The organism is Hydrogenobacter sp., assembly GCA_041287335.1.
GTDB lineage: Bacteria > Aquificota > Aquificia > Aquificales > Aquificaceae > Hydrogenobacter.
Genome location: JBEULM010000019.1, coordinates 1 through 57,398 on the forward strand (window position 1 = coordinate 1; position 57,398 = coordinate 57,398).

General features: G+C 41.9%; 55 protein-coding genes and 3 tRNA genes (1 of these 58 running past the window's edge). 22 read left to right on the plus strand and 36 right to left on the minus strand.

The window, feature by feature from the left end:
- Positions 1–825 (plus strand): 2-dehydropantoate 2-reductase (locus ABWK04_02200; GenBank protein MEZ0360700.1); only part of this gene is annotated, 825 nt, incomplete at its 5' end.
- On the opposite strand, the gene polX is transcribed toward ABWK04_02200, so the two are convergent.
- Positions 818–2,560, minus strand: coding sequence for a DNA polymerase/3'-5' exonuclease PolX (gene polX / locus ABWK04_02205; GenBank protein MEZ0360701.1), 1,743 nt, complete (start codon positions 2,558–2,560; stop codon positions 818–820). The genes ABWK04_02200 and polX overlap by 8 nt on opposite strands.
- 29 nt (positions 2,561–2,589) lie before the next feature.
- On the opposite strand from polX, the gene hemC reads away from it, so the two are divergent.
- Genes hemC through ABWK04_02220 form a run of 3 tightly spaced genes read left to right on the plus strand, consistent with a single transcriptional unit; the run spans position 2,590 to position 6,315 of the window.
- Positions 2,590–3,504, plus strand: a complete 915-nt coding sequence (gene hemC, locus ABWK04_02210; GenBank protein MEZ0360702.1) for a hydroxymethylbilane synthase — start codon at positions 2,590–2,592, stop codon at positions 3,502–3,504.
- Positions 3,492–5,150 (plus strand): ATP-binding protein, encoded by a 1,659-nt coding sequence (locus ABWK04_02215; GenBank protein ID MEZ0360703.1) that lies wholly within the window; start codon positions 3,492–3,494, stop codon positions 5,148–5,150. Before hemC ends, ABWK04_02215 begins: the two co-directional genes overlap by 13 nt.
- Positions 5,122–6,315: an N-acetylmuramoyl-L-alanine amidase gene (locus ABWK04_02220; protein MEZ0360704.1), complete on the plus strand. Its 1,194-nt coding sequence runs from the start codon at positions 5,122–5,124 to the stop codon at positions 6,313–6,315. Before ABWK04_02215 ends, ABWK04_02220 begins: the two co-directional genes overlap by 29 nt.
- Here the strand turns inward: ABWK04_02220 and ABWK04_02225 are convergent.
- The 20 genes from ABWK04_02225 to atpA all read right to left on the minus strand — a co-directional run bounded on the left by ABWK04_02225 (position 6,299) and on the right by atpA (position 24,539).
- Positions 6,299–6,955 carry a 7-carboxy-7-deazaguanine synthase QueE gene (locus ABWK04_02225; GenBank protein ID MEZ0360705.1) on the minus strand — a complete coding sequence of 219 codons (657 nt, stop codon included), beginning with the start codon at positions 6,953–6,955 and terminating at the stop codon, positions 6,299–6,301. The two genes, ABWK04_02220 and ABWK04_02225, sit on opposite strands and share 17 nt — an antisense overlap.
- Positions 6,919–9,156 (minus strand): translation initiation factor IF-2, encoded by a 2,238-nt coding sequence (gene infB, locus ABWK04_02230; GenBank protein MEZ0360706.1) that lies wholly within the window; start codon positions 9,154–9,156, stop codon positions 6,919–6,921. Before infB ends, ABWK04_02225 begins: the two co-directional genes overlap by 37 nt.
- A gap of 8 nt (positions 9,157–9,164) precedes the next feature.
- Complete coding sequence (locus ABWK04_02235; protein MEZ0360707.1) at positions 9,165–9,773, minus strand: lipoate--protein ligase; 609 nt, start codon at positions 9,771–9,773, stop codon at positions 9,165–9,167.
- The gene (bioB, locus tag ABWK04_02240; GenBank protein ID MEZ0360708.1) at positions 9,770–10,774 is read right to left on the minus strand and encodes a biotin synthase BioB; all 1,005 of its coding nucleotides are present in this window, start codon (positions 10,772–10,774) and stop codon (positions 9,770–9,772) included. Before bioB ends, ABWK04_02235 begins: the two co-directional genes overlap by 4 nt.
- A gap of 23 nt (positions 10,775–10,797) precedes the next feature.
- The gene (locus ABWK04_02245) at positions 10,798–11,454 is read right to left on the minus strand and encodes a hypothetical protein (protein MEZ0360709.1); all 657 of its coding nucleotides are present in this window, start codon (positions 11,452–11,454) and stop codon (positions 10,798–10,800) included.
- Positions 11,455–11,457: 3 nt separating this feature from the next.
- Complete coding sequence (gene rsmI, locus ABWK04_02250; protein ID MEZ0360710.1) at positions 11,458–12,126, minus strand: 16S rRNA (cytidine(1402)-2'-O)-methyltransferase; 669 nt, start codon at positions 12,124–12,126, stop codon at positions 11,458–11,460.
- Between the two features lies 1 nt (position 12,127).
- Entirely contained in the window at positions 12,128–12,928 is an 801-nt protein-coding gene (locus ABWK04_02255; protein ID MEZ0360711.1) for a universal stress protein, read from the minus strand.
- A complete protein-coding gene (gene gyrB / locus ABWK04_02260) occupies positions 12,921–15,275 on the minus strand; it encodes a DNA topoisomerase (ATP-hydrolyzing) subunit B (GenBank protein MEZ0360712.1) in 2,355 nt (784 codons plus the stop codon). The genes ABWK04_02255 and gyrB overlap by 8 nt, the downstream gene beginning before the upstream one ends.
- A gap of 19 nt (positions 15,276–15,294) precedes the next feature.
- Positions 15,295–15,370, minus strand: a tRNA-Glu gene (locus ABWK04_02265).
- Positions 15,371–15,410: 40 nt separating this feature from the next.
- Complete coding sequence (locus tag ABWK04_02270; GenBank protein MEZ0360713.1) at positions 15,411–16,481, minus strand: bis-aminopropyl spermidine synthase family protein; 1,071 nt, start codon at positions 16,479–16,481, stop codon at positions 15,411–15,413.
- 47 nt (positions 16,482–16,528) lie between these two features.
- Positions 16,529–17,131 (minus strand): FAD-dependent oxidoreductase, encoded by a 603-nt coding sequence (locus ABWK04_02275; protein MEZ0360714.1) that lies wholly within the window; start codon positions 17,129–17,131, stop codon positions 16,529–16,531.
- 13 nt (positions 17,132–17,144) lie between these two features.
- Positions 17,145–17,795 (minus strand): hypothetical protein, encoded by a 651-nt coding sequence (locus ABWK04_02280; protein MEZ0360715.1) that lies wholly within the window; start codon positions 17,793–17,795, stop codon positions 17,145–17,147.
- Positions 17,776–19,773, minus strand: coding sequence for a type II secretion system secretin GspD (gene gspD / locus ABWK04_02285; GenBank protein MEZ0360716.1), 1,998 nt, complete (start codon positions 19,771–19,773; stop codon positions 17,776–17,778). The genes ABWK04_02280 and gspD overlap by 20 nt, the downstream gene beginning before the upstream one ends.
- Positions 19,773–20,513, minus strand: a complete 741-nt coding sequence (gspC, locus tag ABWK04_02290; GenBank protein MEZ0360717.1) for a type II secretion system protein GspC — start codon at positions 20,511–20,513, stop codon at positions 19,773–19,775. The genes gspD and gspC overlap by 1 nt, the downstream gene beginning before the upstream one ends.
- A 16-nt stretch (positions 20,514–20,529) precedes the next feature.
- Complete coding sequence (locus tag ABWK04_02295) at positions 20,530–21,051, minus strand: prepilin-type N-terminal cleavage/methylation domain-containing protein (GenBank protein MEZ0360718.1); 522 nt, start codon at positions 21,049–21,051, stop codon at positions 20,530–20,532.
- Complete coding sequence (locus ABWK04_02300) at positions 21,011–21,298, minus strand: prepilin-type N-terminal cleavage/methylation domain-containing protein (GenBank protein MEZ0360719.1); 288 nt, start codon at positions 21,296–21,298, stop codon at positions 21,011–21,013. The genes ABWK04_02295 and ABWK04_02300 overlap by 41 nt, the downstream gene beginning before the upstream one ends.
- Positions 21,282–21,683, minus strand: coding sequence for a type II secretion system major pseudopilin GspG (gene gspG, locus ABWK04_02305; protein ID MEZ0360720.1), 402 nt, complete (start codon positions 21,681–21,683; stop codon positions 21,282–21,284). Before gspG ends, ABWK04_02300 begins: the two co-directional genes overlap by 17 nt.
- 15 nt (positions 21,684–21,698) lie before the next feature.
- Positions 21,699–22,178, minus strand: a complete 480-nt coding sequence (locus ABWK04_02310) for a tetratricopeptide repeat protein (GenBank protein ID MEZ0360721.1) — start codon at positions 22,176–22,178, stop codon at positions 21,699–21,701.
- 61 nt (positions 22,179–22,239) lie between these two features.
- Complete coding sequence (locus tag ABWK04_02315) at positions 22,240–23,031, minus strand: DUF72 domain-containing protein (GenBank protein MEZ0360722.1); 792 nt, start codon at positions 23,029–23,031, stop codon at positions 22,240–22,242.
- A complete protein-coding gene (gene atpA, locus ABWK04_02320; GenBank protein MEZ0360723.1) occupies positions 23,028–24,539 on the minus strand; it encodes a F0F1 ATP synthase subunit alpha in 1,512 nt (503 codons plus the stop codon). The genes ABWK04_02315 and atpA overlap by 4 nt, the downstream gene beginning before the upstream one ends.
- Positions 24,540–24,576: 37 nt before the next feature.
- Here atpA and ABWK04_02325 point away from each other — a divergent pair, with 37 nt between their 5' ends.
- From ABWK04_02325 to ABWK04_02340, 4 genes are read left to right on the plus strand one after another with little or no spacing between them, the layout of a single operon-like run.
- The gene (locus tag ABWK04_02325; GenBank protein MEZ0360724.1) at positions 24,577–26,142 is read left to right on the plus strand and encodes an AAA family ATPase; all 1,566 of its coding nucleotides are present in this window, start codon (positions 24,577–24,579) and stop codon (positions 26,140–26,142) included.
- Positions 26,135–26,809: an N-glycosylase/DNA lyase gene (locus tag ABWK04_02330; GenBank protein ID MEZ0360725.1), complete on the plus strand. Its 675-nt coding sequence runs from the start codon at positions 26,135–26,137 to the stop codon at positions 26,807–26,809. The genes ABWK04_02325 and ABWK04_02330 overlap by 8 nt, the downstream gene beginning before the upstream one ends.
- On the plus strand, positions 26,809–27,207 hold the full coding sequence (locus tag ABWK04_02335) for a toprim domain-containing protein (GenBank protein MEZ0360726.1): 399 nt from the start codon (positions 26,809–26,811) through the stop codon (positions 27,205–27,207). The genes ABWK04_02330 and ABWK04_02335 overlap by 1 nt, the downstream gene beginning before the upstream one ends.
- Positions 27,134–27,634 (plus strand): hypothetical protein, encoded by a 501-nt coding sequence (locus ABWK04_02340; GenBank protein MEZ0360727.1) that lies wholly within the window; start codon positions 27,134–27,136, stop codon positions 27,632–27,634. The genes ABWK04_02335 and ABWK04_02340 overlap by 74 nt, the downstream gene beginning before the upstream one ends.
- Here ABWK04_02340 and rnc read toward each other — a convergent pair.
- The 4 genes from rnc to ABWK04_02360 form a co-directional block, all read right to left on the minus strand.
- The gene (gene rnc, locus ABWK04_02345; GenBank protein ID MEZ0360728.1) at positions 27,622–28,320 is read right to left on the minus strand and encodes a ribonuclease III; all 699 of its coding nucleotides are present in this window, start codon (positions 28,318–28,320) and stop codon (positions 27,622–27,624) included. The two genes, ABWK04_02340 and rnc, sit on opposite strands and share 13 nt — an antisense overlap.
- Complete coding sequence (gene fabF, locus ABWK04_02350) at positions 28,292–29,530, minus strand: beta-ketoacyl-ACP synthase II (GenBank protein MEZ0360729.1); 1,239 nt, start codon at positions 29,528–29,530, stop codon at positions 28,292–28,294. The genes rnc and fabF overlap by 29 nt, the downstream gene beginning before the upstream one ends.
- Positions 29,530–29,769 (minus strand): acyl carrier protein, encoded by a 240-nt coding sequence (gene acpP / locus ABWK04_02355; GenBank protein MEZ0360730.1) that lies wholly within the window; start codon positions 29,767–29,769, stop codon positions 29,530–29,532. The genes fabF and acpP overlap by 1 nt, the downstream gene beginning before the upstream one ends.
- Positions 29,770–29,953: 184 nt before the next feature.
- A complete protein-coding gene (locus ABWK04_02360; GenBank protein MEZ0360731.1) occupies positions 29,954–31,096 on the minus strand; it encodes an acyl-CoA dehydratase activase-related protein in 1,143 nt (380 codons plus the stop codon).
- 56 nt (positions 31,097–31,152) lie between these two features.
- Between ABWK04_02360 and ABWK04_02365 the strand changes: the two genes are divergently transcribed.
- The 3 genes from ABWK04_02365 to ABWK04_02375 are packed head-to-tail and all read left to right on the plus strand — an operon-like array spanning position 31,153 to position 34,262.
- Complete coding sequence (locus ABWK04_02365; protein MEZ0360732.1) at positions 31,153–32,376, plus strand: efflux RND transporter periplasmic adaptor subunit; 1,224 nt, start codon at positions 31,153–31,155, stop codon at positions 32,374–32,376.
- Positions 32,376–33,047, plus strand: a complete 672-nt coding sequence (locus tag ABWK04_02370) for an ABC transporter ATP-binding protein (protein MEZ0360733.1) — start codon at positions 32,376–32,378, stop codon at positions 33,045–33,047. Before ABWK04_02365 ends, ABWK04_02370 begins: the two co-directional genes overlap by 1 nt.
- Before the next feature lie 3 nt (positions 33,048–33,050).
- Positions 33,051–34,262, plus strand: a complete 1,212-nt coding sequence (locus ABWK04_02375; protein MEZ0360734.1) for an ABC transporter permease — start codon at positions 33,051–33,053, stop codon at positions 34,260–34,262.
- Here the strand turns inward: ABWK04_02375 and ABWK04_02380 are convergent.
- The 11 genes from ABWK04_02380 to ABWK04_02430 form a co-directional block, all read right to left on the minus strand.
- Complete coding sequence (locus ABWK04_02380; GenBank protein ID MEZ0360735.1) at positions 34,249–36,405, minus strand: BadF/BadG/BcrA/BcrD ATPase family protein; 2,157 nt, start codon at positions 36,403–36,405, stop codon at positions 34,249–34,251. The two genes, ABWK04_02375 and ABWK04_02380, sit on opposite strands and share 14 nt — an antisense overlap.
- A gap of 1 nt (position 36,406) precedes the next feature.
- The gene (locus ABWK04_02385) at positions 36,407–37,915 is read right to left on the minus strand and encodes a hypothetical protein (GenBank protein ID MEZ0360736.1); all 1,509 of its coding nucleotides are present in this window, start codon (positions 37,913–37,915) and stop codon (positions 36,407–36,409) included.
- A gap of 94 nt (positions 37,916–38,009) precedes the next feature.
- Positions 38,010–38,109, minus strand: a tRNA-Sec gene (locus ABWK04_02390).
- On the minus strand, positions 38,109–38,633 hold the full coding sequence (locus tag ABWK04_02395; GenBank protein MEZ0360737.1) for a glycine cleavage system protein H: 525 nt from the start codon (positions 38,631–38,633) through the stop codon (positions 38,109–38,111). The genes ABWK04_02390 and ABWK04_02395 overlap by 1 nt, the downstream gene beginning before the upstream one ends.
- Positions 38,630–39,391: a formate dehydrogenase accessory protein FdhE gene (locus ABWK04_02400; protein MEZ0360738.1), complete on the minus strand. Its 762-nt coding sequence runs from the start codon at positions 39,389–39,391 to the stop codon at positions 38,630–38,632. Before ABWK04_02400 ends, ABWK04_02395 begins: the two co-directional genes overlap by 4 nt.
- Positions 39,388–39,912 carry a superoxide dismutase family protein gene (locus ABWK04_02405; GenBank protein MEZ0360739.1) on the minus strand — a complete coding sequence of 175 codons (525 nt, stop codon included), beginning with the start codon at positions 39,910–39,912 and terminating at the stop codon, positions 39,388–39,390. Before ABWK04_02405 ends, ABWK04_02400 begins: the two co-directional genes overlap by 4 nt.
- Before the next feature lie 5 nt (positions 39,913–39,917).
- Complete coding sequence (locus tag ABWK04_02410) at positions 39,918–40,550, minus strand: formate dehydrogenase subunit gamma (GenBank protein ID MEZ0360740.1); 633 nt, start codon at positions 40,548–40,550, stop codon at positions 39,918–39,920.
- 2 nt (positions 40,551–40,552) lie between these two features.
- Positions 40,553–41,446 (minus strand): formate dehydrogenase subunit beta, encoded by an 894-nt coding sequence (gene fdxH, locus ABWK04_02415; GenBank protein ID MEZ0360741.1) that lies wholly within the window; start codon positions 41,444–41,446, stop codon positions 40,553–40,555.
- Between the two features lie 12 nt (positions 41,447–41,458).
- Positions 41,459–44,494 (minus strand): formate dehydrogenase-N subunit alpha, encoded by a 3,036-nt coding sequence (fdnG, locus tag ABWK04_02420; protein ID MEZ0360742.1) that lies wholly within the window; start codon positions 44,492–44,494, stop codon positions 41,459–41,461.
- A gap of 99 nt (positions 44,495–44,593) precedes the next feature.
- Entirely contained in the window at positions 44,594–47,209 is a 2,616-nt protein-coding gene (locus ABWK04_02425; GenBank protein ID MEZ0360743.1) for an EAL domain-containing protein, read from the minus strand.
- 198 nt (positions 47,210–47,407) lie between these two features.
- Positions 47,408–47,496, minus strand: a tRNA-Ser gene (locus ABWK04_02430).
- 66 nt (positions 47,497–47,562) lie between these two features.
- Here ABWK04_02430 and ABWK04_02435 point away from each other — a divergent pair.
- The 11 genes in view from ABWK04_02435 to cas1b are tightly spaced (at most 48 nt apart) and all read left to right on the plus strand, a layout consistent with a single transcriptional unit that may run on beyond the window.
- On the plus strand, positions 47,563–48,078 hold the full coding sequence (locus ABWK04_02435; protein MEZ0360744.1) for a TlpA disulfide reductase family protein: 516 nt from the start codon (positions 47,563–47,565) through the stop codon (positions 48,076–48,078).
- A 2-nt stretch (positions 48,079–48,080) separates the two neighbouring features.
- Entirely contained in the window at positions 48,081–48,920 is an 840-nt protein-coding gene (locus ABWK04_02440) for a cytochrome c biogenesis protein CcdA (protein MEZ0360745.1), read from the plus strand.
- A gap of 6 nt (positions 48,921–48,926) precedes the next feature.
- Positions 48,927–49,535, plus strand: a complete 609-nt coding sequence (gene hisH / locus ABWK04_02445; GenBank protein MEZ0360746.1) for an imidazole glycerol phosphate synthase subunit HisH — start codon at positions 48,927–48,929, stop codon at positions 49,533–49,535.
- Positions 49,528–50,214 (plus strand): orotidine-5'-phosphate decarboxylase, encoded by a 687-nt coding sequence (pyrF, locus tag ABWK04_02450; protein ID MEZ0360747.1) that lies wholly within the window; start codon positions 49,528–49,530, stop codon positions 50,212–50,214. Before hisH ends, pyrF begins: the two co-directional genes overlap by 8 nt.
- Before the next feature lies 1 nt (position 50,215).
- Complete coding sequence (locus ABWK04_02455; protein ID MEZ0360748.1) at positions 50,216–50,731, plus strand: hypothetical protein; 516 nt, start codon at positions 50,216–50,218, stop codon at positions 50,729–50,731.
- Positions 50,732–50,779: 48 nt separating this feature from the next.
- Positions 50,780–51,769 carry a type I-B CRISPR-associated protein Cas7/Cst2/DevR gene (cas7i, locus tag ABWK04_02460; GenBank protein ID MEZ0360749.1) on the plus strand — a complete coding sequence of 330 codons (990 nt, stop codon included), beginning with the start codon at positions 50,780–50,782 and terminating at the stop codon, positions 51,767–51,769.
- Entirely contained in the window at positions 51,750–52,433 is a 684-nt protein-coding gene (gene cas5b, locus ABWK04_02465) for a type I-B CRISPR-associated protein Cas5b (protein MEZ0360750.1), read from the plus strand. Before cas7i ends, cas5b begins: the two co-directional genes overlap by 20 nt.
- On the plus strand, positions 52,400–53,956 hold the full coding sequence (cas8a1, locus tag ABWK04_02470; protein ID MEZ0360751.1) for a type I-B CRISPR-associated protein Cas8b1/Cst1: 1,557 nt from the start codon (positions 52,400–52,402) through the stop codon (positions 53,954–53,956). Before cas5b ends, cas8a1 begins: the two co-directional genes overlap by 34 nt.
- On the plus strand, positions 53,934–56,117 hold the full coding sequence (gene cas3, locus ABWK04_02475) for a CRISPR-associated helicase Cas3' (protein MEZ0360752.1): 2,184 nt from the start codon (positions 53,934–53,936) through the stop codon (positions 56,115–56,117). The genes cas8a1 and cas3 overlap by 23 nt, the downstream gene beginning before the upstream one ends.
- Entirely contained in the window at positions 56,114–56,629 is a 516-nt protein-coding gene (gene cas4 / locus ABWK04_02480) for a CRISPR-associated protein Cas4 (GenBank protein MEZ0360753.1), read from the plus strand. The genes cas3 and cas4 overlap by 4 nt, the downstream gene beginning before the upstream one ends.
- Positions 56,622–57,398, plus strand: partial view of a type I-B CRISPR-associated endonuclease Cas1b gene (cas1b, locus tag ABWK04_02485; GenBank protein ID MEZ0360754.1) — the 5' portion only. It continues 177 nt past the right edge of the window; only the first 777 of its 954 coding nucleotides appear in the window; the start codon lies at positions 56,622–56,624; the stop codon falls past the right edge of the window. The genes cas4 and cas1b overlap by 8 nt, the downstream gene beginning before the upstream one ends.

Genomic DNA, 57,398 nt, shown 5'->3' on the forward strand with positions numbered 1-57,398 from the left:
CCCGGAAAAGATCTCAAAAGTATAAGGGTTGAAGGCATATGGGGTGAGTTTGAGCAGAATGTCAGGGTGATAGATGACGTCTCTCTCATTCCTTACAGACCCAATGTTATAATTATCTGCGTAAAAAGCTATGATACTGAAAACGCTCTAAGGAGCGTTTCCAAATTGGTAAAGGAAGGCTCTTATATTTTGATAGCACAGAACGGTTATGGCAATTACGAAAGAGCTGTAGAGCTTTTCGGAAAAGATAGAGTGATCCTTTCAAGAGTCATATTCGGAGCAAAGCTCTCAGAATTGGGAAGTGTGAAAGTGACTGTATGTGCGGATGATGTAGTACTCGGTAGCCCTTCAGGTAGTGTAGAAGAAGCCTTTTTGAAAGATCTGGCACAGGCTCTGAGAAAGGCTGGAATTCCCACGAGGTATGAGAGAGAAGTTTACAAGTACCTTTGGGAAAAGATTATATACAACTGCGCTCTAAATCCTCTCGGTGCTTTGTTTTCGGCAACTTATGGGCAGCTTGCAGAAAATCCCCACACCAGAGAGATCATAGATGGAATAATAGATGAGATCTTTGAGGTTCTGACAGTTAGTAACATACAGACTTTTCACGCATCTTCTCAAAGATACAAGGAACACTTTTACAGCAAACTTTTGCCACCTACTGCGGAGCATTATCCCTCCATGCTTGAAGACCTAAAAAGGGGAAGAACGGAGATAGATACCCTCAACGGTGCGATAGTTAAGCTTGCTTTTAAAGTAGGAATAAAAGCACCCATCAATCAGGTAATAACAGATATGATAAAGGCAAGAGAAAGCCTCAGGTAGCCATCATAAGCTTCCTCTTTTTGAGAACAAATTCTCTTATATCCCATACATCTCTCGTATTTAAAACAAGTTCAGGCAAAGCCCAGCCTCTCCTTGCCAAACCTACTCCGAGATCTATATACTTAAGGTGTGAAGGCGCATGTGCATCGGTAACTATAGCTATGAAAACCCCCTGCTCCATACATTTGCGAACATTCTCAGGTGAAAGATCCGCTCTGAAGGTGTTTAGTTCAAGAGCCGTACCTGTCTCTCTTGCAGCTTCTATGATCCTGTCCATGTCTAAGGGATAGCCCTCTCTGGTGCCGTAAGACTTTCCTGTAGGATGTCCTATGAGGTTCACGTAGGGATTTTCCATAGCCTTGAGTATCCTGTATGTGTTATTTTGTGAAAACCTCGCATGTATGGAGGCAACGACAAAATCAAACTCTGCAAGCAGATGATCCGGAAGATCAAGACTTCCATCAGGAAGTATGTCTACCTCACAACCTTTGAGTATGTAAAAACCTTGAGCTTCGTACCTTTCTCTGAGCTTATCTATTTCCTTCCACTGCTGTTTGTATCTTTGCATATCAAGACCCTTTGCAACCCTTGAGGATTGAGAGTGATCACCTATCACCACATATCTGTGACCTATACGATAAGCTGTTTCAACCATCTCTTCCAAAGAGCCTATGCCGTCACTCCAGTTTGTGTGTATGTGAAAGTCCCCCTTTATATCTTCCCGTGAAAGAAGCTTGGGAAGTTTCCATTCAAGAGAAAGCTCCACTTCACCCGCATTCTCCCTTATTTCCGGTGGAGGCATCTGCATACCTATCAGATTATAAACCTCCTCCTCGTTTTTGCCTCCCAACCACTCATCTGTGTCAGCTTTAAAAACCCCATACTCGCTTATCTTTAAACCTTTTGCTTTGGCTATATCTCTTATCCTTATGTTATGCTCCTTTGAGCCTGTGAAGTACTGAAGGGCTGAACCCCATTGATGCGCCTCAACTGTTCTCAGATCTACCTGTCTTCCATTTTTTAGTATCACACTTGACTTGGTTTCTCCCTTCAAAAGCACTTCCTTGACCTGAGGGAATTCCACAAAGTGCTGATGTACTTTGCTCCAGTTCTCTTTCTGAGCTGATACAAGTATATCTATGTCCCCAACTGTCTCCTTCCTTCTTCTCAAACTACCCGCAAGCTCTATACCTTCAATTAAGTCTCCCAATTCCCTCATATAAGCGATATAATCCTCACCTATTTCGTAAGCTTCTATGAGGGTCATTCGCTCTTTGCTTTTTTCCCACAGCTCAATTCCCCTCATAATGTTCTGGAGTTTTTTCTCCCCAAAGCCTGGTAAGGTTGCCAGCATACCACTCCTAACCGCTCTCATAAAATCTTCCCTACTTGTGACACCCAGCTTTTCGTAAGCGAGCTTTAATGTTTTAGGTCCTATGCTCGGAACGTTCATAAGCTCAAGAAGATCTTCAGGCACTTTTCCCTTTAGCTCTTCGTATCTGGATATCTTTCCTGTTCTCAGGTACTCTATTATTTTTTCTATACTTGACTCTCCTATACCCGGTATGTGATATATCTTACCGCTTTTTACCAGTTCTTCTACATCCACACTTAGCTCAGAAAGAACATTAGCCACACGTCTATACGTGGATATTCTGTAAGGATTGTCTCCGAGAAATTCGAGTATGTCAGCCATTTTTTCAAATATCTGAGCTATTTCTTTGTTCTTGCTCATAAGAAAAATTTAGTGCATAAAATGATATTATGAGGTTAAAGATAGGTACACGAAAAAGTAAGCTCGCCCTTTGGCAGGCGGACTTTATAAAAAGGAAGTTACAACAGATGGGACATGATGTACAACTCGTTCTTATTACAACTTCCGGGGACAAGATCTTGGATGTACCTCTTGCTAAGATAGGGGGAAAGGGGCTTTTTGTTAAGGAGATAGAAGATGCACTTTTGAGTGGGGAGATAGATATGGCTGTCCATTCCTTAAAGGATGTTCCTATGACACTTCCCAAAGGTTTGAAGATTGGGGCTGTAACTGAAAGGGAAAATCCTTTTGATGTGCTTATATCCGTAGGAAATGTAACTTTTGAGGAGCTACCCACAAATGCCAAGATAGGCACTTCTTCCCTAAGGAGACAAGTTCAGATAAAGAGAAGGAGAAGAGATCTTCAGGTTGAAACACTTAGAGGTAACGTGGATACGAGGATAAGGAAACTTCAAGATGGTCTTTACGATGCTATAATTTTGGCTTACGCCGGCATAAAGAGAATGGGATTTGAAGACAAGGTATCACAGGTACTATACGACTTTATACCGGCGGTAGGACAAGGCTGTTTGGCTATTGAGATAAGAGAAGATGACAGAGAAATAGAAAAAATAGTGAGTGAGCTTGACCACCTTCCGAGCAGAGTGAGGGCAGAATGCGAGAGGGCTTTTCTCAAAGAGCTTCAAGGTGGCTGTCAGGTACCAATAGGTGCTTACGCATGGATAGAAGGGGAAGATATCTTCATAAAAGGTTTTGTCTCTGACCTTGAAGGAATTAAATTTATAGAAGGAATGAGGAGCGGAGAGGTAAAGCGTGCTGAAGAAATAGGAAAGGCGCTCGCGCAGGAGCTTCTTAGAAAAGGTGCTAAGGAAATCCTTAGGGAGGTTTACGAATGGAACAGGTAGGCATAGTTCTCGGAACAAAACCTATATCTCCCCTTGAGTTCTGGATAGGTATAGAGGAAGAACACCTCCTTCAGCTTGATGATGTGGTGTATGTGGAGACAGCATTAAAAGACACTAAGGTTTTCTTTTATGGAATAGTTCAGGACGTGCAGAAATTCCTTGAGGGTGCAGAGTCAGTTTACGATGCCCATCTTGTCACGCGCGGTATCATACCCGTAAATATAGCTTATACGGCTAAGGTGAACGTTACCAGAGTAGAACCGGAAATCTTCGTTCCGCCAAGTCCCGGAGATCCCGTTTTTAAAGCTACTGGCAAACATTTTGAGAAGGCGCTCTATTACGATCACATGAAAGTTAAAATACCGGCTGGTCTTACAAGAAGTGGAGATCCGATTTATTTGAATTATCACTTTCTTAACGGTAAAGAGGGCGCTCACGTGAGTATATCTGGTATGTCAGGTGTAGCTACAAAAACATCTTACGCGCTTTTTCTTTTGTATTCGTTGCTGAGCAAAGCTGACGATGTAAAGCAGGGTGTTCACGGTGTTATATTCAACGTAAAGGGAAAAGATCTCTTGTGGATAGATAAAAAAAATAAGGTCTTTTCGGATGAGGACAGAAAAGCTTTTGAAAGACTTGGGCTAAAACCTGAACCTTTTAAAAAGGTGATCTTTTACGTTCCACCAGAAGAGAGTGACCCTCACATTCCCGAATGTGAAAGACTTGATGATAAAGTAGTATCTTTCTACTGGAGCGTAAGGGAGTTCGCACAGGAGGGGCTTATAAAGTTTATGTTTGTTGAAGGCGAAGAAGGTATGTCCAACATAAACTACGCAATAGATAAGGTGGCAAACAAACTCTACGAACTTGCAAAGCGCAGTCCAGAAGGAAGACTTATAGATGATTACGGTAGGGATATAGAGAGTTTGCAAGACCTGGAAAAAATCCTTGAGGAAGCTATTCAGGACAAAGAGCAGAACAAAAGTTCTGAGCTGTACAAAGGTTGGTTTGGTGATGCACAACTCCAAACAGCTTATGCTTTCATGAGAAGGTTTCATAGGGCTAGTGAAAAAATAAGGAGGCTTATAAGGGAAAACGTGTCTTCATCAGTAAAATGGAAGGAGCAAAAACTCTCCGTAATAGACATAAGCGGACTTCACAGTATAGCCAAAATGTTTGTAGTAGGTGCCATTCTTAAAAAGATCTTTAAAGAAAAGGAAGAAAGCTCTAACCCTTATCCGAAACTTTTTGTAGTGCTTGATGAGCTTAACAAGTATGCACCAAAAGAAGGTTGGAGTCCTATAAAAGACATAGTCCTTGACATAGCTGAAAGAGGGAGAAGCCTTGGGGTGATCCTGATAGGCGCTCAGCAAACGGCAAGCGAGATAGAAAAAAGGGTACTTGCCAACTCTGCTGTAAAGATAGTGGGTAGGATGGATAGCAGCGAGGTATTAAGTAAGGAGTACGAATTTCTGATAGGGAACTTCAGACAAAGAGCCATAATGCTTAAAAAAGGCACTATGATAATGTATCAGCCGGATGTTCCTACACCACTTATATTTAGGTTCCCAAGACCTCCATGGGCTACAAAAAAGGAGGAAGTAGAGGAGGAGGTGCATGTACCGGAAGATTTTAATAATTTTTAGTCTGCTTTGGGGTATCTCTTTCGGTCAGGCGATCAGCGTAAGGTACGGTGACTATCAAGATAAGGAGAGAATAGTTTTGGACTTTGACCGCAGGGTAGATTACCGCGTTTTACTCCTTGAGGACCCTAAGAGGATAGTAGTGGATATACTTTCTCAAGAGGACTTTTCTTTGAAGATGCCAAAAGGGATAGCCTACCGTATAGGTAAACATCCCTTCGGTACAAGGATAGTGTTTGAAAAGGATTTTTCCAGCGTAAAAGCCTTTTCTCTGGAAGATCCTTTCAGGGTCGTCATAGATGTGTTTAAAAGTAAGGGTAGTGATAAAGCCCAAGCTGACAGTGAGGACGATGCACTCATAGCCATACTTGATCCCACAGTGCTTAAGGTAATACAATACAGCGATAACACAAAGGAAAGGGTGATAAGCGAACGCAAGAAGAACACTATAATAACGCAGAGGAGGGTCATAGTTGTTGATGCTGGACACGGAGGGCATGACCCGGGCGCTATAGGATACATGGGCATAAAGGAGAAGGATATAAATCTCGCTATAGCTAAGAAGTTGGCTCAGTATCTGGCTCAGGATGGACGCTTTAGGGTTATAATGACGAGAAAGGACGATACATTTATACCTCTTCAAGAGAGGGCAAACGTAGCGCTCAGAAATAGAGCAGATCTTTTTATAAGCATACATACCAACGCATCTCCTCAAGGTATTTCTCACCACGCTGGGGGTACTTATGTATTTGCTATATCATCGGATGCGGCGAGAAAGAAGAAACGTCAGATAATAGATAACGATAGCTACGCCAGGCTTGTCTTGGGTACTTCGGATGTTCCTATAAGCGCAAAGAGAGTGCTTGCTGATCTTGCTATGGATGTTACCCTTTATGAGAGTGTATCTTTTGCTGAGAAGATAGCCAAAAGCGTAGCAAGGGAATTGGGTAGGGAAGTAGAGTTTAGAGGAATACAAAGAGCTGGCTTTGCTGTGTTAAAAACCCCTGGCATACCGTCGGTTCTCGTAGAAGTAGGTTTTATAACGAATCCTGATGAGGCTACGCTTATGGCCGACAGGGACTTTCAGGACAAATTCGCTTACGCCATATACAGAGCAGTAGTAAACTACTTCTTCCCAACCGAGAATAAGCTTACCTTAAGCCAATGAGCTTATGTGTTTGAGGTATTACCCTAACAGTGTAGCCCTCTTTAAGGAGGTGTTCTTGAATCTCCAGTGCCTTTAAGAGAAACTTTACTTTGTTACTTTCCGGCTGGAGTACTATCAGCTTTCTTTCAAGGAAGGGAAGAAAATCCTTTCTCTTCAATGCATGTATGGAGAGTTCATCGTCAACAACAAACTTCAACTCCTTTGCGCTTTGAAGTATTGAAGGATGTACGTACCAGTTTACTACGGCTTTGGGTGAACATGTTATGTGTAACAAAGTTGCAACATCTTTTAGCTTTTCGTTCCACAGTGTACCGTTTGTCTCTATCTGAACCGAGTATCCTCTGCTTAGGAGTTCGTAAATTAAAAGATGCAGAGACGGTTGAGCGAAGGGTTCTCCTCCCGTTAGGACCACATGTCTTTGTGGGTATTTAGCTATCTCTTCTAAAATATCATCTATATTCGCATTAGGTTTTTTGAAAGACAGGGCTGAAGGCTGATCACACCATGGGCATCTCAAATTGCATCCCTGAAACCTTACGAGAATACAAGGGGTCCCTATAAGCAAACCTTCTCCCTGCACGCTCGGATATATCTCGTTTATGATCAAAGCTGTGCCTGTTCTAACCTTATCTCGTAGCATTCTATTACGTCACCCACCTTTATATCGTTGTAATCTTTCAGCTTTATACCACATTCGTATCCCTTTGATACTTCCTGCGCATCCTCTTTGAATCTCTTTAAACCCTCTATCTTACCGTCATATATGACCACACCGTTTCTTATAAGTCTCGCTTTGGCATTCCTGACAACTTTTCCTTCAAGTACGTAACAACCGGCTACATTCCCTACCGACTTTATCTTAAAGACAGCTCTGACCTCAGCGGATCCTAAAATGACCTCCCTCTCTACAGGCTTTAGCATACCTTTTAGTGCTTTCTTTACGTCATCTACCAATTCGTAGATTATGCCGTAAAGTCTCACGTCCACCTTTTCCCGTTCCGCAGTTTCTTTGGCTTTCACATCGGGTCTTACGTTGAAGCCTATAACTATAGCACCACTCGCTTTTGCAAGCATAACATCGTTTTCGGTAATACCACCAACGTCTCCATGTATGATTTTAACGGTTACTTCTTGGGATGAGATTTCAGATAGAGATTTTTTTATAGCTTCCAAAGAGCCTACCGTATCTGCCTTTACCACAAGCCTCAACTGAGTTATTTCCCCCTCCTGTATTTTCTTAAACACCTCTTCCAAGACTAAACCTTTTGATACCTTTTCCACATGTTCCTTTTGGAGTTTTCTCGCTTCGGCTATCTGCCTTGCCGTTCTTTCATCATCTACAACCTTGAAAGTATCCCCCGCCATAGGAAGTTCTTCAAAACCGAGTACCTCTACAGGTGTGGATGGACCTGCAGACTTTAATCTCTTCCCCTTGTCATCTATCATAGCTCTGACCTTGCCGTAAGTTGTTCCAGCCACGAATATATCACCCACGTTGAGGGTACCGTCCTGTATCAAAACGGTAGCTACTACCCCCCTCTGTTTGTCCAATCTTGATTCTATGATGGTACCCTTTGCCTTCTTGGTAGGGTCGGCTTTAAGTTCAAGCATTTCGGCTAAAAGCAGTATGTACTCAAGGAGCTGCTGTATATTCTGACCGGTCTTTGCAGAAACATCCACGAATATAGTGTCTCCTCCCCATTCTTCAGGTATAAGTCCAAGCTCAGAAAGTTCCCTCCTCACCCTTTGAGGATCGGCTCCCGGCTTGTCTATTTTGTTTACAGCCACTAAAATAGGTACGTTGAAAGCTCTTGCATGGTTTATAGCTTCCACCGTTTGAGGCATAACTCCGTCATCCGCAGCAACTACGAGCACAGCTATATCAGTTACCTGCGCACCTCTCGCTCTCAAAGATGTGAAGGCTTCGTGACCCGGTGTATCTAAAAAAGTTATCTTTCTTCCGTCCGAAAGCTCAACCACTGATGCGCCTATGTGCTGGGTTATACCTCCCTTTTCCCTCTGTGCCACGTTTGTCTTACGAACAGCATCAAGAAGAGTTGTCTTTCCGTGATCAACGTGTCCCATAACTACCACTACAGGTGATCTGGGTTGGAGATTCCTCTCTTCCTCCCTTTCCTCTTCCTCCTGTATTTTCTCTTCCATCTTTTTTATTTCCGCAAGAAAACCCATACTTTCAGCTATAGATAGAGCAACATCGGAAGGTATAGTCTGGTTTATTGTGGCGAGGATACCTCTCTTGAGAAGTTCAGCCATCACCTGGTGAGGTGGGATTTTAAGTATTTCGGAGAGTTCCCTCACTGTAACTATCTGCGGTATCTCAACTATTTTCAGTTCTTCCTCTTTATTTTCTTCCTTTTTCTTTTTTTCTATCTGCTGCTCAAGCTTTTTAAGGAGCTGCTGTTCCTCTTTACTAATCTTCTTTTCTACAGGCGTTTCCTTTTTGGGTTTTTCCTCCACTTTCTGTTCCTTGGGCACTGACAAAGCTGGAGAGGTTTTCTGTGGAGGTTTTGGTTTTACCTCCTTTTTGCTACGAAACTCAGGTTTTGCCTCATCTTTTCTATACCTCTTTGGACTTTCCACAGTGTGTGGTTTTTCTTCCCTCTTTTCGGTTCTAATTTCCTCCTTTTTCGTCTCTTGCGGTTTTTGTTCCTTATCCTCCTCCTTTTCTGCGGTGAAATTATCGTATATGATCTGTAGCTCCTCCTCCTCAAGATGTGAAAAGTTAGATTTTTCTATTCCGTAAGTTTTTAAAAGATCCCTTATATCCTTTACACTTTTACCTAATTCCTTAGCTACGTCCTGCAACCTCACTTTGCTCATAGGATTAATTATAAGCTTTTAAGTAGCGCTTGCAAAATCTCTTCCATACTGAGACCTATCTCATTTGCGCACACCAATCGTTCCATGAGATGATCCTTTGGTATGTGTATTATTTCACTCGCTCTTTCGTAATCAAGGTTAATAAAGATACTCCCGTGTATTAGAAAAGCTTCCCTCAAAGTTCTCATAGCGCACGCTACGAACTTTCTCCCTCCGACTGTCAACTCTCCGAAGGTAGGGAAGAAAAAGCAAAAGTAGCGATCGCCGTAACCTCCTTTCTGTTTGCATATCTCTATGCGGATATCAAAAACTCTCAGGGCGTTAGCAAGCTTTTCGCTGAAATTCCTGTATATATCGGTAAAGCTCTTTCCCCACCTTTCCCTATAATCTACCAAAGAAAAAGATATGTCCCATCCGTGTAGTAATGCACCTCCGCCTGTTGGTCTTCTCACAACCGGTACAGAAAATTCCCTCGGTTCTTGAGAATAACCTATGCTGATGGTGGGTTCGCTCCACATGTATATCCTGCTGGTAGGCTTTCCCCTCCCCTCCTCAAGAGCTATCAGATTTTCCCAGTCTATGATCATATTCTCTGCACCGGTTTTTACCTCTATCATTCAAGTATAGTGTGCAGTCTTTCAGCCTTCATGTCCTTGAGTAGCTGATAGTCCTTTTTTATATCCCTTCCCGCACGGGTAAGATACCCTCCTACCATCATGGCGTTTGTCATTAAAACAGCCATACCATGAAAGTCTCGTAGCGTTTGTTCTCTCCCTCCGCACAATCTAAGTTCAGCTTTAGGATTAGTGAGCCTAAACATTGCTATGATCTTCAGAGCTTCAATGGGATTAACTCCGGGAGCTTCCTGTAGAGGTGTACCTTCTATGGGCATGAGAAAGTTCAGGGGTATAGAGTCCACTTCAAGTTTCCTGTAGGTGAGTGCCAGATCTACCCTATCTTCGTCAGTTTCACCCATACCGAATATACCACCACAGCACGTGGAAAGCCCAACGGATTTTATACGCTTTATCGTTTCATACCGTTCCCTCCATGTGTGAGTCGTGACTATGTTTGTGAAAAACCTCTCCGATGTTTCAAGATTATGATTTATGCGCTTTACACCAGCAGATTTGAGCTTTAGAAGATCCTCTTCATCAAGTGTACCTGCTGAAACGCACACATTTATAGGTAATCTCTCTACCTGCTTTATTTGTTTTACTGCATCCGCAATTCTCTCTACCTCATCATGTGATGCACTTTTCCCGCTCAATACCACGCAATATCTGTTTGCTCCAAACTCCACACCTCTGTATGCACCTTCCAGTATCTCTTCCTTTGGAACGAGGGGGTATATGTTTATAGGTGTCTTATAAAACTTGGACTGAGCGCAGAACTTACAATCTTCCGAACAAGCCCCGCTTTTAGCATTTATGATAGAACAAAACTCCACCTTTGAAGGTACAAAAAAGGCGTTTTTCACCTTCTGCGCTGTGTATACCAGAAAAGCCACATACTCATCCGGCAATCTAAGTATAGAAAGGGCTTCATCTTTTGTTAAAGGCTCATACTTCAGGGCTTTTTCTCCTACATCTATGATAAACTTCTCAAATTTATCCATAGCATTCCTCCTATGTGGTGATATTATATGTATCTTCCTTCACTTCGCAACACAAAAAGAATTTTTTTCCCTTTCTGTATGACATCATTTACGCTATAGTCGTAGAAGTTTATCTTGGAAAAGTCTTCAAGCGCCAGATCCATCTCAGCTATGTAACGAAGAGTAAAAGCTCTGTGGCGCATGGGATTTCTCACTTTTTTCTCACCTCTGTAATACTCAAAGGTAATCACCCGCTCGGCTGTAGAAAGTTCCAGCAAAGCTGTTTCCTTACCTACAAAGAGTACTACCTTCTTACCCTCAAAAAGCTTCCTTGTGAGGTTCTTTATGTCTTGGATCCAGTAATCTTTTACCTTTACACCTTCGCATATGTCCTCCCAACCGAAGTGATACTCTGGGATTGGACTTTCCACAGAAGCGATACCAAAAAGAGGCGAAAGTACGAGGGATCTATCGTTTATACGTTTTTGAACTGCAGGTGGAAGCACCCAGTACTCAAGGCTATCCCAAAATCTGTTTTTGAACCTTCTCCAAAGTGGCAAAGGTTCTCCGTACACACCAAAGCATCGTATCAATCTTTCAGCTTTTTGGTGAAGGTGCGCAAATCTCTCTTCAAAAGTACCTATATACTGACCGGCTTTCAGCCTGGACTGTCTTTTGCTTGACGGTAACACATAATACATCTATCACTGCCTCCAGAGGATCACTATCTCTCCCTTTATTTCCCCTCTTGAGGAAAGGTCTTCGTAGACTTCTGAAAGTTTCCCTCTTAGAAACTCCTCGTGTATTTTGGTAAGTTCTCTCGCCACGCATACCTGCAGATCTCCTCCGAAAATACCTTTCATGATCTCCAAGCTTTTCAGGACACGATTTGGTGACTCAAAGGCTACTACGGTTGTATCCTGGTAGTTCTTTATATCTTCAAAAAATCCGCTAAGACCTTTTCTTGGTAAAAATCCTACGAACAAAAATCTATCCGTTGGTAATCCAGAACCCACGAGTGCTGTCATAACTGCGCTCGGTCCTGGAATTACTTCTACCTGTATACCTTTGTCTATACACGCCTTTATAAGCTTGTAACCCGGGTCGGATATACTTGGTGTACCTGCATCGGTTACCAAAGCCACATCTTCCCTTTCAAGGAGCTTCAATATCTTAGGCACTTGTACGCTTTCTTTTGGCTCGTAATAAGAGAGAAGCTTTTTACCCTCTATCTTATAGTGATTTAGGAGAATGCTCGTTCTTCTTGTGTCTTCACAGGCTATAAAACTGACCTCTTTTAGTACTTCTAACGCTCTGAGTGTTATATCCTTTAGGTTTCCTATAGGTGTGGCAACTACGTAAAGTTTTCCCATATCACTTCACCAAAAGGATGGGTATTTCAAGATGGTGCAGGACAAAGGATGTGATGCTACCAAATAGAAATTCCTTAAACCTGCCTTTTGAGAAGGCACCCATAATGAGAAGATCCATATCCTTTTCCTTACAGTATTCCACGATCTTCTCTTCGGGAAGTCCTCTCAAACACTCATAGCTATCCACATCTTTCGGAATATCCTCTTCAAGCTTTTCCTCAACTACCCTTATCGCGTATAGTTCAAACTCAAAAAACTTCTTAAGATACTTAGCCATTTCTAAACCTTTTTTTGATATCTCGCGTCCATCGTAAGCGATACAAATCCTTCTTATGCTCCTTTTTTCCTCCGGGGAAAGGAATAAACTGCACGGTGACCTTCTCGCTACCATTTCCGCGTTTGATCCCAAAAGGAAGCCTTCCATAGGTTTTTTTCCCCTCTTCCCAATAAAGATCACGTCTTCCTTATCTGCCTGAGAGACTATCTCTTTGTAAGGTACACCAACAGTTTGAAAGGAAGAGATCTTCAACCCTTCCTGCCGTCCCAAACTTAAAAATTCATGCAAAAGCGTGTCCGCTTGGGTTTCCAAAAACTCCTTAACCTTTGCAGATACGCCATAGTAAAAGGTGAAGCCTAAAACTCCAGCAAGGTCCTCAAGAAAACTTTCCTCTATTAGCCTTTCGTCTATTATGTGAATACCTACAACTGGGAGATCCATCTTTTTTGCAAAATCAAAAGCGTAACTGCTTGCTGTCCATCCAGCTTTAGAACCATCCACCCCCACGAGTATTCTTTTAAACATCCAGATTTCTCACCTCCCTTGCGTAAGTCTCTATAAACTCCCTTCTGGGTTCCACATCTTCACCCATAAGTATGCTAAATATTCTGTCAGCTTCCGCCGCATCCTCTATGCTTATCTTCAGAAGCCTTCTGGTGGCAGGATTCATGGTAGTCTCCCACAACTGTTCTGGGTTCATCTCTCCCAAGCCCTTGTATCTTTGCACCTCAAAGCCTTCCTTGGCGAGATCCATGAAAGAGCTAAGTACTTGATGTACGTCGCTCACAGTTTTGCTTTTCTTTTCAAACTTTATAACAACGGGAAGTTGAAGATCAAAGCCCGAAAGTACGGATTTGTATGCCAAAGACGATAGAAATTCCGCATCTACTATTACGCGCTTGCCCGTTTTAGTATCCGTTAGCAGAAGATCGTAAGCACTACTTAATTTGTCGTATCTCGCTTCTATGTTGTAATCTTGAAGTTTCTCTCTCAATGCGCCTACCTTTTCTTTTAAAATTACCTCATTTCTCAAGTCATCTTCGCTAATCCTAATTGCGATCAGGGCGGACAGTACACCTTCTCCCTTTCTTCTTACCAAATACCTATAATTTTCTTCAAACTCTTTTAATCCTTTCAATAGCTTTAGTAGATCATCACCTTGATACTCCCTGCCTTTGGCATCTATGAGCGTACCATAACTCTTTATGTGTTCCATAAGGGTATGCTCAAGTTCTCTGTCATCTTTCAGATACAGAACCGTCTTTCCTTTCTTTAGCCTGTAAAGTGGAGGCTGTGCTATGTACAGGTGACCCGCTTCTATGAGTTTAGGCATGTATCTGTAAAAGAAGGTCAAAAGCAAGGTTCTTATGTGCGAACCATCAACATCTGCATCTGTCATGAGGATAATCTTGTGGTATCTGAGCTTGGAGAGATCAGTGTCATCGCCTATCCCGCACCCCATAGAGCTGACTATGGCTTTTATCTCCTCGTTAGAAAAAACTTTATCAAGTCTCGCCTTTTCAACGTTGAGGATCTTTCCCCTTAGCGGTAGTATGGCTTGTGTCCTCCTATCCCTTCCTTGCTTAGCTGAGCCTCCTGCAGATTCACCTTCAACTATGAAAAGTTCACACTTTTGCGGATCTTTCTCCGAGCAGTCAGCCAGTTTACCGGGCAATGTGGTATCTTCCAAAGGAGATTTTCTCCTCACGAGTTCCTTAGCTTTTTTGGCAGCCTCCCTAGCCAATGCTGCTTCTACAGCTTTTTCTACTATCTTCCTGTATATGTCCCTGTTTTCATCAAAGTACCGGGATAACTGCTCGTAAACGATGGATTCTACTATGCTCTTTACATTCTGATTTCCAAGCTTGGTCTTGGTCTGTCCTTCAAACTGGGGATCAGGCACCTTACAGGATACCACAGCCACAAGCCCTTCCCTCAAATCTTCCCCAGTTACAGCTTCTCTCAATTCTTTCTGTAGCTTTATACTTGGTAGCGACCTCATTACCGCTTTCGTAAGTCCACTTCTAAAACCCGTTATGTGCGTTCCACCTTCTACTGTTTTTATGTTGTTTACAAAGCTTTCCACCGATTCCCTGTAATCCTTGGTATAGATAAAAGCTATATCCACATCTACGCCTTCCCTCTCTTCTTTTACTCTTATCACCTCATCAAAAAGCGGTTCTTTACCTGTAGACAGAAACTTAACAAGTTCTTCTATACCTTTGTCAAACTTGTAAAAGAACTCCTTACCGCTTCTTTCATCAAGGAGTCTGAAGCTACAGTCCGGATTCAAATAGGCAAGTTCCCTCACCCTCCTTTCTACGAGGTCAAGTTTTATCTTTGTAGTTTCAAAGATATCTGGATCAGGTTTGAAGGTCACCTTTGTGCCTCTTTTGGGAGTTGTCCCTATAACTCTTAGTGGATAAATAGGTTCTCCCCTGCTATACTCCTGTCTGTATATTTTTCCGTCTCTGTAAACCTCCACAGCGAGCCATTCAGAAAGTGCATTTACGACGGATGCCCCTACACCGTGAAGACCACCTGAATATCTGTAAACTTTCTTGTCAAACTTTCCACCTGCTCCCAGCATTGTAAAAACCATTTCCACTGCCGGTATTCCCGTCTCAGGATGTATATCTACAGGTATGCCCCTCCCATCATCCTCAACGCTTACGGAACCATCCTCGTGTATTACTACACTTATACTTTTTGCGTAGCCAGCCACATGTTCGTCAACTGCGTTGTCCAAGATTTCCCAAAGCAGGTGATGCAGTCCCCTCTCTCCCACATCACCTATGTACATGGATGGTCTGAGACGGACGTGTTGAAGCCCTGTAACAGCTTTTATGTCTTCAGCTTGATATCTCTCCATTTTTCACAGTTAAGAGAAGCACCCCCAGCGGGATTCGAACCCGCGATCTCCGCCTTGAAAGGGCGGTGTCCTAGACCGGGCTAGACGATGGGGGCTAACCTCTCAAAAACATTATAAGGAAATCTGAAAGAGTTGTCAAGTAGTTGAGCCTTCTTCGTCAAGGTAAAAAACATCATCGGATATAGCCTCGTTCCATCTTTTAAAACCCGGAAGAGCCTCTATCCTGTACCACGAGGACCTGTACCATATGCCTTTCGGCTCTCTCTTGACAGGTGCTATTTCTGCAGCTTTTGTTTCTTTGTGATAGTCCCAAGTTATATACGCGTTAAAGTCCTGAACTATATCTGTTATAACTACCCCAAATTCCGATGTAAGTGCCACCTGAAAATCCCTCCACCTAAAGACGGAAGAATCTCTTAAGGTCAGACCAAAGTATCCCACGCCACCTTCCTCTTTCAGCGTTGCTATACCTCTGCCTATAAAGGCTCTAAAGGCAGGCAAGGTCTCTGGAGGATCAGAGACAAAAACGTCGTAATGACCCAGGATTTCCGAAGGGAATGGGTTTCTCAAATCCCAAACCTTAGCTTCAGCGTTATTTATACCCAGATCTTTAAATATACCGTTGTCAAAATCTATAAGCCTTTTATCTATGTCAATAACGAGAACGCTTTTAGCTTTTTTGCTCAGTGCCACCGCAAGACCGGTAAGATCATCCTCCGCACCTAAGACGATTATATCCTTGTTTCTTAAATCACCCCTTGAATCCATAAAAAGCACACGTGAAACGGTAGTCTCAGGCGTTACAGATCCCTGATCGTAATCCCTTATAGCTTTAGGTCTATCTTTCGTAATCTGGAGGAAGTTCCTGTAGAACTCAATGTCTATGTAAAAGGGTATGCCCCTTCCTTCGCAAGCTTGGCAAACGTAATCTACGTAAGGCTCTATACCAATTTCCTTCACAAGGTCGTAGCCCTTTTGTGTGAGCCTCACGTTCTCATCATCATCTATAAAGGCATATCCTTCCCTTACAAGTACCTTGATGATTCCAGATGCTGCAGGTACAGGAAGATCCGACATATCCACCACTTCCCAGAAATCTCCACTCCTTAAAAGTGCAGACAAAACTCTCTCAACGTTCTTTTTGTAAACTCTCACCTGACTCTCTTCCCTTGCCTTTGAGGCTAACTCCGTCAATAAGCTCACCATCACCTCCTTTTCAAAAAGCTTAAGATGAGTTATTATACCACAACCTCTTAACTTTCTTCGGGTACATCGTGGATAACTATCCTTTTGCCAGCCATACGAGAGAGGATCTCGCATGCAACCTCCACCCCTGAACCTGCGCAAGATGTAAAGTGAGAACTCAAACCTGCTAAGGTACCTACTACAAAAAGGTTGGGAAGCGCCTCAAAATCCTTATGCTTTACCATTACCCTTCCGGGTTTGGGAGATTTTGCATTTTCTTTTACTTCTAATTCAAGACCTTCTATGTCAAAGCAATGAAAACCCACAGCCAAAACTATGTAATCCGCACTAAAGATCTTGCCTAAAGCTGTCTTTACGCTGTAAACTCCGTTCTCTCTGCTTACGCTTCTTACCTCTTCCTCAAGTGTTTCCACTCCTCCCCACTGTTGTATCTGCTTTTTTATCTTAATTAAAAGTTCTTTGCCGGGTATGGGATCAAGTCCCGGGACGTTCTTGAGGTATGCTTTGTTAAGATCCGATCTGCCAACATCAAACAAAAGATAATTCCTGTTTTCTGCCCACTGCCAACCTCTACCTCTTGAAGAAGCAAGCGTCAAAGCGCACGAAAGCCCAGAAGCACCTCCACCAATTATTATAACGTCGTACTTCATAAAGCTTATTATATCACTTTTTGATTTCTAATACAGGATTATCAAGGCTTCCATAAATTACGAATCTAATACCACTACCCGCTATCGTACCGTTAAGCCGGGACTTAAGGATGTCTTCTCTATTTAAAATGAGTGTACCGCTACCGGTGAGCCTTTGTCCTGAAATTAATCCTTGACCATCAAAAGTCTTTCCCTTGAAAGAAATTGATAAGTTATCTACTTTTGTATCCCTAACTTTCAAGTCAAGGAGTTCTGCAGTTCCTTCAATGCCATTATTTATGCTAAGGTTTATACTCTTTATTCTGAAGTTTTCAAAACATTTAAAGTTTTTAGCTTTTATATCTATCCCACCAAAAAGATACATCTTCACATTTAGATTGCCGTCTGCACAAGTACCCTTTAAGAGTATGTAAGGTATACCCACGGATAAATCAAGTTTATCAAATCTGACCAATTTTGATTTTTTTGTATAAAAACTTGCTTCTTTTAGGCTTAGATAAGTTAAACTTTCATGTACATTACTTGCTATCATGTAAATACCTTTTGACATCAGCCACTTATCAAAAAGGAGAAACTTGGGGAGGGTGATAGCCAAAAGAAACAGTGTGAAAAGTATATAGCCTACGAATAAAAACATGAGAAGTTTAAGGTTCTTTTTTCTCATTACCTCTTTTTTCTCTCTTCTCCATTAGTTTTTTAAGCTCTTCAGCCAACTTCTGATGCTCCTGGGTTATTTTGGAAAGCTCTTCAGGCTTTTCTATAACGTAAGGTGTAAGGAATATAAAGAGGGAAACCTTGTCCTCGGTTTTTGTGTCACTTCTGAAAAGTCTTCCCAAAGCGGGAATGTCTTTAAGTCCCGGTACTCCCTGCGTACTTGTAAGGGTTTTGGTGTTTACAAGTCCGCCTATTATTACTGTCTGTCCGTTTTCCACAACCACATCCGAATTTACCTGCCTGTTAGATGTGACGGGAACTGCGTAGCTGAGCGTTCCTATTTGAGGTCTTATATAATCAATTATATCTTGAAGCTTTAATTTGATCTGCAGTCTTAGATCCCTGCCGGATATTGTTGGTGTAACTCCGAGATCTAAGCCTACCTCCTTGTAATCGTAAGTGATAACAGGCATACCGTTTATGTCAAACTTCACACCCGACGCGTAGGGTATTACTTGACCTACTTTTATCTCAGCGGTTTGATTGTCCAGTGTTAAAACCTTGGGATTGGACACTATGTTAAAACCACTACCGCTTTCTAAAAGGGAAAACAAAAGTACCAGATCAGGGAAAAAGAGCTGTGTACCCCCTATGTTGATCGTCCTTCCTGCGGTACTAAGGACTCCCATAATGAAGTTTCCAGAAAGGAGGGCATTATAAATATCCTGAATACTTCCACCGCCAAAAGCTGTGCCTCCCTGCGTTCCTATTATCTGCCACTTGACGCCTATGTTTAGAGCTTTACTCGTACTCATCTCTACTACAGTTGCCGCTATAAGAACCTGCTTTCTTCTAACGTCTAATTTTTCTATAAGGGATTTTACACCTTCATACTCTTGCAAAGTAGCATAAAGTATCACAGAATTTGTGCCTCTGTCAAAACCTATCCTCATACCCTCCTTTGTTTCTATAGGTACAAGCTGAAGCTGGGTTTGTTTGGGCTGTTCTTCCTTTTTTAGCGGTGTTTCTAAACCTCTTATCTCAGGTATTTGTGGCTGTAAAGGTGTATAAACTTCCTGAGGTTGGACGGTTGTTGTGGGACTCACCCCCCTGAAGAGGCTTTGCAGACTTCTGTATATTTCCTCAGCGGATATGAACTTCAGAGGTATGACATAAAAATTTCTCTCAAGTGTACCTAAACTTTCCTTGTCCAAAGTGTTTATAACCTCTTTGATTATATTCTGTACATTTTCGTTAGCTGCAACGATTATGGAGTTACTGTCTTTGTTAAAAGTTATAAAGGTAGGACTACCCAATTGTTGTTGAAAGGCAAGACTCAACGTCTGCAGGCTTTGAAAGGCGGTATCCGCCTTTGCCCTCTTTAAAGTGTAAACCTCTACCTTTAGAGACCTTTCTGGAGAATCAAGCTCTTTCAATATGGTTTTAACTTTATCTATGTTTTTAGCTATATCGGCTATCAGGACAGTATTTGATTGTTGGTGTATGGCTACTTTGGCAAAAGGGGATAAGAAAGGTTGAACAGCCTGCTGTAATTGAAGGGCTTGTACGTACTGTGCCTTATAAAGATACACAACCACTTCTCCAGAAGTTGATGGTTTTTTCAAGTTTGCAAAAGATGTAGCTTGCTGAAGCGGTACTATCCTCACAAAATCTTTATCCTCTATCACACCATAGCCCTGCATAGACAACGAAAGAACGAACAGATCCCATGCCTCTTTTATACTTACCGGCTTTGCGGAACTGATCGTGAGACTTCCCTTAACGTTAGGATCAAGAACTATATTTTTACCAGTAAGTTCGGACATAAACTTGGCGACTGCAGAAATATCCGCATTCTGAAAGTTCAGATAAACTCTTCCTGCCCTTCTTTGCTCCTGCGCCTGCTTTTGCAACTCTTGTGCGGTCTGAGCATGTACGCTTAAGGTAAGAACTAAAAAAGAAAGTACGAAAAAAATACATCTTATCATTACTCCACCCTCAAATTCAATTCTAAAGGCTGTCCATCCCTTATGAGGTTTATCTTCAGGCTATTTTCGTTTCTCAAAGCCTGAAGTATTCTAAAAGCGTCCTCACCACTCTTTATCTCCTGATTATTTATGGCTATTAATACATCACCCGCTCTTATACCAGCCTTTGAAAATACGCTCTGCGGATCTACCCATTCAAAGAGAAAACCTTTCGTCTGCCCTTTTTGTATGTACGGCACAAGCCTTATTTGTCTAAACATTATGCCCGGATCAGCCGTTACACTTTCCACTTCTCTCTTAGATACGGTAGCCTGAAGGCTTTGAGATGGTGAAGATACAGATGGTATTTCCAAGCTTGTTGGCAAGCTTTTTGTCAGCTCAAAATTGAAACCTATAGCTTTCTTTTCCTGTCCATTACTCAAAAGTATGTAGTTCCTCTGTATATCTACTACCTTGTAACCTCCTATGGAACTACCTATCCTCACCGTTTGCACTTTTGTACCAAAATCAACCAAAGCCAATCTTACGCTACCACTTACTGTTGCTATCAGATGTATGTTTGCTGGACTTTCGCTAAGTACCTTTTCATCCTTGAAAAATGATCCAAAATCAGGTAAGCTGTATACATTTTTCTGCAGTTGAGGAACGAAGAACTTCAAAGGGGGCAGAAGATAAAAATACCAAAGCAAGATGGCAAAAAGCGCTAAATTTGAAAGGAAAAAAATATACACCCCCGTCATATTGGACATAATTATACTACAAAATCCTTATCACAAATTCCCTATTATTCATTTTCACGTATATGAGTTCAGGGATACCGTCAAAGGTATCGTAAAAGTTTCCCCCTTTGTATGCTCTGAAAGAAATAGTATCAAACCTTCCAAGTTTTATGAGTTTGTCCTCTTCGTAAAACCTTATATCCCCATAGGGATAAGGAAATTCGTAATAGTAAAGTATGCCATCTTTGTAAATGTATGCACACTTTACCATACCCTCGTAATAATCGCCTGCGGATGTGATGATAAAGAGTTTATCCTTTTCAAGATATATGGACTTAGAAGACAGAATTTTGCGCTGAATGTTCCATAGGAGGGATGCATCTTCTTTCAGCCTTTCGCTGTCCTTTGCGAGACTTAAGGAGTTTGTTACAAGAGAGTAAAATGTGTAAGATATGAGACCAAAGAGAATACCTATCAGAACGAGAACGAGTAAGACCTCTAAGAGGGTAAAACCTCTCTTACCTTTTCGGAACGTATATGTACATCTTTGCCTTTCCATAAGAGTAAGTAAACTCCTCTATCTGCGGGTAATCTTTTAGCTCTTCCTTTTCTACCTCAAGTCCTTCTGTCTGATTCAGTGTGAGTTTGTTACTTAAAGTGATTATATCTTCGTAAAGCGCTTCCGAATAATAATAATCCCTCCGCGCCTTTGAAAGAAGTTCAAAAAGCACACCAAAAAAGAGTGCTAAAAGAACAGTTGCGACAAGCACCTCAAGGAGGGTAAAACCTTTAGAGCTTCCACACATCTATGTCATCTTCCGTACCGTCCTTACCGTCAGGACCTAAAGACTTAAGCTCGTAAGGGTGACCCACACCCGGAGATATGTATATAAAATCCCTATCCCAGCCGTCTTTTGGGATCTTGTCCAAATACTGCCTCCACCTTGCGGGTATAGGTGGTGTTGTGGGTTTTTCTACCAAAGCTTTCAAACCTTGCTCCGTGGTTGGATAAAAGCCGTTGTCCAGTTTGTACTGTTCAAGAGCATCCTTTATCGCCTTCATTTGTACCTTCGTGGTTTCCACTTTAGCCTCTTCCACTCTTCCAGTTATTTTTGGCACCACTATGGCTGCAAGAAGACCCAAAATTATGATAACTACCAGAAGTTCTATAAGTGTAAAGCCTTTCCTCATAAAAAGTATTTTACATCAGTTGAGCATACCAAGTATCTGATGCCTTAAGATGTGCGCAGGTTTGTAGTCAGGTGCCAGCCTTATGGCGTTTTCCAATTCCTCTATTGCATCTTTAAATTTACCCATCGCTAAGTAAACGCGAGCTAAGTTCATATGCGGATAATGTCTCGGCTCGTAATTCTTTGCGATTATAGCTTTTTTGAGCCATGGGATAGCTTCCTCGTATCTTCCCAAAGCTATAAGGTAAGAGCCTATGTCATTGTATGGATTTCCAAGATCAGGATCAAGCTCTATTGCTTTCTTACAAAGCTCAATAGCCTTTTCATACTCTCCCAGCATGCTGTAAGCCCAGCCAAGGAAAGTGTAAGCTATGGCTGTAGGGTAGATCTCAATGGACTGTTCGTAAAACTTTATAGCTTTCTGTATATCTCCCATCATGTGATAGGTGTAAGCCTTATTAAAAAGCTCCTGAGCATCCTTCCTGATATCCTCCATGGAGACTACCTCCTTTTATTTAATATAATCTTTTTAAAAAGTTTGACAATGTCATACTAAATTATTCCCACTCCTTATCTCTTAAAGAACCTTGCAAGCTCTTAGGGATCTCAACTTTTATGCCGAAGAGCATTTTCATCTGAAGGGCGTTATAAACAGCTTGAGCTTTTGCGGTGTTATTAAAAAATATGTAAGTATCTTTATATCCGAGCTTTCTTATCCTGTCTTTGAGTTTTTTAAGCTCTTCAAGGGAGTAAAGGTAATCGTAAGGTTTTTGCGGATCTCTTCCGTGAAGCCTCACGTAATTTATGTTACCTATGGATACCCAGGGTCCCACAAGAAACTTACTTTCCTTAGGTGCATCGCTGTTTACTAAGGAAAAACCGTTTTCTTCAAGGAATCTGTAAAAGTCCGCACTTTTAAAGCTCTTACTCCTAACTTCAACAACTTTTTCAATATCTCTAAAGTCTTCTGAGAGTTTTCTAATGTATTCAAGGTTTTCTTGCGTGCGGTGAAAACTTTCGGGAAACTGAAAAAGCATTGCTATGAATCTATCTTCTTCAAGTACTGGCTCTATACTGAAAAGGATTTTTTTGACATCTTCACTTTTGTAATGTCTAATGTGGGTAAATATCCTATGAGCTTTCAAGGAAAATCTTAGGTATTTGCTCCTTGAAAGAAAACTTTTCACAGTGCCTTTACTGGGAAAAGAGTAAAAGGAGAAGTTAAGCTCAAGAACGTTGAAAAATCTTGAGTAATAAATTATAAACTCTTCTCTTCTTAAATCGTGGGGATAAAAAACTCCCCTCCATTCCTCGTAAGAGAAACCGCTACACCCTACATATACCTTCAAGGTATAAACTTGGACTTGAAATCTTTGATAGCTTCCTCTATCTTTCTCTTTAGATCGTCGTCAAGCGCTTTCTTTTCTTTTATCTCCTTTAGGACATCGGATCTCTCCTTCTCCATGTAAGCGTAAAGTTCTTTTTCAAACTTCCTTACAGACTCTACCGGCATATCATCAAGATATCCATTAGTTCCAGCGTATATGGCAACTATTTGCTTTTCAACAGGTATAGGGCTGTAAGGCTCCTGTTTGAGAAGTTCCACAAGCCTGAGCCCTCTGTTTATGGTTTGCTGAGTCGCCTTGTCCAGTTCAGCGGCAAATTGAACGAAGGCTTCCAGCTCTCTAAATTGGGCAAGATCAAGCCTTAGGGTGCCTGCAACCTGCTTCATGGCTTTTATCTGAGCTGCACCACCAACACGAGAGACAGACAAACCTACGTTTATGGCTGGTCTTACCCCTTTGTTAAAAAGGTCGGGTTCCAAATATATCTGCCCGTCGGTTATGGATATGACATTAGTGGGTATGTATGCGGCTACGTCGCCCGCCTTTGTCTCTATTATAGGAAGAGCAGTTAGGGAACCTGCGCCGAGTTCATCGTTAAGTTTTGCAGCCCTTTCAAGAAGTCTCGAATGAAGGTAAAAGACATCACCCGGGTAAGCTTCCCTTCCAGGTGGTCTTCTCATAAGTAGTGACAACTGTCTGTATGCTTCCGCATGCTTTGAAAGATCATCGTATACAACCAGAGCGTGCCTCCCACTGTCCCTGAAGTACTCACCTATGGTACATCCTACAAAAGGTGCAAGGTACTGTAAGGATGCGGGATCTGTGGCGGAAGCTACCACTACGCATGTGTATTCCATTGCACCACTACGCTCTAAAAGCTCTATTATTCTTGCAGTGGTTGAACGCTTCTGACCTACGGCCACGTATATGCAATAAACATCCGTATCCTTTTGGTTGAGTATGGTATCTATGCATATGGTAGTTCTTCCAGTGGATCTGTCCCCTATGATAAGCTCACGCTGTCCCCTACCGATGGGTATCATGGCGTCAATAGCTTTTATACCTGTCTGTAGAGGTTCATGAACAGATTTTCTCTTTACAACACCCGGTGCTATCTTTTCAACTGGTGATCTGTATTCGTACTTTATAGGACCTTTCCCATCGAGTGGATTTCCAAGAGGATCTATAACCCTCCCTATGAGTCCGTCTCCCACAGGAGCGTCAAGTATCCTTCCTGTCCTCCTAACTATGGAACCTTCCTTAATCCCGCTTTCACTTCCAAGAATTATTATACCCACATTGTCCTCTTCAAGATTGAAGGCAAGACCCATAACTCCACTTTCAAACTCCACCAGTTCGTTTGCCATAACGTTATCAAGCCCATATGCCCTTGCAACACTATCTCCCACATAATAAACCACACCTATCTCTTCCATCTTTGCGGTGGCTTCAAAACCTTTTATGTGTTCCTTAAGGAGCTGCAGAGCTTCCTCATAGGTAAGTGTTGCCATAACAAACCTCCTTGTATAACTTTATAAAAATTATACCATGTTGGTCAGAATACGTTTAGAAGATTTTCTACTCATAAAACAGCAGGAAGTGGAATTTGAAAATGGACTGAATGTTCTTACAGGAGAGTCAGGTACGGGAAAATCTCTAACAGTTTCTTCCCTTCTTTTTCTTATGGGCAATCAGCACAACTATCCTGAAGGCACAGCGGTTGAGGCTGAATTTATAAAGGATGATGAGCAGATAATCGTGAGAAGGGAAATAAAGAAGGGTAAAAGCAGGTATTATCTGAATGGTATTGGGAGCGTCCAGAAGGTTGTAAGGGATATAGTCTCTAACATGGTGTTACTTCAAGGGCAAAATGACAGATTGAAAATACTCAGAAAAGACTTTCAGAGGGATGTTTACGATAGGTTTGCTGATGTGCTTCATATAAGAAAAGAGTATGAAAAACTCTATGTGAAGCTCGAAGATCTAAAAGAAAAGATCGCAAAGTGGAACGAAAGGCAAAGGGAAAGAGCTATAAGGCTTCAAATACTCCGTGAAGAGCTAAAAGACATAGAGAGTGTAGGGTTAAGTAGCGAAGATTACGATAGGCTAAGGGATAGACTTATCATACTCAATCATATGGAAAAGATAAATGCTCTCATAGAGCGCGCTCTTGCTCACCTGAATGTGGAAGGTGGTCTTATGGACAGGATCCTTGACGTTAAGAAGGCTTTATCTCAACTTTGTGAGTATGACAGATCGGCTGAACCGCTCTTGAAAAGTGCGGAGGGTATATCAGATGAGTTAAGGTATTTAAGAGATCAACTTAGTTCCCGATTGCTTGAGGTGGATGCGGAAGAGATAAACAGGTTAAACGAAAAGATTTATGCGGTGCAAAAGCTTGAGAGACGGTACGGTATGAAGTACGCTGAGGTGCTTGATTACGCAAAAAGTCTTAGATCCCAGATAGAAAGTTTTACCAAGGAGGAGGAAAGCAGAGAATTTTTGGAGGAGGAAATAATAAGCTTGAGGGAAGAGCTGTCCAAGTTAGGGGAGAGACTCTCTCAAGGTAGATTTTCGGCGAAGGAAATCTTTGAAAAGAAGGTTCTTGAAACTCTCAAAGATATAGGATTAGAGAGGGCATCTTTTAGGGTAAAACTTTCGGAGGAAGAAGGTAGATACGGAAAGGAAAAGGTGGAGTTTCTCTTTTCGTCTTATGGCAGGGATGATGAACCTTTAGATAGTGTAGTTTCCGGAGGTGAGATATCCAGAATAGCTCTGGCTCTGTTTTTGCTTCTTCCAACGTCAGAAACATACATACTTGATGAAATTGATACAGGTATAAGCGGTGAAACATCCCTCAAGCTTGCCAGACTTTTGAGGCGACTATCGGAAAACATGCAGATAGTGGTAATAAGCCACTCTCCAGCAATTGCGAGTGCAGCACACAGACACATACTTACAAGAAAGGAGTTCATAGGTAGTACAGCTTTTATCAGGATAGAAGAACTAAAAGGTGAGGAGAGGGTGAAAGAGATAGCGAGACTAATGGGTGTAGTTTCAGACAAAACAGTAGAAGGTGCAAAGGATCTCATAAGGGAGGTTTGCGGTGTTTGAAGATATAGAACGAGCTATAAAATTGGTAGAAAGCTATGTAAAAAAAAGGGTAGAGGAATTCAGAAAGCTAAGAGATGTGGGTATAACCCACTATGACTTTAGACCTTTTCTTGATGTTGATCTTGAAGCGGACGTATTTTCTGAGCTTTGCTTTTGTATACTGACAGCAAATTCTTCTGCAAGTGTTGGCATACGCCTCCAGAAAGAGATAGGTATAGAAGGTTTTAAAAGTATGAGCCTTGAAGAGCTAACAGATGTAATATCAAGGCACGGGCATAGGTTCGCAAGACAGAGAGCCGAAAGGATAGTAAAAGCGAGGAAAGTTTTTGAAGATGTTATGGAACTTTTGCGTAGCGCAAGAAGCGGTAGAGAGATAAGAGAACTTCTCAGCGATGCGTGTTCCAAGTATAAGGTTGAAGGTTTCGGTCTTAAAGAAGCTTCTCACTTTTTGAGAAATACGGGCTTTGACGATGTTGCCATAATAGACAGGCATGTTTTGAGATACCTAAAAGAAAAGGGACTCATACCTGACCAGAAAACGTTGACGAGAAGAATTTACCTAATTGCCGAGGAAAGGTTACAGGAAGTGTGTTCTCAACTCGGACTCACTCAAGCTGAGCTTGATCTTTATATTTTTTACATAAAGACCAAGAAAGTTCTCAAGTGATGAGAGAAGCTTTAATTAATTTTGTAAAGGAACTGAGAGATGCGTCTAAAGACAAAGCGATCATTGTTGAAGGCAAAAGGGATAGGGAATCCCTTGAGATGTTAGGGATAAGAAACGTATTTACGCTCGGTGGAAAAAGGTTTAGGGATCTTCCCGACCTACTTGAAAGCTTTTCTGAAGTTATACCTCTCTTTGACCTTGATCCGCACGGTGAGAGAATAAACAGGAAGATAAAGGACATTTTATCCTCTCAGGGTTATATTTTAATAGAGGACTTCAGAGATAGAATGAGAGAACTTAATCTTCTTTTTGTGGAGGAGCTTTATGAAAAGGTCAGAGGTGTTGACAGCGGTTCTGGTACAAGACAGATTGATAAGACTAAACCTGCGCCTCCTTGAAGGTTTATTATTGGAAATAAAAGCTGACATAGAGGAGAGCAAGATCTTAGCTGATGCATGCCTTGAAGGTAAGGATAGGGATAACTACGAAAGAGCCATGATGATGATAGAGGAAAACCTTCTCCTTAAGATCTCGGAGGTTCTTGATCATGTGTATGACCTTTATGAGATCTTTAACTTTGATATCACCTTTTTAGCTTCATTACCAGAGGAAATAGAAAGGGAGATAGAGAGGCTTGATGCTCTAAACTCCATAAACACCAAACTTGAACTCATTTTATCCGTTATTGACGAACTTTTACTTTTTGAAAACGAAAGTGAAAAGCTCAAAGCCATACTTACACCTTTTAGGGTGTACAGGGAGGTGATAGAACATTCCATATCCTTCAACAGGAGGTTATGGGATCTTACCTTTCAAAGTTCTTGAAGAAGTTCAAGGACTCTCTTTGCTGAAAGTTGTTCAGCTTCCTTTTTACTGTTCCCTACAGCAACAGCTCTTACTCCCTTTACTGAACACTCCACTTCAAAAACCTTACCGTGCTGAGGACCACTCACAGAAATCACCCTATAAGTAGGGCGTTCTTTCCACCTTTTCTGGGTTATTTCTTGAAGTATAGTTTTGTAATCCTTCCTATAGTCAGAAGACTTTGCCATAGTGACTATTCTTTCTCTATAGAGGTTTTCAAAGAGCGTTCTGGTCAGATTCGTATCCCTACCTGTATCCATATAGATAGCTCCCCATAAGGATTCAAAAGCATCTCCCAATATGGATACATTTACTTTAAACTTTCCCTTTTTGCCACCTACGAGTAAGTATCTTTCAAGCTCAAGATCATGTGCAAGCTGATGCAGAAATTCTTCGCTGACAAAGAAGGCTTTCATAGGTGCGAGTTCTCCCTCCTTCGCTTGTGGAAATTCGCACACGAGTATGTCAACTACAAAGAGGTTTACCAGAGCGTCACCTAAAAACTCAAGGGTTTCGTAACTCTTCACACCTTTTTCTATCGCATAAGACTTATGAGTAAGAGCCTGCTCTAAGAGTTTTTTATCCCTGAACGTGTATCCGAGTCTCTCCTCTAAGTCTTTATACTCTTCTGAATACGAGGCAGGCATTTGTTCCACCAAAGCCGAAGGAGTTGGATAAGGCAACATTGATTTCTTTACGAACCGCTTTGTTTGGTGTATAGTCAAGGTCGCATTCGGGATCTGGCTTTTCAAGATTTATGGTAGGTGGGATCACTCCTGTCTGTATGGTCTTCACTGTTGCCACAGCTTCAACAGCACCCGCCGCACCCAGAAGGTGTCCTATCATAGATTTGTTGGAACTTATTTTGAGTTTATAAGCATGCTCACCAAACAGATTTTTTATGGCTAAGGTCTCGGCTCTATCGTTGAGAGGTGTGGATGTACCGTGAGCGTTTATGTAATCTACCTCATCAGGTTTTATTTTAGCATCTTCAAGAGCCAATTTCATACACATATACGCTCCTTCCCCATCCGCACACGGAGCGGTTATGTGATAGGCGTCATCCGTTGCTGAATATCCTACGATCTCAGCATAAATTTTTGCTCCTCTTGCCTTGGCATACTCATACTCTTCTAATACAAGCACACCCGCACCTTCCCCCATCACAAAACCGTCCCTTTCCATATCAAAGGGTCTTGATGCCTTTTGTGGCTCATGATTCCTGGTTGAAAGAGCTTTCATAGAGGCAAAACCCGCTATACCCAGCGGTGTGATGGCGCTTTCACACCCTCCCGCAATGGCTATATCTATATCTCCTTTTTGGATCAGTCTCATGGCATCTCCTATGGAGTGATTACCCGTAGCACAAGCAGACACGACACAGTAATTGGGACCTTTAAAACCGTACCTTATAGCAACAAGTCCCGCTGCCATATTGGATATACCGTAAGGTATAAAAAAGGGAGAAACTCTTCTGGGACCTTTTTCGGCAAGGATCTTCTGTTGTTCCTCTATGTCCCTTAGACCTCCTATGCCTGTGCCGATTATGACTCCCACCCTATAGGGATCAAACTTGCTTTCTCTAAGACCACTGTCTTTTATAGCTTCCTCAGAAGCTGCTACTGCATACTTTATAAAGTCAGATACCCTCTGTAGGTCTTTTTTATCAAAATAATCTTCTGGATTAAAGTCTTTTACTTCAGCAGCTATATGAACAGAAAGCCCCAGCTCTATGGGATCAAACCTCTTTATGATGTCAACACCGCTCACACCTTCTGTTAGATTTTTCCAAAATTTTTCAACACCTGTACCTATAGGTGAAACCACACCCAATCCTGTTACCACAACTCTGCGCATCAGTCCTTCTTTACTTTCTCCTTAAGGTAGTTAAGCACATCCCCTACAGTTCTTATCTTTTCCGCATCTTCGTCAGGTATTTCAATACCGAACTCTTCTTCAAAAGCCATTATAAGCTCAACTACGTCAAGAGAATCAGCTCCGAGATCTTCAACAAACTTAGCTTCAGGATTAAGTTTTTCCACCTCTACACCGAGCTGATCGGCTATAATCTCCTTAACCTTCTGTTCCAGATCCATTACTCAATCCCGAAAAACCAGACCTGCTACTCAGTCTGGTACTGGGGTATTTGTATCCCGCCTTTTAAAGCACACCCTACCCCAGCAGGCGGTTTTAGGTGTGCCTTTACTTTAAAATAATCACTTACTACTGAAGGGCTTTTTTTCATTCCCTGAAACATTATACAACTTTTTCAGGCATTTTTCAAGAAAGCTCCTTAGGTAGTGGTGGCAAGCTTCTTAGCTTCCTTTTTATTATATCCTGTGAGTATTTCTCCAGATAATGAACAATGGTCTCAACTCTTATTTTTATACTTCCTGCAGGTTTTGTTTCATCAAGTTCTCCGAACTTAAAAAAGAGCGTTCCCCTACTTTCAACTATCTTTTGCACAGGTGTATATGTTGGTTGATCCATGCCACACTCATAAGAAGAAAGCCTTATGACCCCAGTTATCCATGGGAATCTGCTCGCAAACTTGGAAGCCCATATTATCTCGTTGGTATTTGAGCTGTAGGAGGATGTCCAAACATCGGAGATATCGAAAGGGCTTTTTATGATTCCTGCTTTTATATCATGACCAAAAAGCCAATCCAAAAGCCAGTCATTTATAGGAAGATAATTGTACCACAAAACTGGATATCCGTAAGTTTGAAACTCCCCATCTATCTCGTGTCCTATACCTGTATCCATATGATAAGGTCTCGCAAGCACCAAAATAGCTGGTCTATTTTCTTTAACGCACCACTTTACAATGTCTAAGCTCTTACTCCTCATGTAAGCGTCAAAATCCTCTAAAGCCTTTAGCCCGTTTATCACAGCATCCCGTACCTCTTGGTAAGACACATCAATAACTTGTTTTAAGGATTCGTAAAGTTGCTTAGGGAGCAGTTCCGGTTCACCAAAGGTCACAAAAGGTGAGATATACTTAACACCCCTCTCTTTAAATTCATCCCTTTCCCTCAAAAAGCCCGCCTTTATATTCTCGGGAGCCATCATAACTCTCGTACAGCTAAGAGTGTCAAGTACATGACCTCTCAAAAAGGAAGGTAAAGAGTATATCATCGGGGTAAAGATTATATCCACGTTTTTTGCAAGCAGTTCGCCTATATGCCCAGCAAGGGCTTTTACCGGAAAGCAGGAATCCATAGTTATCCTTCCCTTTCCAAAGGTGCGGTACTGTTCTTCGGATGTGTCCGAGCTGAAAACTACCCTTAGCCCAAGGGAGCTAAAGAAACCAATCCAAAATTGATGCGTACCCCACACGTTCAAAAACTTTGGGATACCCACCTTAATGCCGGTTCTATCCTTGCCAAGCGATCTGATTTTTCTTTTGAGTATTTTCAGCATGTCCTCCTCCTATTCATCTTAAGTTAATCTACGCATCATAATTTAAAATGTGTAGCATGTTAAGAAAAATATCCTTTTTTCTTACTATACTTATCATCTTCTTGGGCATCTTTTGGTTTTACCTACACAGAAAGGGAAATAGGGAAAGTGAATTTAAACTGGAAAGGGTTTCGCGCGGAGACATAATCTCTAAGGTTTCTGCTACAGGGACTATAAATCCTGTGGCTACAGTTATAGTAGGATCTCAAGTTTCTGGAAAGATAGTTGCCATATACGCGGACTACAACTCCCGTGTCAAAAGGGGTCAGGTGCTTGCGGAGATTGACCCTTCCCTTTTTGAGGCACAGGTTCAGCAAAGCAGAGCCTCCTTAGAGACCGCAAAAGCTAACCTTGAGAAAGAAAAAAGAAACATGCAAGTTCTTATGGCAAATTTGGAAAATGCACAAGCTATGCTGGAAAAAGCAAAAAGGGACTTTCAGAGGGCTAAATACCTTTATGAGGAAAACTTACTTTCTGAGAGTGATATGGACAGTGCAAAGCAAACTTATGAGAGTGCATTGGCAAATGTGGAATCCATAAAGTCTCAAATAAAAGCTCAAGAGTTTGCTATAAAAGCTGCGGAAGGTCAGCTTATGCAGTCTCTGGCAAGCTTGAAAAACGCAGAGACTAACCTCAGATACACCAAGATAGTTTCTCCAGTTGACGGTGTTGTGGTAACCAGAAACGTAGAAGTAGGGCAGACGGTGGCTGCGAGCTTTCAAACACCTACGCTTTTCCTGATAGCGAAAGACCTTTCCAAGATGCAAGTAGAGGCTACAGTTTCTGAAGCAGATATAAGTAAGATAAGAGAGGGGCAAGAGGCTGAGTTCACTGTAGATGCTTATCCCGGAAGGATTTTCATGGGAAGGGTATCACAGGTAAGGTTATCACCCGTAAGCGTTCAGAATGTAGTTACATATACAGTTATCATCCCTGTAGATAACACCCATATGCTCCTAAGACCCGGTATGACGGCCAACGTATCCTTCCTTGTAGCTAAAAGGAGAAATGTCCTTAGAGTTCCAAACGTAGCCCTCAGGATAAGGATAGGAGGTGAGAGACAAAAAGGTGCAGGTGTATGGGTTCTCAGAGACAATAGACCGGTTAGAGTTCCTATAAAGACGGGTATAAGCGACGGCACATATACGGAGGTAGTTTCTGGAGACTTGAAGGAAGGTGATGAAGTTATAGTAGGTTTAAGGGAAGAAAAGAGAGGCACAACCGCTCCGAGGTTCTTCTGATGGCTCTCATAGAGCTAAGGGATGTCAAAAAAAGCTACAAGTTAGACAGCATAGAAATTCCAGTATTGAAGGGTATAAGTATGATCGTTGAGAAAGGGGAGGTAGTGGCTCTTGTTGGTCCATCAGGTTCTGGAAAGTCTACACTTATGAATATAATCGGCTGTCTTGATGTCCCCACTTCGGGAGAGTATATACTGGATAATATCCCCGTTCAAAATATGAACAGTGATCAGATAGCGCACATAAGGAATAAGAAGATAGGTTTCGTTTTCCAAAACTTTAATTTGATAGCAAGACTTACCGCTCTTGAAAATGTGGAACTTCCTATGATATACGCAGGTGTGGGTAGGAAGGAGAGAAAGGAAAGAGCCATGGAGCTTTTAAATATGGTAGGTCTATCAGATAGAAGCGGTCATTATCCCACACAGCTATCTGGCGGACAGCAACAAAGGGTTGCGATAGCAAGGGCGTTGGCTAACAACCCTTCTATAATACTCGCAGACGAGCCAACGGGAAGTTTGGATACCGCAACAGGCAAAAGCATAATGGAACTACTTTTGTCTTTAAACGATAAATTTGGAACTACTCTTATAGTAGTCACCCACGACCCTACAGTAGCTTCCTACTGTAGACGCACAGTAAAAATAAAAGATGGTCTTTTGGTGGAGTGAGATATGAGCTTTTATGATCTTCTTTGGATGGCTATGAGGGCTTTCAAAGCAAACAGGATTAGGTCCTTTTTAACCACCTTGGGTATAGTTATTGGGGTTTCTGCAGTTATTGCTATGCTTTCTGTGGGCAAAGGGGCAAGCGAAAAGATACAGGAGCAGATAGCGAGCATAGGAAGCAACCTAATTATCGTGCTTCCCGGCAGTACTACGGCAGGAGGCGTGAGGATGGGGCTTGGAACACAGCCAACCCTTTCCATAGGGGATGCTCAGGCTGTGGCCAAGGAATGTCCCAGTGTTTTGCGTGTCGCACCGATTAGAGCAGGTGTAGCACAGGTAGTTTATGCAAACATGAACTGGGCAACAGGTGTAGTAGGCACCATTGAAGATTACTTTGAAATGAGAGATTGGAAGGTAGTCTCTGGAAGAGTCTTCAGCGACGAAGACGTAAGAAGCGCCTCAAAGGTAGCGGTCTTAGGTCAAACGGTTGTGGACAACCTTTTCGTAGGAGAAGACCCAGTAGGCAAGGTTATCAGAATAAAAGGCATGCCCTTTACAGTTATAGGAGTTCTTGAAAGAAAAGGACAGTCTCCAATGGGTCAAGATCAGGACGATACGATAATAGTTCCAGTATCTTCTGCGCAAAGGTTTCTTTTTGGAACTACCTTTCCCGGTCAGATAGATAGAATGATGGTGCAGGCTATAGGACCGCAGTATATGGAGGACGCGCAGGAAGAAGTGAAACAGACTATACTACAAAGGCATAAACAGGAAGACTTTACAGTTAGAAACCTTACACAGTTTCTGCAAGTTCAGGAGCAGTCAGCCAGAGTTATGTCTTTACTTTTACTCTCTGTAGCCTCTGTTTCCTTGATAGTGGGAGGTATAGGCATTATGAACATTATGCTTGTTTCTGTTGCGGAAAGGACAAAGGAGATAGGTATAAGGATGGCTGTTGGTGCTAAGGTATGGGACATAAGAATGCAGTTTCTTTTAGAAGCTGTAATTCTGTCAACTCTTGGAGGTTTTGTTGGAATAATACTGGGGGTTGTTTCCTCCTACCTAATGTCTAAAGCCTTTAGTTGGAACATACTCATATCTATTCCTGACATCCTCATAGCTTTCAGTTTTTCCTTCTTTGTAGGTATCCTCTTTGGCTTTTACCCAGCTTACAAAGCGTCAAACCTCAACCCTGTAGATGCTCTTAGGTACGAGTGAGCTTCTTGAAAGCCTCCTTCCTTACAAAGTCGGACACATTGGGGAAATTCTTCTTTATACTTTCCATCTGCTCCTTTATTACCTTTAACTCCCTTTCATCCTCCACAAGACCCTTTGGACAGGAGTTATTGACAATAAGCCTTACCCATCCCCTTTCTAAAGGTACCTTACTCCATGGTCTTCCCTCACCTTCTCCCAAATAAACATCTATAAAAGTCCTCTGACAGTTTATAGGACACCAGTGGCATACGGTTTCCTTTGAGGTGGTGGTCCTGTAGGTAAGCTCTTCAATTACCTCAAAGCCCCTAAAGCGTGTGCTTTTATGCTTTTCATAGTGCTCAAGAGCTATCAAGGCTGAGCCTATGGCTCCCGCCTCTCCTGAGTATGGATGCACGTATATTTGAGCCTCTGGCACTTTGGACTTTATAAAATCTATCTGAGCTTTTACTACAGCAAGGTTTCTGTGAGTGCCTCCTTGAAGTATGAACTTTCTGCCCACCTGAGAGAGGTTGTTTATGTTGCCTGCATAGACCCATACGTTCAGAGGAAGCACTTGGCAAAGTCCTGCCAGAATTTCTTCCGCCTTCCAGCCCTTTCTTTGCTGATTGACTATGTCGCTTTGCAAGAAGACACCACAGCCCATGGTAAAGTTAGGCATTGCCTTTGCCTGAAAGGCTCTGTCCGCTATCTCACTGAGGGGTATGTTAAACCTTTCCGCCACGCCCTGCAGAAAGGCACCATTTCCGGAAGAGCACTGAGAGTTTAGCCTGAAATCTACCACAGACCCCTGCCTTATTATCATGATTTTTACATCCACACCACCCACGTCGCATATACAGTCCGCATCAGGAAAGAAATAAAGCCCCGCGGTGGCATGAGCTACTGTTTCCACTACCGCCACATCAGCCCCAAGCACATCTTTAAGAAGGTCCTTACCGTAGCCTGTAAGACCGAGGGCAAGCACCTTCACATCTTGCCCGAAAAACTCCCTAATTCTTCTGAAAATTTCCTTCGCATCTTCTATAGGGTTTCCCTTGCTCAGGCTGTAGCAGGAAAAGACAAGCTCTTTGTCTTTGCTCATACAGACCGCCTTTGCGGTGGTGGAGCCAAAATCACAGCCTATGACGATTTCAGATACTTTCTTTGGCACTATCTTGTTTTCTATTACATAAGAAAACTTCTTCTTAAACTCTAAAAGCTCATTCTCAGAGCTTACAAGACCTTGTTTTCCTTCTTTTAGCTTTTGAAGATGCTGACCTTCTTCCACCCACCACAGAAGCCTATCTTTGCCCGCATAAACGACTCCTTCCTCACCCATGGCTGTAAAGACACAGCCAAGAGCTGCATAAAAAAGAGAGTTTTCAGGCACTATCACCAGCTCCTGCATCTGCTCCTTGCTGAAGTCTCCTATTCCTCTTTCTTTCCAGAGCCTCTGAAGGTGAAACCTCCAAGCCTGTTGAAGACCTCTGAAAAATAGATTAGGACCTCCGAGAAGCAAGACCTTTGGAAGAGGAGTGTTGCCTTTGGTAAGCTGAGAGAGGTTTTGATAGACAACTGCTTCAAAGAGAGAGGCTATTATCTCTTCCTTTGGCACGCCAGCCTTTACTAAGGAATTTACATCCGCCTCCGCAAATATACCGCACTTGGCACTTATTTTGTGGAGGGTGTATCCTTCGTAGCCCATCTGAGATAGAAGCTCTGAAGGTATGCCCAGCTTTCTTGCAGACTTTTCTATAAAGGTGCCTGTCCCACCAGCACACACGTTCTGCATATAGACCTGTCTGTTTTTCTTGCCCTCCTGCTCCTTTATGAAGACCGTCTTCATATCCTCCGCGCCTATTTCACTGACAAACCTCACATCAGGGTGAAGTTTTTCTACCGCTGTGGCTACTGCCACCACCTCCTGAACAAACCTTGCACCTATCAGCTCCGCTATAAAACCTCCGCCAGAGCCTGTCATATAGACCCTGTCCCTGCCCGGACTAAAGCCAAAGCTGTTTTCAAGCCTGATGAGAAACTCAAGTACTTTCTCCGCCTGCCTTGTATTGTGCCTCTCGTAGGCTTTATCTAAAATATTACCCTTTTGGTCTGTTAGCACATACTTGCATGTGGTGGAACCTACATCTATGCCAAGCAGGAGCATCTTATAACCTCCTCATCAACCTTGCCACATGCATAACATAGTTAGCGGACGTGCCCGCATAGCCATAGTGAGGCACCTTGTAAGTAGCCTTTCTGAGCTCAGGTTTTTCCTCCTCAAATTCCCTTATTTTTTCAAGTGTCAGTCCAGTTTTCTCTAAAGCTTCTTCAAACTCTTCCTTTGCTCTTCTTTTGGCTTCTGTAAGCACCATTTGACAGCGCGAATAGGCATGCACTTCCGCATCCCCCTTTATCTCAATGGGAGCATAAAGAAGGTCTGGATAGTCTCCGAGCACTTTAGCCATGGCACCTACTGACATAGTATTTGGAAGACATCCATAAGGTGAAAGCTCGCAGACCATGTGTGCCTGCTTGTTTTTGTAAGCATATAGAGCCTTACCTATCAGCATATGTCCCTCTCCACCCGTGAGCCTGTAGTAAAAGTATGGTTTTGCAAGTTCTTTTAGCGTCCTCTGGTCTGGAAGGGGGTTTGGTATGTCATTTAAGGCTTTTCTTAGCCTGTTATAAACGAACCTATAAAGCCATGCTATTGTCTGAATGGCAATTTTTTTAAGGTAATACTTTTTCACAAAACCTTTTGCATCTTCCAGCTTGAAAAGCTCCATGTTTATAAGGTAGTCCATCCATACCGCTATGGGAGGTGGTATAACCTCCGCACCTTCCTTCTCTAACCACCTTTTTATGTTGTAGTTGCCATCCCCCTCGTGGGTTTGAAGCCAAAACTCGCCCGTTATCTTAACCTTTGGCTTTACCCTTAGCCTATCTACCTGTATGTGGTCCCATACTTCTCTTCTTACCTCCTCCAAAGTCTTAACAAAGTAGTTTGTAAGCACGTGCCAAACAAGAGAATCAAGCTTTTTACCCCTTACCTGTCTTTTCCTAAACTTTTCGTAGAGCATTTCTATACTATCTTTTACAGCCTTGTCTGTTTGACCCTCTACAAGCTCGTAGGGTCTTGTGGCATACTCCATGTCTGTGATAAGGTCTCCCAAAAACATGGCATAGACAAGACCGAAGGTGAGGTTCATATCAATCTCAAGACCACCCCCCGGTGCAGACTGCTCCATTCTAAGAAGGTCAAGTAGATAGAGCCTAAAGTCTGTGAGGTTAAGCCCCTCTAAAACTCTTTCGTAAGACTCGTGATACTGTCCGAACCTACAGGGACCGCAGGCACCTACGGTGACGAAAATATAGTTGTTCTTTACTCTATCTCTTCCTTCCCTTTTTTCTATATCCATGAGCGTTCTTGCCAAATTGCCAGCGGTAAAGGTGGTAGGACAGCAAGCGCCTACATCTATGTATTCCTTGCCTATATCAAGATCTATTCTTTTTATCTCTTGCAAAGGTTCTGCTTTATATCCCATATTCTCAAGGGAAGCCTTTATGAGCTTTTCGTGTTTCCACGTTAATCCGCCAAATAGTATTGTAGTTTTAACTCTCTCCTCTTTAGTGAAGGGTCTGGGTTTGTAAGCTCTATAATCAAGTACCTCCATGATCTTACCCTCCTTAAAGGCTTTTTTTAAAAAATTAACTCCAGATGAAAAGGTTTGTCTGTTTAATATCATAAAGAGGTTTCCAACTCGTTTTTGGCGGGAGAGCAAGGGAATCGAACCCTCCGGAGATCGCCTCCAGCGACCTCCCACGGGATTTGAAGTCCCGGGGCGGCACCAGCCAGCCACACTCTCCCTACCTTTTAGGAAGGCATTCTATTCCTTCCCTACTTATTATAGTTCTTATGATTTCTAATATGTCATCAGCTCTCTTAAGTCTCTTTATGCTCTCTTCATCGGAAGACTTTATCCTGACTATCCACGTCTCGTATGGATGGCTGACTATCGGAGATGGATCCTTCTCAAGTGCATGATTCACCTCAACTATCTTACCGCCTATAGGTGTTGGGAAAGTGGATACCCTTTTGCCAGCTTCAACTATAGCTAAATTATCGTCATACTCAAGCAATGTCCCAACAGGTTTTATTTTTATTGAATAAAGTGGATAAGCGAGAGAAGCTAATATGGACATAAAACCTATAGAATAAATATCTTTCTTCTCTTCCTTCACCCATTGAAAAAGCATTCTCTCCTCGTTTACTCTGTATAACCTGTCCTTCTTTATTACGCAACCTTTTATAACTATGTCTTCCATGTTTTTAGCTCGCGAAAACAGAGAAGAAGCCAGAAAAAACTTTAATACCTCTCTCCTGCTTATCATAGACCTATTATGTTTCTTTCAAACTTTAAAAAACCTCTCTCCTTAGCCCACAGGTCTAAAGAAAGTGTAGCTATATCATCAAGGTGTGGCACTGCAAGTCCGTCAATTCTCATGTCTATAACCTTTATGTAAGTATCGCATTTTTTACAAACTTGCAGTAATACGTATTTTTCCCTTTCATCATAGTAATACTCAAGGGTATTATCTTCGTTATTAGCGCATCTGACACACTGAGTTCTGTTGTAGAGCCATTGAGTATTACACAAAACACAGCTGAGATATCTTCCACCTTCTACATCCTCATTGTCCGCTATATAGGAAACACACGGTTTAAAACCGCACACTGGACATCTATTCTTTAGCCATTGGTCTTTTTTTAAATCCATATTTTCGGAGATCTTGGAGAAGAAGGGATTTAGGAAGGTTATAAAGATGAATCTCTCTTCGTCAGGGGCATCCTTCTCCTTCAAAAATTTTTCCAGTTTATAGGTGAGAGCATCTCTATCAAGGCTCTTAAGATCTTGAGCCTTTTTTTGCAGTAACGAACTTGCACCATTCTCACATAATTCAAAAAGATGGTAAATTTTCTTTATTTGACCTTTCCAATCACCATCTTTTATGCTTTCATACAGTTCCTTCTGAAACAGCATAGTACTTTGGAGAAAATCCAATATGTGAGAGATTTCTTGATGCTTCCTTTTTAATACAGTCAGCCTTTCTAAGTGATACTCCCTTTCTCTCAACCTAAATAGCTTCACTTTATAACTCCACAAGCTATCCTTGCCCCCGCATCACCGGCGGGATCCGTTTTATAGTCGTCACGATGGTGATGTATCATCAATGCGGTACCTCCTTCCTTCATAAGACTGTTCTCTTTTCCACGCTCTAAGGTTACGTAAGTGTTGAGGACATGAACCTTAAGGTTGCCATCGCTATCCGTAAAAACGTTTGGCATATCTCCAGCGTGATGTCCTTCAGGATTTAAAAGACCATGCTTTTTCTTGTAAGGGTTGAAGTGCCCCTTAGCAGACATAAAGTCAGGTGGATCACACTTTCCAAGTTCGTGTATGTGGAAGGCAAGCTCTGAGCTGGGTGGAAGCCCTGAAGCCTCAAGTTTTATGAGAACTCCATCATTGGTCTGTAAAAGCTCAGCGATTCCTATCTTTTCACCCTTCTGGTTTATGAGATCAGCCCTTGCCTTAAGTTCCTGACCAGCTGAGAAAGAAAGGAAGATGGCGCATAGCGCCATCCCCTTTGCCAAACAGCTAAGCCCCCCCATAGCACTCACCTCCTCACCTCCTCCCTGAACCATTTGGGATGGTGCCTCATAGCCCAAAGAGCTGAGACTTTCCCTGTTATCATACCGGATAGAGAACCGGGAACTCCTACAGTTCCCATATAAACATGGACTATGAAACCTGCACCGACTATTATAAAGGAAAGGTCATGAAGTACTATGGAGATTCTCGTAAGCGTTCTTGGAAAACTCTCAGGAAACCACATAAGAATACCAGTGACCAAAAAGATAACACATCCTATAAACACCATCCAGCCAAAGATCTTCTGCCCTGCATTGTATTTGCTCGCTTCTGGTAGTTTTTCCTCTTCACCCTTTACATAGTACTTTACACTTTTGAGCCATGTAATGTCATCCTGTGTCAGGAGAAAGTCCTTAGACCACTTTACAAACATGAGAAGCACTCCCACCGAGAAGACTAACCCTGCCCAAGGGTGAAGCCATCTTGCAAATTCAGTACCTCCAAGTATGAGAAGAAGCCACGCAAACTTTGGTGAATATATACCAAGACCTGAGAGAAAAAGGTAAAGGAAACTTATGGCTACCACCCAGTGCAGTACTCTATCAAACTTGCTAAACCTCTCTATCTCCATCTCTTCAAGGTTTTTTGTCTCTTCCATGATCAACCCTCCTTCTTCTTACCCACTTTTATAGGTCCAAAGAGTATGAGCTGTAAAAAGGCTCCGAGCAGTGTACCCCACAAAACTATGGCACCTAAGACTTTTATGGGACCTTTCCACAAGCTCACCCACGGTGATATGCTTGCCTCTTTGGGAAGTCCGTACATCTCCGGCATATCCCCATGAGGTAGAACGTATATGTAACCTGTGCCACCCACCCCTTTGGGATCGTAAACGGTAGCTTTGTCAAACCCTCTCTTTTTCAGCTCCTCTACCAGTTTGTTAGCTCTAATGAGCATCTCCTCTTTTATACCAAAGTGTAAAGCGTTCGTTGGACAGGTTTTGACGCATGCAGGCTCAAGTCCTGCGGAAACTCTATCTATGCAGAAGTTACACTTCCATGGCTTGTTGTTTGCATCGTATCTTGGGACATCAAAGGGACAGCCAGAAAGGCAGAACTTACATCCTATACATTTGGAATGGTCAAAATCCACTATGCCGTTTTCATACTGGATTATCGCACCCGGAGAAGGGCAAGCCTTTAGGCATCCCGGATCTCCACAGTGCATACACTGGTATTTAGTTATAAACCATGTGATACCCCTTTGTGTCTCACCTTCCTGAAACCTCATATACATAAACAGGTTCGGCAAAAGCCCAGGACCTGATTCGTATCCTGCAAAGAACATCTTTTTACTCTCATGGGGATATATGGGGGGTTTGAGATCATGCCACTGAGTACATGCTGCCTCACACCCTTTGCAACCTATACAGCTTGATACATCCACAAGTATAGAGAGGGTATCCGCACGCTTTATATTCTGATCAGGTAGTTTGGAGGCAGACACCCTCTTTAACCCAAGCCCAACTGTTCCATCAGTGGTGACAGTACTCATCTTTATACCTCCTCAAGCTTTAACCTTCTCTATGTTGCACAAAAATCCTTTGTATTCAGGAGTTTGGGAGTTAGGATCCCACACAAAAGGCGTAGTGAGATTGGCAAGTGAGCCCTTCACTATCCCTTCAAAACCCCAATGTATGGGTATGCCAACGGTATAAACCTTCTTACCGTTTACAGTGAGGGGTTTTATCCTTTTTGTGGGTATGGCGTGAGCTTGTACGGATCCCCTCGCTGTTGAAACCTTTACGAGATCGCCCATCTTTATGCCTAGCTCATTAGCAAGCTCTTCGGGAATTTCAATAAACATCATGCTCATCAAAGCTGATGTGCCGTATATGTGCTTCGTCCAGTAGTGGAAGTGTTCCACAACCCTGTAGGTAGTTCCTACGTAGGGGAACTTATCAGGTGTTCCCAAAAGATCAACGTCGGATTTAAAGACCTTCACTACAGGATTATGCGGGGTTTTGGGATGAAGCACGTTTTCAACGGGTGACTCATAAGGTTCATAATGTTCTGGAAAAGGTCCATCTACCAGTGCAGAAGCAAAGAGCCTCCCCCTACCTTCAGGGAGCATTATAAACGGTCCGTAATCGGGTGTTAGATCAGGCTTTATATCAGGTACATCGTAACCTACCCATTTTTGTTCCTTTTCGTCCCACCATATGTATTTCTTTTTGGGACTCCATGGCTTTCCACTTGGGTCTGCGGAAGCTCTGTTGTAAAGTATCCTTCTATTTGCAGGCCAGCTAAAGCCGTAACCTGGATAAACACCTAAACCTGATGGATCGGAGAGATCCGTTGATTTTGCTCTGTTGCCAGACTGAGGGAATACCCCAGAATAGAGCCACATACCGCAGGCTGTAGTGCCATCATCTTTAAGAACCACAAAGCCCGGCAGTCTCTCACCCTTTTTTACTACCACATTGCCTTTATCATCCGTTATATCCGCAAGAGCGTACCCGTTCATTTCGTGAAGTACCTCTTCAGCGGTAGGATAATAGGGATTTTTGAAGTTCCAAGTGAGGTTCAGTATGGGGTCAGGAAATTTACCACCTTCCTTCTGATATAGACCTTTTATTTTCATCCAAAGCTGACCTATGATCCAGTACTCATCTTTTGCATCACCGGGAGGATCCAAAGCTTTGTATTTCCACTTTATGGTTCTTCCGCTGTTGGTATAAGAGTTCTCTTTTTCAGCAAATATAGCCGATGGGAGCAAGAACACCTCCGTCTTTATGCTTTCAGGGTTAGTGTGATGTTTCCAAAAAGCTGCCATTTCGGTTTCAAAGGTATCTATAACCACCATCCACTTTAGTTTTCCGAGACCATCGGCAGTCTTTTTGACGTTGGGATTGCTTGCCAGTATGTTCATACCTACAGATACCATTCCCTCCATCTTGCCCCTGTACATTCTGTCAAGGATTTCGCTCATATCTATGATCTTTTCCATCTTGGGAAGATAGTGGTAAGCAAACTCGTTCTCCGGTGTTGCAGCATTTCCAAACCAAGCTTTCAGGAGACTCACGTAAAATTTGCCGTAGTTGGACCAATAATTCATTGAAAGATCAACAGCTTTTGGTGTATTGGCATCTATGTGGTCCTTTAAAGTTTGCTGAGGTGCGCTTGGCGGTTTGAGATAACCTGGCAGAAATCTCCCTTCACCTGCCAAGTCAGTCATACCCTGCACGTTGGAATGACCCCTCAGGGCGTTTATCCCACCTCCTGGAACCCCTATATTCCCAAGAAGTAGCTGAAGTATAGCCATAGAGCCTATCACTTGAGTACCCCAAGAGTGGTGTGTCCACCCTAAAGCGTAAAGGTGGGTCATGGATTTGTCAGGAGATCCCGTTTCAGCTACAAGTTTTGCCACCTCAAGAAACTTCTCTTTGGGAACTCCAGTTATCTTTTCAACTACTTCAGGTGTGTATCTTGAATAAAACTGCTTGAGGAGTTGGAAAACACATCTGGGATGTTCAAGGGTCATATCCTTCTTTGCCTGTCCTTTTTCATCAAGCTCGTAGCTCCACAGGGACTGATCGTACTTTCTCTTTTCCGGATCATATCCCGAAAAGAGTCCAGTTGTCGGATCAAAGTTGTAAGTGTCCTTTACTATGTATGCTGCATTTGTAAAGTGCTTTATATACTCTTCGTTGTATTTCTTGTTTTGTATAACGTAGTTTATCAGTCCTCCCATAAAGGCTATATCCGATCCGGGTCTTATCTGAACGAAGATATCTGAAACTGCCGCAGTTCTGTTAAACCTCGGATCCACACATATTATCTTAGTTCCTTTTTCATGCCTTGCCTTTATTGCCCATTTGAAACCGCATGGATGGTTTTCCGCAGGGTTTCCTCCCATAACGAATATCAGATCCGCGTTCTTTATATCCATCCAGCCGTTGGTCATTGCACCTCTTCCGAATCTTGCGGCCAAACTGGCCACCGTTGGTGCGTGTCACACCCGTGCCTGCGTCTCTCGTGCCACAAGCCCGAGGGCTACACCCGTTTTCACCCAAAGGTAACCCTCCTCGTTTCCGAGCGTGCTTCCAACAACCCACGCTATACTTTCGCATCTGTTTACGATCCTCCCCTGATCGTCCTTCTCTATAAATGTTCTGTCTCTTGTATCCTTTATAAGCTTAGCTATTCTGTCTAAAGCTTCTTCCCAGCTTATCTCCTGCCAGTCCTTAGCACCTGCAGGTCTGTAGAGTGGCTTTGTAAGTCTCTGCGGAGAGTTTACAAAGTCCCTAAGCGTTGCCCCCTTCGGACAGAGGGTTCCTCTGTTTACAGGATCATCTGGGTTCCCCTCTACGTGTACAACTCTGGGCTTTACATTCATTGCACCATCAGTCAGCGTGTATATTAAAACACCGCACGAAACGGAACAATAGGGACATATGCTTTTGGTAACGTTAGCCTTTGCTATCTTCAGGTCCCTAACCCTGGCATGAGCGGGTGTAAGGTCAAAACCGAGACCTCCCACAAGTCCGGCACCTATTGAAATTCCAGAAAGCTTCAGAAAACTTCGTCTAGTGAGTTCCATACCTTTCACCTCCTCACTAACAATTTATGACCTTTTTTTCCTCTTTTATTTTGAAAATTTCAAAGATAAAGCCATAGACATTTCAATATTAGAATTAGCTTAAGAAAGCATGGCGATAAACTTCTCTAAAGGCACAGGCTTGCTCAGGTAAAAACCCTGCAGATAATCACAACCTATGTCTCTGAGTATGTTCAGTTGGGACTCTCTCTCCACACCTTCAGCCACCGTTTTTATACCGAGAGTCTTTGCCACGTTCAGTATAGCCATCACAATCCTGAAGATTTTCTCATCAGTATCAACGAGTCTCACAAAGGATATATCTACCTTTATATAGTCCACGGGGAACTGGGTAAGGTAGGAGAGTGAAGAGTACTTTACTCCAAAATCATCAAGCGTGATCAGAAAACCGCACTTTTTCAACGCTTCCATCACTTTCTTTGCACGCTGTATGTCTTGAACGATCACCTCTTCCGTAAGCTCTACGTTCAAGTATCCGGGAGATACACCGTACTTTTCTACTATCTGACATAGTTTTTCTACGAGATCCTCCCGCTGTAACTGTAAAGGTGAGAGATTTACACAAATGGGTACATTTATACCGTATTCTTTAATTATTTGGGCGCATTTATCAAATACGTAGTAGCCAATATCCACAACTAAACCTATCCTTTCAAGAAGTGGGATAAATTCTCTCGCCTGCAAAAGTCCGAACGTTCTTGAGTTCCATCTTAAAAGTTCCTCAGCCATGACTATCTTGAGATCCGAAGATCTATAAATAGCTTGAAAGTAAATTGAAAACTCATTCCTGTCAAAAGCACCCCTCAATTCTTCTTCCATCTTTACAAATCGAGAGAGTCTTTCGCCTTCCTCTCTGTTATAAAACTCGTAGCTTCCGGGAACATCTTCCATAGACTTTCTAAGTGCTATTTCTGCATTATTAAGAAGTTGATTGGCGTTTAATCCGTCCGCTGGGTAAAGGGATATACCTATATGAAGTCCCAATCTATGCGTATGACCTTCTATGTTCAACTCTCCAGCTTTAAATACACCACTTATGAGTTCATACACCTCCTCTATATTATCCACCCTTTTAAATAGGGCAAATTCGTCGTTCCCATAACGTGCGCAAAAACCCGGGAGCATAGAAAGATTCTTCGCAAATGCTTTTAGAACCTCATCACCGAAGTTTGATCCAAAGGTAGCATTTATGCCTCTCATGTTATATATGTCTACCAACAAAACAACGAAGTTGCTTTCAGGTGTTTTTTCTACAGCGCTTTCCAACTCACTGAAAAAGCTGTTTTTGTTAGGTAAGTTCGTCAAAAGGTCGTAGTTAAGCATTTTGTGGATTCTTTCTTCCATCTGTCTTACGTAAGTTATATCCCTTGCGGTGGATACAAAATTGATGATACTTCCACTTTCGTCTTTTATTGGACTTATCACAGCATCAAGGTAGAAAATACTTCCATCCTTTTTCCTGTTTACAAAAATCGCCGAAAACTCTCTTCCAGAAAGCAGGGTTTCCCAAAGTTCTTTATAAAACTCCCTGCTGTGAAATCCAGATTTGAACACACGTGGCGTTTTTCCAAGAAGATCCTCCCTTTTGTAACCGCTTATGCGCTCTACAGCAGGATTGGCGTAAATTATTCTACCATCAGTATCCGTTATTAATATCCACTCGTAAGATTGTTCAGCTATCATGTACATGATCCTCATGTTTTTAAGAAGATCTATGTGTTCTAAAGCGAAAGATAGATCCTCACCAAGCTCCTCTATAAGCTTTACGACCTCATCGGTAAAAAAGCCCTTTTTATCAGAGTAAAAGTTTAAACTACCTATGACCTCATCTTTGAATTTTATTGGATAGGCACAGCTTGAAAGATAACCCCTCCTTAACATCTGTGCGCGCCAGGGCAAAATTGTTGGGTTTGTTTCCGTATCGTTATTTATCTGAGGAGCCTTTTCCAAGATCGCCCTTGCGGAAGGACCTTTGTTTAGTTTTTCGTCATGTATGTTTATATTGATGTTTTCAAGGTAATTTTCTACGTATCCGTAAGATGCTACTGGCTTTAAGTTTCCCGCATCATCAAGAAGACCTATCCACGCCATTCTTAAACCTGCTACCTCAACAGCTATCCTGCACACTTCCTGAAAGATCTCCTCTCTGCTCTTGGCTTTTATAATAGCCTGATTTACAGAAGACAGCGTCTTGTATAGACTGACTGTAAATGACACCTTTTGCCTTTCGTAAATATAACTCAGGAAAACTGAGGCAGAAAGAAGCAGTGCAACATAGTCCTTTTCCCCAGATTGTGAGCGATCAGCCCTTTCGCAAAGTATAAAACCTTCTACCTTACCCTCTCGCAAAAATGGTGCTATTAGAACTGCCTTTGTACCTTCAAAATTAATATACTCTCCCAGGCATTTGCTTACTATCCTATCTTTTAACGCTTCTTTGGAAATTAAAATCCCCTCACTTTCCAAATACTCAATCAACTCAATACAGCTTTCCTTTTTGACCAAAAGCCCTCCTATGAATTCCTCACTTTCCTTTATGTACATATATTCGCAAAAGAGAACGTCCTCCTTTACACTCCAAAAACTTACCCTATCCGCATCTAAAGCTTGCGCGCACAACTTCAACAGATCCTTTAGAGCAAAGTCCTCAGAAGTGATAAATTGGGAAGCCTTTTTAAAAAAATCAAAGGGTTTCATTTATTCCCTCCCTCAACATCACGAGCAAAAACCTTGAAAATCAAGCGTTTTATTAACGGGGGGGGGTAAACACCTTTTTATATTTTTGAGCGCTTCCACCATGGTGACATAATTTAACACTTTTTAACATAAAGTCAAGGTGGCTTGAAAGGATTCTTTTAGGTAATAAACTGACGAATTTTTTGTGAAAATTATGTACGGAGGGGGAGGGATTCGAACCCCCGGTAGGCTGGAGAGCCTACTGGTGCTTTCAAGGCACCCGCCTTCGTCCACTCGGCCACCCCTCCTGATATGTAATTATAAATCCCTCACACTCTTGACAGACACTATTTAAGCTTTTAATATTGTAAACTATGAGAAAGATATCTTACCTTTTGGCTCTTCTACTTCTCGGAGGTTTGCTTTTTTTCGCTTTTGTGCACAAAAAGGAAGATGAAGAGGGTTACAGCGTTAGCCCTTCATCCGCACAAAGCTTTCCAGATTTTACCTTTACCGGGCTTGACGGGAAGGTTTATCGTCTCTCTGACTTTAAGGGGAAGATAGTGCTTTTGAACTTCTGGGCAAGCTGGTGTCCGCCTTGCAGAGAAGAGATGCCTTTATTTGAGAAAGTTTATGAGGATTGTAAAAAGTATGGCTTTGTGATTTTGGCAGTTAGTATGGATACAAACTCTTCCCTTAGAGACAACTACCTGAAGGAGTTAAAACCCTCTTTTCTAATTTTGGAAGGTAACGACGACATAAAGCTTGTTGGTCTACCTACATCTTATTTAATTGACAGGAATGGGAAAGTTTATAAGGTAAAGCTTGGGGTGTACAGGGAAGTTAAAGAGGATATAGAAAAACTGCTCGGTCCTAACGAGAGGTGCTAACCATGTTTGAAGTATCTTTTCTCTTAGCTTTTACCGCCGGCATACTGGCTTTTTTATCTCCATGCGTGCTTCCCATAATACCCGGGTACATATCTTACATATCTGGTATGGGTGCGCAAGAGATAAAGGAAGAGAGAAAAAACTTTAGTTGGCGCATACTTTTTGCATCGGTGCTTTTTGTGCTTGGCTTTTCTTTAGTCTTTACTATGCTTGGTGCGGGGGCGAGCGCTGTAGGTCAGGTGCTTAGGGATTACCAGAGTTTGATAGCCAAAGTAGGGGGTGCGGTGGTTGTATTTTTTGGTTTTCACTTTGCGGGAGTTTTCCTTAGAAAGAATTTTTTGAAGGAAGCTGTGGGAATAGGATCTTTGCTGACTGCCCTTTACTTTCTCGGTGTTCTGCCACAGAAACTCTTTTTTGATCTTGCAGGTATTTTGCTCGTGTGTTTATCTCTGTACCTATTTGGAATTCATGAAATGCTGTACAAACAAGCAAGAAAGGAAGCAAAGAGTGACTTACCCTTACTTGGAGCTTTTCTTTTGGGTGTTTTTTTTGCTTTTGGTTGGAGTCCGTGCATAGGTCCGGTGCTCGGATCTATCCTCCTTTACGCATCACAACAAGAGACGGTTACCAGAGGTGCTTTATTACTGTTTGTTTTCTCAATGGGTTTGGGCTTGCCTTTCGTAATAGCCGGTGCTCTTTTGTCAGCCTTCCTCAGTTTTGTAAAAAGGTTCAGTAAGTTTTTTGGATTGGTGGAGTTCGTAGGTGGGTTGCTTCTCATAATTCTCGGTATTTTGCTCACAACAGGAAAGCTCAGCGAAATATCGGCTCTTTTAGGAGTATAAATTCTTATGATAGCTCTCATAGATTATCGTATGGGTAATTTAAGGAGTGTCAGTAAAGCCTTGGAGAGGGTGGGACTATCTCCAGTAATAACTTCGGATCCTTCTGTAGTTTCCAAAGCTGATGCTGTAGTTCTTCCCGGGGTAGGAGCTTTCAAAGACGCTGTTCGTAACTTAAAAAGCATGGGTCTTTTTTCACCTATAATAAAACATATAGAGAGGGGTAAACCTTTTCTCGGTGTGTGTTTGGGGCTTCAGCTTCTCTTTGAAAGAAGTTACGAATTTGGCATTGAAAGGGGCTTTGGTATATTTGAGGGAGAAGTTGTTCTCTTTCCTCTTAGTGTAAAGATACCTCATATAGGTTGGAATCAGATCTGGAAGAGGAAGGAAAGCTTCCTCTTCAAAGGTATAAACGATGGAGAATACTTTTACTTTGTACACTCTTATCATGTGGTTCCTAAAAAGATGGAAATTGTAGCCACACTTACCGACTACGGTATATATTTTGTTTCTTCCGTTGAGTATCAGAACGTTTTTGGCGTTCAGTTTCACCCTGAAAAAAGCCAAAAGCTCGGACTTAAACTTTTGGAAAATTTTAGGAAGGCTGTATATGGCTAAATTGTGTATAGCCCTTGATGTGGACTACTCAAAAGCCAGAAAGATAGTAGAAGCTCTCAAAGGCTATCCCATAATCTTCAAGGTGGGTTACAAGCTATTTATAAATCACCACAGAGCTATAACGGACATCATAAAAGAACTTGGATTTGAGCTTTTCCTTGATCTTAAGCTTCACGATATACCCAACACCGTAAAAAATGGGGTGATATCCTCTGCGGACCTATCTCCTGATTACCTGACGATCCATGCCCTTTCTGGAAGAATGGCTCTCAAAAGCGCAAGCGAGGTAAAGGGAAATATAAAACTGCTTGGTGTTACACTTTTGACGAGTCTTGATGAAGACTTTCTTAGAGAGATAGGGATTGGTATCTCTTTGCGCGATCTCGTTTATAAGCTGGCAAGCCTGAGTCTGGAGGAGGGGCTTGATGGGATCGTGTGTTCTGGGAAGGAGGTAGGATTTTTAAAAGAAAATCTCGGAAGAAACTTTATAGCGGTTGTGCCAGGTGTTAGTCTTGATGCAAAAAAGACGGATCAAGTAAGAAGTGTTAGCCTTACGGAAGCTTTAAAATTTGGTGCTGACGTAGTTGTAGTGGGGAGGGACATAGTTGAAGATAAAGATCCAATTAAAAAAGCTGATCAAGTTCTTAAACTTCTGACAGCCCAGATGTTAAATTATTAATGTGGAAACTCCCATACTTGACGGAGTGCTTTTTATACTCGCCCGTATAGTAGAGTTTATAAATATAGGCATGATAATACTCTTTGCAGTAAGGGGTGTACCTGCAAGGTACATATACGCTGTGCTGTTGGTGACTGTAATCAGCCTTCTGTTTTTCGTCGTATCCCTGCTTTTTAGAAGTGAAGATGCCATAAAGTTTTCCTTTTTAGTAACCGTTGGAGCTTTCGTTGTGATGATCCTCATAGCCCGCCACGCTCTGAACAAGGCAAGTGTAGACATAATAATACCGGAAGCTTCAAGGTGTCCTGTATGTAGTGCTTTTGTAAAGCAAGAGGGTGCAATAGCTTTGCATGTAGGACACTCATATCTTTTCTTTGATCAGGAACAGCATCTGAGGAAATTTCTTGAATCTCCTGAAGATTACGCAAAAATAAGACGGATGGAAATAAAAAGCGACATGATAGGCAAGGCGTATGTGTATAAAAACGGTGTGTGGCTTGAATTAAAAAACACTTAGTCAGATTTTCCTATCAGAGGGAGTTATATATATAGCAGGAGGGAAAAAATGAAAGGATTGACCTTAACGGTAATAACTCACAGAGCAACTGGAGGTCTCAATTACGGTGAGACCTTTGGCAATGTGTCCACACTTAAAAAGCTCACCTTAGGTGACAACACTCAGCTGGTGTACATTTCAGATAAGGCGCTGAGATACAGCATTCGTATGTGGCTAAAGGAAAATAAAAATTGGAGGCTTCTTGACGGACTTGTGGCTAACTTAGTGAATGGTAATCTAAAAGAGAAAGAAACACTTGATGTGGATAGCTTTGCCAAACAGCTTATAGAGATGTATCAGGAGTTTGATCTTTTTGGTGGGCTTTTTACGAACTTGAAGACCTCTGAGGGTAAAAAGGCAAAATTAAGCACAGGTGACAGTATAAAGCGCACATCCGTTGCCAAGTTTACCTACGCTTTTGCCTTAAACCCCTATAAAGGTGATGCGGACTTTCTGAATAACATAGATGCCTTCAACAGATACATAAAATACGTAGAAGACAAAGGTGAACAAGCGATAGCTTACACCGAACAGCATACATCTCACTACGTTTACACCCTTACGGTGGATCTTAACAGAATAGGAGTTTGGGAAAAGGAAGATGGCTCCGTTGAAGATGTGCTTCCTCCACAAGAGAAAGTGAAAAGGGTAAGAGATCTGCTTGACGCTATATTCAATCTAAGTAGAGGGATAAGGGCAAGACATGAAAATTTAGGACCCATTTTTCTGATAGGTGGGATCTTTCACACTAAAAATCCCTTCTTTGTGGACTGCATAGATGTGAAAGAGGAAGAAGGAAAACTTTACTTAAATATTCGGAAACTCCTTGATTGTGTTGCACTTGTTCCTGAAAAGGACAATGTTATTTGTGGAATGCTCTCTGGCTTCTTTGCCAACGAGGAAGAAATAAGAAAAAACCTTAATTGTAGAAGCATGGCGGAGGTACTTGAATCTTTCAAAAAAGCTGTGAGGTACTCCTATGGAAGTTCTGAAGTTTGAGCTTTTTTCTCCTACAGCTTGCTTCAAAACTCCCTTTTCGTTAAAGGGTATAGAAACTTACCCACTCCCCACTTACTCTACCATAATTGGGCTTTTGTACACAGCTTTGGGCAGAAAGTGGCAGGGGGAAAGGTTTGATATATCGCTTCAGGGAAGGTACGAGACGCTATTTAGGGATCTGGTAAGATTCAGAAAGTACAACTTTAAAGATAAGGTGTTGGAAACCTTACCGCTATCTGTTCCTACCTTTCGCAACTTAAAAGTTGTTGTTCACATCAGAGGTGAAAAGTCCCTGATTGAACAGTTCAAAAACGCCTTAGAAAAACCCGCAAATTACCTATTTCTTTCGGGTGGAGAATATCCCGTAAAGATAAGTAAGGTAAGTTATGTCAGTGTGAAACAAGAGGAGAGAACTGTAAGAAACAGGTATTATTTAACATCGGATATATACGCTTCGGAAAAAAGCAACGTGGATGTGAAATTTGCACAAAAAACGGGAATATGCTACCGGCTTCCCCATTTTTTAAAGTCTTTAGAGCCAAGGGAGTATATGTGGACTTTAGTGTATTACTATCCTGCAGGAACGCCTGTTTACGGAAAGCTTTTGATTGACCAAGAGGGGGATACGGTATGGTTGTGCGATTTTACGCAGATAACTGGTTAATGGCTTCAGCCATAGTTGGCTTTTTGAGAGCTTGCGATGCGAGCACTATAGATTGGAAAAGCTGGGTGAAGGATAAGGTGTTGGAAGTGCCAGAGGAGATCTGGAACAAAGGAAGCGACATTCTGACTGAGGCTATATGGAGTAAGGAAATTGGAAACTACAAAAAACGTTTAGAGAAATTAACCAATCCTAAAGAAAAGAAGATCTCAGAAAAACTCAAAAAACCATACAACAGCTTAGTTTTGCCTGTTATAGGAGATTTTCACAGTAATAGTTCTTTGACAAATCCCTCATCAAAGCATACGAAAGATATAGAAAGCTGGTTCAGAGGCAAGGTTCTTGAAAATAAAAGAACCGATGAGGAGTTAAAAAAGGGTCTTGAGACGATCATCCGTAAAGAAAGCTTTTGGGAAGAACTCAAAGATCGTATCAAAAAAGCAATAAGGGAAGGCTTGTCTACTCTTGAAGAAAGTAACAGCCGGACACATAAAGCTCCACTATGCTTTTTCTGTAAGGAAAGAGAAACATACACATATAAAGGAAGATTCAGAACTTTTGACGCAATTCACTTTACTCCCCTTTCCGCAAGCTCCGAAACTCTGTCTAACTTCTTTTATAATGGTAAAAACACCCTTTACTTGTGTTCTCAATGCGAAAGGCTCCTCTTTTTCTCATCTTTAGCTTATACTAAATTTAACAACAACTACATTTTTGTGTATCTGGCGGAAAATATAGAACAGATTTACCACTTAAATAGAATGCTTTCACATCAAGGCACCATAACGAAGGACTTTTTGAGGGAAGCTGTAGCTGTAGGTCTTAAAGAGATCCGTAGTATGCAGGTTGAATATGCGTATAAGAACATATACGTGGTTGAGATAGAAAAGGTTGGAGATGCTAAAGCGAACATCCACACCTTCACTTTCAACTTAAGGCTCGTAGAGGCTTTCAACGAGCTTCTTGATGAATACCCTGAAAAGTTTCTGAAAAGCGCCTTTGACATCTTTCTTAGTTACGCATACTCTGGCAGGAGTCTTTATGAGTTTTTAGACTACATTCTGTCAGGATTCTTTTATAAAAACCGTTATAAAAATTTGGGAAGTTCATTTTCAGGGAGACTCTTAAGGGTTGGCGCAGAGCTTGATTTTTTGCCAAAAAGTTTGACTTACTTCATAAAGTTTCAAGAGTACTTACAAAAGGAGGAAACCATGCTTGAAAGACAAATTTACCAAGCGTATGAGGAAGGAAGGAAACTCAAAAGGAAGCTTTTTGAAAACCACGGTGATGACAGAGCCAAAAAGAGAGCAGAGACGCTCTCCTACAGAATACTGGAAGCTATAAGAAGAAGAGACATTGACGCTCTTCAGCAGAACTTAATAAGAGCGTACCTTGAGTTAGAACAGGAGATACCTCCAGTTTTTAGAGATACACTCTTGGAGAAAAGTTTCAATCGTGTAGCTTACGCCTTTCTGATAGGTCTAAACGGAGAGGAAAAGAAATATGAAGCTGGAGGAAAAACTTAAAAAACTCTGGGCTAAAGGTGACGGGACGAGCATAAGGGAGCATACGGACAGACTTCATTACAACCTGAAACGGTTAAGGAAACTTTACGGGGAAAGCATTGAAAGGGTACTTACTGAAAACGGCAGAAGGATCTTCTGGAACATGTTGACTCTTGCCTGTGAGTATCATGATTACGGAAAAATTTACGCACATTTCCAAAAAGATGTAGGAAATCCTGAATATCAAAATTTGAAGACAGCTTTGCCAAAAGTGAGGCACAACTTAATCTCCCCAGCTTTCTTGCCACAACTGGAAGATGAGCTTTTAAGGGATATTGTGGCACTACTTATAATTAATCATCATAAGCATAATCAAGAAAAACCAGAGACTCTAATGAAAATCCTTAGGGAAGATTTTTCCGTTGAAGACGTGTGGTATGAGCATCTGATCACAAATCACGATTACGGGATAATACATGACTACTATAGAGACAAAGAGGAAATTCAGAAAGTCTACACCCTTGCCAAGGGTTTCCTGTTGCGCATAGATCACGCAAGCAGTAGCAGTGTTGGGATAGTTGAAAATAAGCCTGTAGAGGATACGGAGGTAAAGGTCAAAACCTATCTGCAAAATAAAAACTCGGATCTTAATGACCTTCAAAGATGGGTTCTCCAAAAAAGGAACAAAAGTCTTTTGGTGGTAGCCTCCACTGGTATGGGTAAAACGGAGGCAGGTTTTCTCTTCTTAGGAAGAAAAGGTTTTTTTATTCTGCCTATGAAGACTTCCGCAAATGGTATATACATGAGAGCTGTGAGTGTATTTGGAAAGGATGCTTGCGGACTTTTACATTCCTCTTGCGTCAGTTTTCTCATCTCTGAAGATAAGGGGGATGATGTGAGCCGAAACCTTTATGAGAATGCGCTGAACGATATTGCGGAAGCCAGAAACCTTGCAAAGCCTTTAATCGTATGTACTCCTGACCAGCTTTTCCCTTTTGTCTTTAGATTTTACGGCTTTGAAAAATACCTCAGCATCTTTTCCTATGCGAAAGTTGTTTTAGATGAAATTCAACTCTACGAACCCCACACCTTAGGATTTATAGTGAGCGCTTTAAAGCTTATACACAAATGGGTAGACGGAAAAGTGATGGTAATGACTGCAACGCTACCTGAGTTTGTGAAGGGGGATTTGGATTTTTTAGAGATCTCTCCTCGCTTTTTGTTTAAGAATGTCAGGCATCACTTGAAAGTGGAGTCACAATCCATTTTAAGCGAAGTTGCTCTTGAGAGGATGGTAGAGAAGGGGAAGGAAGGAAAGGTTCTGGTAATTTGCAACACAGTTCAGAGAGCCGTTGAGGTTTACAGCAAACTCAAAGAAGGCTACGCAAAGCCGAACCTTTTACACGCAAGGTTCACACTTCAGCACAGACAGAAAAAAGAAGAGGAAATAAAAGCTTTCTTTAATTCACAATCCACAGGTATCTGGATAACTACCCAGCTTGCAGAGGTATCTTTGGATCTTGATGCTGATCTTTTATTTACCGAGCTTTCCACTGTGGACAGCCTCCTTCAAAGACTTGGTAGGGTAAACAGAATGGGTAAGAAAGATACAGGCGAACCTAACGTCTTTGTATATGTGGAGGATTGCTCAGGTATACCTCAGGTATACAGGAAAAGTCTTTTTGAAATGACAAAGGAAAGATTAAGGGATGGCTTGCTGACAGAAGAGGAAAAGATAAGGATCGTAGAGGAAGTTTATTCGGAGGAGACCCTGAAGCGTAAAGATGATAAGTATCTCAGAGATTACATAAACGCAAAGGAATATATAGAAAGCCTTTGGAATAGCTTTTCTTACATGAAGGATAGTTTTAACAAAGGGAATGCTCAAAAACTTTTCAGGGACATAGACAGTGTATTGGTTATTCCAAACAAATACAGGGATAAGGTTGAGAGGCTATTGAGGGTGTATGCAAACGCTAAAGATCCTTTAGAAAGGATAAAAAAGAGGGAAGAGATCTATAGCTACACTATAAATACACCAAGTTACTGGATGGACAGCAAGCTTTTTGCGGGACGAATTGGAGAAAAAATCTATCCACCAATTTACTTTATAAATGCAAATTATGATGAAGAGCTTGGACTTGAATACACCAAAGAAGGTGATCAGGATAACTTAGTATGATTGAAGAACTTAATACGCTTAAGTTCAAAGGTACGCAGGTTGCTTACTTTGTAGTTTGTGAAAGGAAGCTTTGGCTTTTTACTAAAGGGGTGAGCTTTGAACATACTTCTGAGAAGGTGGCTCTGGGTAAGTTTCTTGACGAAGTCAGCTTCAAAAGGGAACAGAAATTGGATCTGTGCGGAGAGCCGGTGAGCATAGATTTCATCACAACTGCCAAAGGTATAGTGATCAACGAAATAAAACATTCTGACGCATTACAAGAGGCCCACATTTTACAGGTGAAGTATTACATTTTTTATCTCAAAAACAAGGGAATCTCTGTCTCTCACGGAGTTTTACATTATCCAAAGCAAAAGAGGATAGTACGTGTGGATATAAGTAGGGAAGATGAGAAACTAATAAAGGAAGCTCTTGAAAAGATGGATCACCTTTTGTCTCTACCCAAACCACCTCAGAGGATAAATGCACCTTATTGTAAAAAGTGTGCCTACTACGAGTTTTGCTATGGGTAAAATCTACTACATCACGAGTCACGGTGAACTAAGCAGGCATGAGAACACACTGCTTTTTAAAAACTCACAAATGAGAAAGAGTATACCCATAGAGGATGTAGATGAAATCTTTATTTTTGGAGAACTTTCTTTGAACACAAAAGTGTTGAACATTCTTGCTTCTAACGGTATAGTTGTTCACTTTTTCAATTATTACGGCTACTATGCGGGCAGCTTTTACCCGAGGGAAACAAATCTATCCGGTTACCTTCTTATTAAACAGGCTCAGCACCACCTTGAGCCATCAAAAAGACTTTACCTCGCCAAAGCTTTCATTTACGGAGCCTTGCTTAATATCTCAAAAGTATACGATTTTGATGCTTCAGAATTTTACGATAGATTGGACAGAGCTAAGAAAACAAGTGAAGTGATGCAAATTGAGGGTGACTTCAGGAAATTGTGCTACCAAATTCTTGAGAAGCAAACCGGCTGGATTTTTGGTAAGAGAACAAAAAGACCTCCTCAAAACCCTCTCAACGCCTTGATCTCCTTCGGAAACTCTTTAGTCTATGCCAAAGTGTTGGGAGAAATTTACCAAACACAGCTTAATCCTACGATAAGCTACCTTCATGAGCCATCCACAAAGAGATTTTCCTTAGCTCTTGACGTGGCAGAGGTTTTTAAGCCGTTATTCTCTGATTGTTTGATCTTAAAGCTTCTGAAAGAGGGAAAGCTAATAGAAGATGCACACTTTTTACAGGAGATGAATTACGCATACCTGAGTCCAGAA

What these genes read in the sequence shown, in the direction of transcription:
- gspC (MEZ0360717.1), bottom strand. Translation starts at nt 20,513, where the DNA reads ATGACGGGGGTGTATATTTTTTTCCTTTCAAATTTAGCGCTTTTTGCC.
- cas5b (MEZ0360750.1), top strand. Translation starts at nt 51,750, where the DNA reads ATGGAAGTTCTGAAGTTTGAGCTTTTTTCTCCTACAGCTTGCTTCAAA.
- ABWK04_02370 (MEZ0360733.1), top strand. Translation starts at nt 32,376, where the DNA reads ATGGCTCTCATAGAGCTAAGGGATGTCAAAAAAAGCTACAAGTTAGAC.
- ABWK04_02310 (MEZ0360721.1), bottom strand. Translation starts at nt 22,178, where the DNA reads ATGGAGGATATCAGGAAGGATGCTCAGGAGCTTTTTAATAAGGCTTAC.
- ABWK04_02215 (MEZ0360703.1), top strand. Translation starts at nt 3,492, where the DNA reads ATGGAACAGGTAGGCATAGTTCTCGGAACAAAACCTATATCTCCCCTT.
- gyrB (MEZ0360712.1), bottom strand. Translation starts at nt 15,275, where the DNA reads ATGGAGAGATATCAAGCTGAAGACATAAAAGCTGTTACAGGGCTTCAA.
- fabF (MEZ0360729.1), bottom strand. Translation starts at nt 29,530, where the DNA reads ATGCGCAGAGTTGTGGTAACAGGATTGGGTGTGGTTTCACCTATAGGT.
- ABWK04_02380 (MEZ0360735.1), bottom strand. Translation starts at nt 36,405, where the DNA reads ATGCTCCTGCTTGGCATAGATGTAGGTTCCACCACATGCAAGTATGTG.
- ABWK04_02395 (MEZ0360737.1), bottom strand. Translation starts at nt 38,633, where the DNA reads ATGATAAGCAGGAGAGAGGTATTAAAGTTTTTTCTGGCTTCTTCTCTG.
- ABWK04_02360 (MEZ0360731.1), bottom strand. Translation starts at nt 31,096, where the DNA reads ATGCTGAAAATACTCAAAAGAAAAATCAGATCGCTTGGCAAGGATAGA.
- acpP (MEZ0360730.1), bottom strand. Translation starts at nt 29,769, where the DNA reads ATGGATCTGGAACAGAAGGTTAAGGAGATTATAGCCGATCAGCTCGGT.
- ABWK04_02365 (MEZ0360732.1), top strand. Translation starts at nt 31,153, where the DNA reads ATGTTAAGAAAAATATCCTTTTTTCTTACTATACTTATCATCTTCTTG.
- rsmI (MEZ0360710.1), bottom strand. Translation starts at nt 12,126, where the DNA reads ATGGGAAAACTTTACGTAGTTGCCACACCTATAGGAAACCTAAAGGAT.
- ABWK04_02425 (MEZ0360743.1), bottom strand. Translation starts at nt 47,209, where the DNA reads ATGAAACCCTTTGATTTTTTTAAAAAGGCTTCCCAATTTATCACTTCT.
- ABWK04_02340 (MEZ0360727.1), top strand. Translation starts at nt 27,134, where the DNA reads ATGAAAAGGTCAGAGGTGTTGACAGCGGTTCTGGTACAAGACAGATTG.
- atpA (MEZ0360723.1), bottom strand. Translation starts at nt 24,539, where the DNA reads ATGGCAACACTTACCTATGAGGAAGCTCTGCAGCTCCTTAAGGAACAC.
- cas7i (MEZ0360749.1), top strand. Translation starts at nt 50,780, where the DNA reads ATGAAAGGATTGACCTTAACGGTAATAACTCACAGAGCAACTGGAGGT.
- ABWK04_02300 (MEZ0360719.1), bottom strand. Translation starts at nt 21,298, where the DNA reads ATGTGTGGAAGCTCTAAAGGTTTTACCCTCCTTGAGGTGCTTGTCGCA.
- bioB (MEZ0360708.1), bottom strand. Translation starts at nt 10,774, where the DNA reads ATGGATAAATTTGAGAAGTTTATCATAGATGTAGGAGAAAAAGCCCTG.
- ABWK04_02255 (MEZ0360711.1), bottom strand. Translation starts at nt 12,928, where the DNA reads ATGTTTAAAAGAATACTCGTGGGGGTGGATGGTTCTAAAGCTGGATGG.
- ABWK04_02405 (MEZ0360739.1), bottom strand. Translation starts at nt 39,912, where the DNA reads ATGGGGGGGCTTAGCTGTTTGGCAAAGGGGATGGCGCTATGCGCCATC.
- ABWK04_02280 (MEZ0360715.1), bottom strand. Translation starts at nt 17,795, where the DNA reads ATGAGAAAAAAGAACCTTAAACTTCTCATGTTTTTATTCGTAGGCTAT.
- ABWK04_02325 (MEZ0360724.1), top strand. Translation starts at nt 24,577, where the DNA reads ATGTTGGTCAGAATACGTTTAGAAGATTTTCTACTCATAAAACAGCAG.
- hisH (MEZ0360746.1), top strand. Translation starts at nt 48,927, where the DNA reads ATGATAGCTCTCATAGATTATCGTATGGGTAATTTAAGGAGTGTCAGT.
- ABWK04_02335 (MEZ0360726.1), top strand. Translation starts at nt 26,809, where the DNA reads ATGAGAGAAGCTTTAATTAATTTTGTAAAGGAACTGAGAGATGCGTCT.
- ABWK04_02440 (MEZ0360745.1), top strand. Translation starts at nt 48,081, where the DNA reads ATGTTTGAAGTATCTTTTCTCTTAGCTTTTACCGCCGGCATACTGGCT.
- ABWK04_02410 (MEZ0360740.1), bottom strand. Translation starts at nt 40,550, where the DNA reads ATGGAAGAGACAAAAAACCTTGAAGAGATGGAGATAGAGAGGTTTAGC.
- cas3 (MEZ0360752.1), top strand. Translation starts at nt 53,934, where the DNA reads ATGAAGCTGGAGGAAAAACTTAAAAAACTCTGGGCTAAAGGTGACGGG.
- cas8a1 (MEZ0360751.1), top strand. Translation starts at nt 52,400, where the DNA reads ATGGTTGTGCGATTTTACGCAGATAACTGGTTAATGGCTTCAGCCATA.
- ABWK04_02275 (MEZ0360714.1), bottom strand. Translation starts at nt 17,131, where the DNA reads ATGAAGTACGACGTTATAATAATTGGTGGAGGTGCTTCTGGGCTTTCG.
- ABWK04_02225 (MEZ0360705.1), bottom strand. Translation starts at nt 6,955, where the DNA reads ATGCTACGAGATAAGGTTAGAACAGGCACAGCTTTGATCATAAACGAG.
- ABWK04_02375 (MEZ0360734.1), top strand. Translation starts at nt 33,051, where the DNA reads ATGAGCTTTTATGATCTTCTTTGGATGGCTATGAGGGCTTTCAAAGCA.
- fdxH (MEZ0360741.1), bottom strand. Translation starts at nt 41,446, where the DNA reads ATGAGTACTGTCACCACTGATGGAACAGTTGGGCTTGGGTTAAAGAGG.
- gspD (MEZ0360716.1), bottom strand. Translation starts at nt 19,773, where the DNA reads ATGATAAGATGTATTTTTTTCGTACTTTCTTTTTTAGTTCTTACCTTA.
- gspG (MEZ0360720.1), bottom strand. Translation starts at nt 21,683, where the DNA reads ATGAGGAAAGGCTTTACACTTATAGAACTTCTGGTAGTTATCATAATT.
- pyrF (MEZ0360747.1), top strand. Translation starts at nt 49,528, where the DNA reads ATGGCTAAATTGTGTATAGCCCTTGATGTGGACTACTCAAAAGCCAGA.
- ABWK04_02295 (MEZ0360718.1), bottom strand. Translation starts at nt 21,051, where the DNA reads ATGGAAAGGCAAAGATGTACATATACGTTCCGAAAAGGTAAGAGAGGT.
- infB (MEZ0360706.1), bottom strand. Translation starts at nt 9,156, where the DNA reads ATGAGCAAAGTGAGGTTGCAGGACGTAGCTAAGGAATTAGGTAAAAGT.
- ABWK04_02435 (MEZ0360744.1), top strand. Translation starts at nt 47,563, where the DNA reads ATGAGAAAGATATCTTACCTTTTGGCTCTTCTACTTCTCGGAGGTTTG.
- polX (MEZ0360701.1), bottom strand. Translation starts at nt 2,560, where the DNA reads ATGAGCAAGAACAAAGAAATAGCTCAGATATTTGAAAAAATGGCTGAC.
- ABWK04_02220 (MEZ0360704.1), top strand. Translation starts at nt 5,122, where the DNA reads ATGTACCGGAAGATTTTAATAATTTTTAGTCTGCTTTGGGGTATCTCT.
- ABWK04_02245 (MEZ0360709.1), bottom strand. Translation starts at nt 11,454, where the DNA reads ATGTATTATGTGTTACCGTCAAGCAAAAGACAGTCCAGGCTGAAAGCC.
- cas4 (MEZ0360753.1), top strand. Translation starts at nt 56,114, where the DNA reads ATGATTGAAGAACTTAATACGCTTAAGTTCAAAGGTACGCAGGTTGCT.
- ABWK04_02385 (MEZ0360736.1), bottom strand. Translation starts at nt 37,915, where the DNA reads ATGGAGGTACTTGATTATAGAGCTTACAAACCCAGACCCTTCACTAAA.
- rnc (MEZ0360728.1), bottom strand. Translation starts at nt 28,320, where the DNA reads ATGCCTGCCTCGTATTCAGAAGAGTATAAAGACTTAGAGGAGAGACTC.
- ABWK04_02235 (MEZ0360707.1), bottom strand. Translation starts at nt 9,773, where the DNA reads ATGATAGAGGTAAAAACCGGTGCAGAGAATATGATCATAGACTGGGAA.
- hemC (MEZ0360702.1), top strand. Translation starts at nt 2,590, where the DNA reads ATGAGGTTAAAGATAGGTACACGAAAAAGTAAGCTCGCCCTTTGGCAG.
- ABWK04_02270 (MEZ0360713.1), bottom strand. Translation starts at nt 16,481, where the DNA reads ATGGTGAGCTTATTGACGGAGTTAGCCTCAAAGGCAAGGGAAGAGAGT.